Origin of the sequence: uncultured Pluralibacter sp., assembly GCF_913775985.1 — a bacterium.
In the GTDB taxonomy this organism is placed as follows: domain Bacteria; phylum Pseudomonadota; class Gammaproteobacteria; order Enterobacterales; family Enterobacteriaceae; genus Pluralibacter.
This window is the reverse complement of record NZ_CAJYMB010000147.1, coordinates 288,358-346,028: the sequence shown is the minus strand read 5'-3', so window position 1 is coordinate 346,028 and position 57,671 is coordinate 288,358. Positions and strand designations below refer to the sequence as shown.

Genomic DNA, 57,671 nt, shown 5'->3' with positions numbered 1-57,671 from the left:
ACAGGTAGTTCACGTCGGACGCCGCTAAATTTAATCCCTTCGCGCCGGTCGGCGGCACGATGTGCGCAGCATCGCCCACCAGAAAAAGCCGTCCGTACTGCATTGGCTCCACCACGTAGCTGCGCAGCGGCGCGATACTTTTTTCCAGTGAGTGACCCGTTACTAACCTGGCCGCCAGATCGGACGGAAGACGACGCTTTAGCTCCTGCCAGAAGCGCTCATCGGGCCACATATCCACCTGCTCACTGAGAGGCACCTGCAGGTAGTAGCGGCTTCTGGTTAGTGAGCGCTGACTACATAATGCAAAGCCTCTGGCATGATGGGCGTAGATCAGCTCGTTATTGACCGGTGGCGTATCGGCCAGCAGCCCCAGCCAGCCGAAAGGCCAGAGGCGCTCGTATTCGCGCCGCGTTGCGGCAGGAATAGTTTGACGCGATACGCCGTGGAAACCGTCGCAGCCGGCAATAAAATCACACTCGATCCGGCAGCGCTCGCCGTGCTCCTCATAGGTGACGCAGGGCCGATCGGATTTGGTATCGTGCAGCTCCACGCGCCCGGCACCGTAGACTGTCCGGGCCCCGCAGCGCTGCCTGGCAGCCATCAAGTCCCGCGTAACCTCGGTCTGGCCGTATACCGTGACGCATTTCCCTCCCGTGAGCTGTTCAAGCGCCACCGGGATCCGCCGCGCGTCGAACAGAAACTCAACGCCGTGATGCACCAGCCCTTCGGCATCGATGCGTTCGCCGATCCCCGCCTGGCGCAGCAGCTCGACCGTCCCGCTTTCAAGGATCCCGGCGCGGATCCGCCCCAGCACGTATTCCGGCGTCTGGCGCTCAATTATCACATTAGGGATACCGGCATTGTGCAGCAGCTGCCCCAGCAGCAGGCCCGACGGCCCGGCTCCAATAATCACGACGCGTGTTTTCACTATAGCGATCTCCGGATGGTTAATTATTTGTTTTATTTTTGTATCAAAAAAGTGTGTTCAGGCATTTTTGATAACCCGCCCCCAAAAAAGAAGGGCTTAAAGGGCGTAAAACGTGCACTTTTCGACTATTTACAAGAAGTGTGGCGTAGGTCAAAATCTGCTCAACACGGCATTCATGCCCGCCAGAAAGGAATCACATGGAACAACGAAGGGTTACGCGACTGTGCATCCAGTGCGCGCTGATGCTGCTGCAGCACGGTGCCGAGAGCGCGCTGGTAGATGAGCTCTCCAGCCGGCTGGGCCGGGCGCTGGGGATGGACAGCGTGGAGAGCGCGATCTCCTCCAATGCGATTGTGCTGACCACGCTGCACAACGGCGCATGCATCACCTCCACCCGCAAGAATCACGATCGCGGCATTAACATGCACGTTGTTATCAAAGTTCAGCAGATTGTCATTATGGCTGAGCACCGGCTGCTGGATGCCGCAGACGTTGAGAAGCACCTGAACCGCATTCACCCGCTACGTTATCCGCGCTGGATGGTGGTGATCATGGTTGGCCTCTCCTGCGCCTGCTTCTGCCTGCTCAACGGCGGCGGCTGGGACGGCGCGCTGGTGACGCTCTGCGCCAGCACCGTCGCCATGTTCATTCGCCAGTTACTGACCCACCAGGGCATGCATCCGCAGATCAACTTCTGCATCACCGCGTTTGTGGCTACCACCGTCTCCGGGCTAATGCTGCGGATGCCGCAGTTCGTGGAAACCTCATCAATTGCGATGGCCGCCAGCGTGCTGCTGCTGGTGCCGGGCTTTCCACTGATTAACGCGGTGGCGGATATGTTCAAAGGCCACATCAATACCGGACTGGCGCGCTGGGCTATCGCCAGCATGCTGACGCTGGCCACCTGCATCGGCGTAGTGCTGGCGATGACGCTGTGGGGGCTGCGCGGATGGGCGTAACGGAATTTTTACTGCTGCTGGCGCAGGACATGCTGCTTTCCGCCGTGCCGGCGGTGGGTTTTGCGATGGTGTTTAACGTGCCCGCCAAAGCGCTGCCCTGGTGCGCGCTGCTGGGCGCTATCGGCCACGGCAGCCGGATGGTGCTGATGCACGCCGGGCTCAGCGTCGAGTGGGCGACCTTTCTGGCATCCGTGCTGGTGGGCTGTATCGGCATTCAGTGGTCGCGCTGGTATCTGGCGCATCCGAAAATTTTCACCGTCGCCGCCGTGATCCCCATGTTCCCCGGCATCTCGGCCTATACGGCGATGATCTCGGCGGTGCAGATGAGCCACGTGGGCTACAGCGAAGCGCTGATGGAAACGCTGATCGGCAACTTCCTCAAGGCCACATCCATCGTGGGCGCGCTGTCCATCGGGCTGTCGCTGCCGGGGCTGTGGCTGTACCGCAAGCGTCCGCGGGTCTGATGTTTCCCGCGGGTCTGTGCTACTATCCGCCTATGTTTGACCACTCCTGAATTTGCGCTATGTCTTCCAGAATCCTGACCGCAAGCGTCATCGGCGTTGATGCCTTTTTGCACGATCCCGCCGGGACGCTGGCTAAAACTGAAAACGGCACCGTGGCGGTGTTTGCCAACAACGCCCCGGCGTTTTACGCCATCGCGCCGCAGCGGCTGGCGCAGCTGCTTGAACTCGAAGCCAGCCTCGCCCGCCCCGGCAGCGACGTCACGCTGGACGGCGAGCTGTTTAACGATCCCGCTCCGGCGCCCCTGGCGGTGCCGATGGGCAAGTTTGCCATGTACGACGGCTGGCAGCCGGACGCCGACTTCCAGCGGATGGCGGCTCTGTGGGGCATCGCCCTTACCCAGCCCGCTACGCCGGAAGAGCTGGCGGCGTTTGTCGCCTACTGGCAGGCCGAGGGCAAAGTGTTCCACCACGTGCAGTGGCAGCAGAAGCTGGCCCGCAGCCTGCAAATGGGCCGGGCGGCAAATAACGGCCAGCCGAAGCGCGATCTGAATACGCTCTCCGAGCCAGACAATCACATTCCACCCGGTTTCCGAGGTTAACGATGAAAAACGTTGGCGATTTAATGCAGCGTCTGCAAAAGATGATGCCGAAGCACGTCGAACCGGCGTTCAAAACCGGCGAAGAGCTGCTGGCGTGGCAGAAGGCGCAGGGCGAGCTGCGCTCGGCGGCGCTGGCGCGCGAGAACCGCGCCATGAAAATGCAGCGCACCTTTAATCGCTCCGGCATCCGCCCGCTGCACCAGAACTGCTCGTTTGATAACTACCGCGTCGAGTGCGACGGGCAGATGAACGCGCTGTCGAAAGCGCGGCAGTACGTTGACGAGTTCGACGGCAACATCGCCAGCTTTATCTTCTCCGGCAAGCCCGGCACCGGCAAAAACCATCTTGCCGCCGCCATCTGCAACGAGCTGCTGCTGCGCGGCAAATCGGTGCTGATCATTACCGTTGCCGACATTATGTCTGCCATGAAGGATACCTTCAGCAACCGGGAGGTCAGCGAAGAGCAGCTGCTGAACGATTTAAGCAACGTCGATCTGCTGGTGATTGACGAAATCGGCGTCCAGACCGAATCCCGCTACGAGAAAGTGATCATCAACCAGATTGTCGATCGCCGCTCGTCGTCCAAGCGCCCTACCGGGATGCTGACCAACAGCAATATGGATGAAATGAACAAGCTGCTGGGCGAGCGGGTGATGGATCGCATGCGGCTGGGCAACAGCCTGTGGGTCATTTTCAACTGGGGCAGCTACCGCAGCCGGGTCACCGGAAAAGAGTATTAGGAACAATCCTAATGGATGGCGTCGTATACTTGCGTTCTTAACGCTGAAAGGAGCTCAATATATGAAACCTGCTAAACGTCTTCTCTGCGCCGCTGTTGCAAGCTGCGCGCTGCTCTCCACCGGGGCAATGGCCTCTTCCCTGACCGACACCCTCTCCAGCGCGGCAAACCAGCTCGGCAGCCAGAGCACCACTCAGCAGGGCGGCACTTCGCTCTCGTCCCTGACCAGCCTGCTCACCGGCAGCGGCAAGGCGCTGAGCGCCGACAACATGAACAACGCCGCCGGCATTCTGCAGTACTGCGCGAAGCAGAAACTGACTAACGCTACCGACGCGCAGAACGTAAAAGACAAAGTGCTGGATAAGCTGGGCCTCGGCAGCACCGAGAAGCAGCAGCAGGACACCGACTACACCAACGGCATTCAGGGCCTGCTGAACGCCCAGAACGGCCAGCAGCTTAACCTGAGCACCCTCGGCAACACCGAGCTTGGCAAAAAAGTGAAAGCGAAAGCCTGCGACCTGGTGCTGAAGCAGGGCGCGAAATTTATCTCCTGATCCCCTGCCCGCCTCCGCTCGCGCCCGGCGCGGGCGGCCTAATCTCCCGCCGCAACTCAGCCAAATCTGAACCCCTCCATTTTTTGATGACGATACAATTGCAGCACTATTGCGCAACCATTAAAGTGTAATGTCGAAAAATAAGTGACCCAGCCAGCGGATGGCTGGCATGACTGAGGGTGTGCCGTGTCCGAGCTTGTTTCCATTGCTCTTTTTCTTGCTTCCGTATGCGTATACGCGCGCAAAGCAGGTCGAAATACCTGGTGGTTTATCGCCACTCTGGCGGTGCTCGGCCTGTTTGTGGTGCTGAACCTGACGCTTTACGCCAGCGACTACTTTACCGGCGACGGCATCAACGACGCGGTACTCTACACCCTGACCAACAGCCTGACCGGCGCGGGCTTCGGTAAATATATCCTGCCCGCCGCGGGGCTGATTCTGGCGCTGGCGGCTATTTTCGGCGGCCTCGGCTGGGTGCTGCGCCGCCGCCGCCATCATCCCCATCATTTTGGCTACAGCCTGCTGGCGCTGTGCCTGGCACTGGCCTCGGTGGACGCCAGCCCGGCGTTTCGTCAGCTGACGGAACTGGTCAAATCCCAGGCCCGGGACGGCGATCCGGACTTTGCGTCATATTACAAAGAGCCGGCGAAAACCATTCCCCATCCCCGGCTGAACCTGGTGTACATCTACGGCGAGAGCCTGGAGCGCACCTACTTTAACAACGACGCGTTTCCAAACCTGGCACCGGAGCTGAACCAGCTTAAAAGCGAAAGCATCGACTTCAGCCACACCATGCAGCTGCCGGGCACCGATTACACCATCGCCGGGATGGTTGCCTCCCAGTGCGGTATCCCGCTGTTCGCCCCGTTTGAGGGTAACGCCTCAGCGTCGGTTTCCAGCTTCTTTCCGCAGAACGTCTGTCTCGGGGATATCCTGAAAAATTCCGGCTATCAGAACTACTTCGTGCAGGGCGCCAACCTGCGCTTTGCCGGCAAAGACGTGTTTTTGAAATCCCACGGATTCGATCACCTGTACGGCTCAGAAGAACTGAAAACCACCGTAGCCGATCCCGCCTACCGCAACGACTGGGGCTTTTACGACGACACCGTGCTCGACGAAGTGTGGAAAAAATTCGAGACGCTGTCGCAGTCCGGCCAGCGCTTTTCGCTGTTTACCCTGACCGTGGATACCCATCACCCGGACGGCTTTGTGTCCCGCACCTGCCAGCGCAAAAAGTATGAAATTGACGGCAAGGTGAACCAGTCTTTCAGCGCCGTGAGCTGCAGTCAGGAGCACGTTGCCGCCCTGATTGAGAAGATCAAAGCGTCGCCGTACTTTAAAAACACGGTGATTGTGGTGTCATCGGATCATCTGGCGATGAAGAACACCGCCTGGGACTACCTCAACAAGCAGGATCGCAATAACCTGTTCATGATTATTCGCGGCGACCAGCCGCAGCAGGAAGTGGTGGGCGTCAAGCGCAGCTCGCTGGACAACGGCGCGACAGTGCTGGATATTCTCGGCGGCGATAATTATCTCGGCCTCGGGCGCAGCAGCCTGTCCGGGCAGTCGCTGGCGGAAGAGTTCCTCAATATGAAAGAGAAGGTGCTGGCCTGGAAGCCGGACATTATCCGCCTGTGGAACTTCCCGAAATCCATTAAGGACTACACCATCGACGGCCAGAAGAACATGATCGCCTTCTCCGGTTCCCACTTCCGCCTGCCGCTGCTGCTGCGGGTTTCCGACAACCGCGTGGAGCCGCTGCCGGAGAGCGAATACTCGGCCCCGCTGCGCTTCCAGCTGGCGGCCTTTGCCCCGCGCGATAACTTTATGTGGATTGACCGCTGCTACAAAATGGGCCAGCTGTGGTCGCCCGAGCAGGCGCTCTCCACCGACTGGTGCGTCGCCTCCGGCCAGCTCGGCGGCGAGCAGAAAGTGGAGCACGTAGATAAACCCCAGTGGAAAGGCAAAGCCGCGTTCCGGGATACGGTGATTGATACCACCCGCTATCAGGGCAACGTCGATTCACTGAAAATCGCCGACAACGACATCCGCTACAAAGCCGACAGCTTTATCTTTAACGTGGCGGGCGCGCCGGATGCGGTGAAGCAGTTCAGCGGCATCTCGCGCCCGGAACTCTGGGGCCGCTGGTCCAACGCCCAGCTCGGCGACGCGGTGAAGATAGAATATAACGCCCCGCTGCCGGAAAAATTCAACCTGATCATCACCGCCAAAGCCTTCGGCCCCAACGCCGATCGGCCCATCCCGGTGCGGGTCGGCAACAGCGAACAGACGCTGACGCTGGGCAACGAACCGAGCACCACCACCCTGCACTTCGAAAACCCGACCCGCAGCCGCCTGCTGACCATCGTGCCGCCGGACCCGCAGTCCACCAACGAAGGCAATATTCTCGGCCACGCGCCGCGCCGCCTGGGGATTGGGATGGTGGAGATTAAGATTGTTGATACTGAAGGGTAAGGCCGCACGACCAGCCTGTCAGTTATTGTGTGTCGATGCTATCGAGTTCGGCGATCGCCGAACTCGAGGGTAAGGTGAGTCAGCAGCGCTGATAGTAATCGTGGTGTATTTTGTTTAGATGTCGTTTTATATCGTTTAGTGAATTTGAGCATATTAATACATAGTCCTCTTATGCGAACCACTCATTCACAGTAAATTCATCCGTGCCTTTTGTTGTAATAAAATTTTTTATTTATCGCTGTACTTAGAATAAACTTCCTCGTCTTTGTTTACTCCGCACCCAAATATCGGTGCAGACTGGCAGCGCCGTGGTCAGCAAAAGCGGGTGGTAACACCGGGACAGAATAAAAAACATTATCTCGCCGGAGCGCTTCACGCCGGTACTGCCCGGGTCAGTTATGTGGACAGCCGCAGTAAAAGTTCCGCGCTGTTTATCAGTCTGCTGAAACACCTGAAAGCCACATACCGGCGGCCAAAAACCATCACGCTGATCGTGGATAACTATATTATCCATAAGAGCCGGGAAACGCAGCGCTGGCTGAAAATGAATCCGAAATTTACGATGATATATCAGCCGGTGTATTCGCTGTGGATCAATCATATTGAACGGTTATGGCTGGCATTACATGAAACTGTAACCCGTAATTATCAGTGCCGCACAATGTGGCATTTACTGAACAAAGTTCGCCACTTTATGAAAACGATCGGTCCGTTCCCGGGAGGAAAGCACGGGTTGGCAAAAGTGTAGCGGTATTGAGCTCACTTATTTAGTGATTTCGAATAATGGCATTCAGGACAGGCTAAAAAAATTTCTCTGCACCAACGTGACGACTAATTACTGCATAAAATTTCTCGTACTTCCTGTTAATGTCTATCTGGGAACATAATCGGTCATAGACTGCGTTGTTGGTGTATAAGTCACATTAAGTTTTCCTGTGTATTTCCCAGGGGTTTTTGAAGAAAGCTTGGATGCCGGGATGCTGAACGTAAGTGGTGCAGGTACACATTGCACCAGCCCGGAGATCCCTGGAAGTTTTACCGTTCTTGTTTTTACCATCCCCTCGTTGGCACTGACGCCAGTCCAGACGATCTCCAGACCGTTAGTAATAGGCTGAAGCTGGCCGGTTTTAGGATTAACCACCGAAAGACTGTAGTCAAGCCGACTGGCCGGGTCCGATTCCCCCCCCGGTCGATAAATAGAAAATAAGCCAGCTTCACGTCCCTGAGAAGTCTTTCCCTCATCCCTGAAGAGCATGCTTATCTGGCTTGAGGCCGAATTATTTCCATCATATAAACACATATCTACTGTTTTCCTCGCGCTTGCCGTCGCGGAAGATGTGCCATTATTATTAATCTTAAGTCCTAAATCTATAACAGGATTCTGCCCGCTATAATTCGAGAAATATATCTGCTGTGTACCATAATCGGTAACTTTAAGCGTTATATCAGCAGTCCATTGTGTAATTGAATATCCTGGACATCCTATATTTACATCGTATCTTTCATGACAGTTATTACTCCATTGCGTCATATTCATAATAAGTTTCGCTTTCCATGCCTGATTTCCAGGGGTTAACTTTGAAAGCTCGGCACGAGATATGCTTGCAGACATTAAAAGTGGGCGGCCACTATCATTACCAACAGCATTCCATAAGCTGATATTTTGATATGGTGGAGTTCGTTTAATTCCTTCTAATGTCAAATCAATTGTTTTCCCTGTACCTTGTTGAGTGAAGCGTAACACCAGACTGCCTGCCATCAGGGGGCCTTCTTTGCCATTTCCCCAGTAGGGGTTAGTAGGACAGGCTCCTGTAGCCGTATCGGTACGTGACCGACATACTAGCGTATTATTTCTGTTATAATTAATCATTCCGGAGTTTGCTCCTTGTGATGGGTCAGACTGTCCACCCAATATATTATCAAATACTTTTACAGAGGATGGTAATGAATCTCTATCCATTGTAATATCCAGAGTGATGTTATGAGCTGTCGGTGTTACTACAGCACCGAGCGAAGGCATACTAAATATCATTGAGATACTAGGCATACTTGCAACCAAAAATAATTTTAATATGGATATTGAATTCATTTCTTCTCTTCTTATTTTCATGTACTTCAATGTGTCTCACAGCGTATTCTAATCATTCATTGCAGTCGGTTTTATCTGGCGTCCGGAAGTTGCAGTCATCAGCTCAATCTGCTTTTGCTCCCTCTCCGGAATATTTGCCAGAACAGTGTTGTGGCATTGCGTTGTTCCAACGTAACGAATTACATCCCTGATAACCTTAACCCTCATCATGCACTGCCAATAGGTGTTCCCCTTCATAAGATACAGGGCCTTAATATTCTCTGTTGTTTCAAGCGTGAAGTTTCCTCTCCCCAACGGACTCCAGGACATGACATTCAGGGGAACTGCCCCTTCAAGCGGTCTGTGTTGTTCATCCAGCAACTGACCCAGCCAGGTGTAACGTGTCTCGACATTTACTTTCCGGCTGAAGACTTTACCTGGAGGCATAAAGATTTTTCGGATCCCGGTACCTTTGCTGATTTCGCTGCCAGTTCCTCCTGAAGAAGTCAGTGACTCCGTCACGTCAGATGTGGTTTCCCGGTAGCCCGGCACTGTGAAAAGCGCCCTGCTGTTACCCTGCACGTCGCTCCTGCCGCCACTGTCAACCGAGACACTGATCATTGACTTCTCAGACTCATCTGCCTGTGTGACGTCAACAGTGACAGCTGATGAGGGAGTGCCATCTCCCCAGCGCCCCGGAATAACACCCTGACGGTCAATGATTACTGATGAGCTGTAATTACCGCTGCTGCTCAGCAGATGAGTACTCCCCGCACGCTGGCGGACATCACTGACTGCCAGGGAGCCGGTACCATACTGCCCCCCCGCCCGCCCATAAACTGAGGACGTGATGGTGTCAGTATTCACTCCATCCAGAGAGAAACCCACCTCGTTTTCTCCACTATCGTCGCCGTACTGACTGTAGGCGGCGTTATATCCAAGCTGATTTTCGCCGCGCCTGCTGCTCTGCCAGGAAGTACCGGCTGAAACTGTACGTTGCTTTCCTCCTGACTCATGCCGGCTCCCTGAGAGGGACAGACTGGCAAAGAAGCCCCTATCGTTGTTGATGGCGTTGCTTTCATGTCTCATAAAGGCGTTTATGCCGGTGTTGATGTTGATACCATTGACATTAAATGTACGGGTAACACCGGCCTGCCAGGTGCGACTCTGGGTGCGTGTCTGGTAAATTTTTTCCCATGGCAAACCTGTCCTGCTGAGATCATCATCATCGTTAAGATCCTGTCGGTAGACATAGCGGCCCTGGTGACTGTTTTGAGCGTAACTCAATGTGCCGTACCAGTTACTCAGGGGAACAGAAAGCATCACATTTGTGCTCTTGTAACACCCGCTAATGCTGTAACGATGGGCATTCTGGCTGTTGCAGCCGTCAGCCGTCAGCGCACTGCGATAGAAACTCAGTGAGAAACCATCGTTGTAGTTAATCTGTTGTATATTTCCCCTGGACCCCTCGTTTCCGTAGAGATAGCTGGCCCGTGAGGTCATTAGGCCATCTATCCACCCAGAATCGAATCCATGCGACCAATCAATGGCACCTTCCCAGTAGCGGGCCGTACTGAAGAAAGCCGTGCCCATGGTCAGTGCGGTGTTATGCCAGGCGGGCAATCTGATCCCTGCCTGAATTACCCGCTTCTCCGTCTCTGTATCCTGAACATTCTTTCTGTCCGGTGTTCCTGCCTGGATAAACCACTGCAGAGTGTTGAGCCCAGACCCTCCCAGCCCTGTAAAGGGTAGCGTTTCCGTTCTGACCAGCTGGTTATCTTCATATACACGCAGTGTCAGCGTATAACTCCCCGTCGGAAACGCGCGCGAGTCCAGCTCCTGCGCTCCTGCTTTCAGGTAAAATGAAGCCAGTAGTTGCTCACCGCGATAAGCGTCCACCCGGGCATCACGGGATAGAAACACACTGACAGGCGTACCCCGGGAAATCCTGCTCGAATCCACCCAGGCAAGAGTCGACCCCATCCGTACACCGCGCATTTTCTCCAGCGGTAACTGGCTCAGATTTATATTTCCGCCTGCATTACTGAAAATATCCCTCGCATCCATAATGCCTGCCTGAAGATAGTTTTTTTTCAGGAAATCCTGTCGGTAATACCCGTTATTAATTATCGCACTCTGTATACTTTCCGCACCGTACCGCTGTCCCTGCCAGTTCCAGTCAAGGTTAAGGTAACCGCTATCCGTAATACCCAGCGAACCATTTCCCTGAATGGAAGCTGACTGATAATTCCTGTCAGCCACGAAGTTAATATTTTGCTGATGTATTAACGCATTGTGGGTATCAGCACTGGTTGCATAGAAAATATCCTTCTGTTTTTTTTCAGGCAGATACCGACTACCGAGAAACAGAATGACTCTGGCATTGTTTTCGTCATAGATGATGTTGATGGTATCTGTAGTCAGGAAATCACACCCGGGCGCATTACCACTGGAGCTGCACGCAAGGTTACCGTTACGGCTAAACTGCCTTCCAAGCTCGCGGTGCAGTAATTCCCGCAGAGCGGGTGCATCCGGATATATTTTATTAATGACCGCAGCCAGTGCTTCGGGATTCATGAACTGGACGCTTTCAAGATCCACTCGGCTCTGGAAAACCCCCAATGAGTGCCCATAGAGAGTGACGTCCGTCAGAATGATTTGTCCCTGAGCAAGCTCCTCAAAACCCGGGGGTACACGTTGTTCTGCCTTACTGGCAGACACGCCTAAATAACCAATTGAAAAAATGGCCAGAGAGGTAAAGATTGTTTTCATCCATGCTATTCCGTCAAAAGGACAGGGCAAGGAGCCCTGTCACTTTATTTCAGTCCTTTAACCGCCTGTTCCGCCGGTAGCCTGAGTTACCACAAGGCTGACAATACCGGTATATCGCCCGGAAGCAGCAATGGCACCCGGAGTGGCCTGTGCGATTACCAGTGGCATAGTTGATGAGCCGTTAGCGACTCCACTTGGGAACGTACTTGCATAAGGCAGGCTTACGGCTGTTGTGGACAGTTTTGTTCCGTTAACTGATATGCTCAGCGGAATAGCATTGCCACCATTCGCATCAGTCAACGAAGGGGTATTTGCCAGGCTGACATTCAGGGCTCTATCTTCAGTATTTGACCAGAACTTGATATTTTCTTTATGGGCAGCAAGTCCTTTACCTGGCAAATACTGCATGGTAAGAGCGGATGGCAGAGGAGAGCCATCAGCCAGCGTTACATCAACACTGGAATCAATGTCTGCAGTAACGGTAATATCTTTTTGTACAGCCAGAGTACTGAATGCGGTAAACAGAATGCTTGTTGCCGCGAGTAATTTAACTTGATATTTCATTTTTCCTTCCTTTTATGATATTCCCTCTGATGGGAATGGGTTAATTTGCCTTCTTGACAGGCAAAGGGATTTCTTCCATTTTATTTGAAAGCCAGTTAACGTACCGGACTCGGTACGACAGCCCTGATGAAAAAGTTACTCCAGGAATACTTATTGCTGTATCCGGATAAATCGTTATTGCTGTTTTTTTCCACTTGCACTTACCATCCTGTCCGCACGTTCCCAATTCTTTTACAGGAATCCTAATCGTGCCATTATTCTCAACCATACCGTTCCTCATATTAAATCTTAGGCTCGGAACAACATGCTCTGGCGCAACATGTATTAATGCTCCCCATACAACGTTTACGCCGATGCTGGCGGCATTTTTACTATCCCCACTTTTTATGTCCTGAGTAATAAAATTATCTTCATTAACACTTTCAAAGTAGGCGCGCCAGGTCGTTTCTTTTTCCTGTGGAATAACGGACACAAGCCGGACTATCCTTTCACTCCCCGATGAAAGCGCTACTTTTTGAGGTGTAATAACTAGCGCTGTTGAATCAGCATCATCAATAGCGGTTTCATACTCCTGTTTAGTACCAGGATCATGTACCTGCTTGAGACTGACTCTGATAAACTGCACGCTGTCATCCTGAGAAATCAGTTTGATTTGGGATGAGCCATTTTCGCCAATAGAAACCTCCATCGGATATACATACATTGCAGCAAGTAAATGTTTGCAGTAAAAAAACGAAAAGACAAACAACTTCAACATGAGAAGGTTTTTTTTAGGGTTGCTTATATACATAATTGCCAAACTGACTTAATCCAAAGGTTTAACCACGAACATTAAATGAACAAAGTAATGTATTACCACCATCTATCTATTGGGATTTCATGTAATTACGCTTCCCTCAGAAAGCTAAGAAAAGAACCCTGGTGGATGAGTGCCTAGAGTATGGGAAAGGAGATGGATTACATAATTAAATTAAATAATATAACCTTATTTAATCTTATTTTTATACAATTCCATTTAAAATCAAAGAGTTGAGTTACGTTAAGAGCATTCTTGATGAATTATCTGTAAGATCATCAATTTAAAAATCTCAAATCTTTCGGCAAGCAAACTGTGGGATTGGGGATGTTGAAACCATATATCCATTACTACCATTTCTTTTAATGATGATGTCCTGCGTTTTGCCTTCCTCACTGAGATAGCCATATACATAACGAGCAGACAAATCATCCGGGATGTTATCGGATGGATACAGATTAACTTTCGTCGTGTGTAAGCTAAATAAGTTTGTATCTGATACGGTATAAGTGAATCCAGCATTTCTTCTTATTGAGTACAGATTATCAAGGTCGCCGGATAGTGAAATTAATCCTTTTCCGCCGCTGAGGTCCATTATAAGGCCGGCATTCATTACGTGTTTCTGGACCTTATCTTTATCCGAATAAAAAACATAAGATAACTGGGAGTAGCAGTGAATGTTATCAAACTCATTCATCTCCCTGAAACTATGCCAACCGGTAGCGGCCAGAATGGATAAGAAGCAAGACAAAAAAATTTTTTTCATCACAGGCTTCCATTCATAAAAATATACTGCGAGGCACATTGTGTTTTTTTATTTAGAATATCACCAGCACAATAAATTAGTGATACTCGTGGGATATCCTGCATTGCGGTAAAGTAAACATTTTCAGAACGATGGCAGCTCCTGCCAAATTTTGCTATAGTGCGCGAGATCGATAACCATGATTGAGTTGTCCTTTTTTCGTTATAAAATACATTACAGCCATTGATTTTTCCGTTCATAGTATAATGTTCCATTTCGCTTTTATTAGTAAAAAAAACATTAATTATCCAGAGGGTAATAAAAAAAATGAGGATGGGCATTAAGAAATTAAATACCTTTACCGGAGCAAGAAAAACCTCTCTGAATAATGAATGTTCTTTGATTTTTATCCCCGGCAGTTCGGTACGGACTCCCTCATCAACCGTGAGATGCTGAGTGGGATGCTGTTGACCATTGCTTACATCTGGAAAGTTATTTTCATGATACGGCTCCAGCTGAATAAATGAAGAAACAGTAAGGCCGCGACGGGGAATAGTGACAATAGCTTCATCAATATCCATCTGCCGAAAGGCTTTTCGGATCAATGAAATGTTTTGATAATAGGTATTCTGATTTATTGGTAGCCCGTACTCCTCCCAAACCTTAGAGAATAGCTCTTTTTGTTCGGTAATTTCATTTCCGTTGTTGAGTATTATTGCCAGGCAATTATTGGCCGGAGTTACCAGAGTGGTTGATATTTTAGTCTCTGTGTTAAATAATGTTGCCGTATTTTTGTTATATATGATTTTTTTATTGATTAAGATTATGTCACTCATGAGTGGTAACCTCTTGCTTAGAATAATATAAAAATTCATAAGATTATATATTAACCAGTTGAGGTTGCATATAAAAATTACCGGGATTGCTGTTCGCCCTGGCAGTACTGATAAAGGGGGTACAGAGATATAAAAGCCACTGACTCTTGCTCTATTATTTTTTATAACAGAGGTTGTGCCTTATCCTGTATCCGTTTAATCCAGACCTGCGTAAGTATACCTGATGCACTCATCAGCACTTGCGCCGCTTAATCCAGGGCTTGCCCCGGTGGACTCGGGTTGTTGTCAAAGCGTTGATGCGCTTCTGCAATGGCGAGCCGATTGTCGCTTGCCTAATTCACAATAGAAACCTCCATCGGTATACATACATTGCAGCAAGTCAGTGCTTGCAGTAAAAAACGAAAAGACAAATAACTTCAACATGATAAGGTTTTTTGGGGTTGCTTATATACATATTCACTATTTCCAGGCTGATTTAATCTGATGGTTTAATCGCGAACATTAAATGTACAAAGCAATGCATTACCACCATCGATCCATTGGGATTTCATGTGATTACGCTTTCCTCAGCAAGTGAAGAAAAGAACCCTGGTGGATGAGCACTTAGAGTATTGGTAAGGAGAGGGATTACACAATTAAATTAAATAACATAACCTCATTTAATCTTATTTTTATAAAACCACCATTTAAATCAATTTGATACCTACAATCCCGATCACTGTCGATGCGGTGTCTGTAAGAGCATCACTTTAAACACCTTAAAGCTTTCGACAAACGAACTGTGGGATTGGGGAGGTTGAAATCATATATCCATTACTACCGTTGCTTTTAATGATGATGTCCTGCATTTTGCCTTCCTCACTGAGATAGCCATATACATAACGAGCAGACAAATCATCCGGGATGTTATCGGATGGATACAGGTTAACTTTTGTCGTGTGTAAGCTAAATAAGTTTTTATCTGATACGGTATAAGTGAACTCAGCATTTCTTCTGATTGAGTACAGATTATCAAGGTTGCCGGATAGTGAAATTATGCCTTTTGCGCCGCTGAGGTTCATTATAAGTCCGGCATTCATTACGTGTTTCTGGACCTTATCTTTATCAGAATAAAAAACATAAGATAACTGGGAGTAGCAGTGAATGTTATCAAACTCATTCATTTCCCTGAAACTATACCAACCGATAGCGGCCAGAATGGATAAGAAGCAAGACAAAAAAATCTTTTTCATCACAGGATTCTATTCATAAAAATATACAGCCGATAGCCAGCTTAACGACTGGTTCGATGCACATCTGCAGTATCGCGAGCCATCCGGGCTGTTCAGCAGGGCGGCGGCCTGATTTGTCATACCACCCACAGCAACCACATCCAGCACTATCTACCCACATAAGCGGCCCGGCATACGCCGGGCCAGCCCCTTAAAACGTTTCCCAGTTATCGCCGCCGTCGGCCATCGCCGGTTTGCGCGCCGGTACAGGTACGACAGCTGCGCTAACCGGCGCCGGACGCGGTGTGGCCTGCGCCGCCTGCTGAATGCGGAACACCGCCACCGCCTGGGTCAGGCGGCTCGCCTGCTCTTCCAGCGCGCCGGCCGCAGCTGCCGATTCTTCCACCAGCGAGGCGTTCTGCTGGGTGACGCGATCCATCTCCGCGACTGCCAGCCCCACCTGATCGATACCGCGGCTCTGTTCGTCCGAGGCCGAGGCGATTTCACCCATAATGTCGGTTACCCGGGTGACGGCGTTAACGATTTCCGCCATCGTCTCGCCTGCCCCTTCCACCAGCGCGGAACCGACGCCCACGCGGTTTACCGAGTCCTCAATCAGGCTCTTGATCTCTCTCGCCGCCTGGGCGCTGCGCTGGGCCAGATTGCGCACTTCTCCCGCCACCACCGCAAAGCCGCGGCCCTGCTCGCCGGCGCGCGCCGCTTCCACTGCGGCGTTGAGCGCCAGAATGTTGGTCTGGAAGGCAATGCCGTCGATCACGCTGATAATGTCGGCGATTTTCTGCGAGCTGGTAGTGATGTCGCGCATGGTCTGCACTACGTTATCCACCACTTTGCCACCCCGCTGCGCGGTTTCAGAGGCGTTGAGAGCCAGATTGCTGGCCTGGCGGGCGTTTTCGGCATTTTGTTTAACCGTCGCGGTGAGCTGCTCCATGCTGGCCGCCGTCTCTTCCAGGGAGGCCGCCTGTTGTTCGGTGCGCGAGGAGAGGTCGTTATTGCCCATCGCGATTTCGCTGGCGCCGCTGTAAATCGCCTCCGCGCCGCCGCGCACTTCGCCAACCGTGCGGGCCAGCTCGCCCTGCATGTGGCGCAGCGAGTCCGCCAGCTGGCCCATCTCGTTGCTGCCGTGAATGCCAATCGGCGTCACCAGGTCGCCACCGGCGATATGGTTGATGCTCTCCATCAGGCGGTGCAGCGGGCGGATCACTGCCTGGCGGATGCCCATCCAGACCAGCAAAATAATCGCCAGCACCGCAATCAGCACGCCGCCGATAACCCAGATTGCCTGGCGATAGGAGCTGCGGTTGTCTTCCACCGCCTGCTCGTACAGCGCGTCGTTTTGCTGGAAATAGCTGACATAGGCTTTCTCAAATCCGTCCTGATAGCTCTGGGTCGGCTGATCAAAGAAGTCGTTGATCTTACCGGCCTTGAGCAGCGTGATGAGCTCCGCCAGCGCGCCGTGGTAAATGTCGTAGCTGCGCTTGATCTCCAGCGCCGAGCCCTCGCTCTGGCGCGGGTCCCGCGGCTGGGCCTGATAGTCGGCCCAGCGCTTTTCTGCTTCCTGCAATGACGCGCCGGCGTTTTGCATCAGCTCGGCCACCGTCGGGCCGCTGCCGATATTATTCTGATCCATCATGTAGCGGATCCCGGCCCGGTTCAGGGTGTTGCGGGTTTGTAGCAGCGCCACCCAGCTGCCGTTCAGCGTGGACTGCTGCTGGCGAATGGTTCTTTGAACGTTGAAGTTTTCTTTGTCATTTTTCAGGGCCTGGAAAAACAGGCCCCCGGAGGCGACCTGAAGCAGGCCAAACAGCACTAAGACCAGCACGAGGCCGGTGACGATTTTGATACGAGTAAGCATGTCGTTTCATTCCTGTGAGCAGATACAGGTATGTCGGCCCGGCGGGGAAAAACTTTACCTCTTTCGACATTGCCGGGCGCCAGGAGACGTTACGTGACAGAGATCACAATTAACTCGCTGTTTTTGAGGAAGAAAACCGCTTAGCCGCTGAAAAAACCGCTCGCGCCGCTATACAACCGCTCGGCCATTTTCCGCCCTTCTCCCGCGCGCGCGTCTGGCAGGATAGGCGCAGCATCGCGCGAAGACCCTGCCCCGGCAGGATCTTCAGCAACATCCCTTTAATCTCTCTTCCCAGGTTTTCACTATGGATATGAAAAAACTAACCCGGCACCTTCCCTGGGCCGCACTTGGCATCCTCGGTGCCATCTGCCTGGCGGTGGTGGCCCTGCGCCGCGGCGAGCACGTCAGCGCCCTGTGGATCGTCGTCGCCTCGGTGTCGGTGTATCTGGTGGCGTACCGCTACTACAGCCTGTACATCGCCCAGAAGGTGATGAAGCTCGATCCTACCCGCGCAACGCCTGCGGTGATCAATAACGACGGGCTGAACTACGTTCCCACCAACCGCTACGTGCTGTTCGGCCACCATTTTGCCGCCATCGCCGGGGCAGGCCCGCTGGTCGGGCCGGTGCTGGCCGCACAGATGGGTTATCTGCCGGGCACGCTGTGGCTGCTGGCGGGCGTGGTGCTCGCAGGCGCGGTGCAGGACTTTATGGTGCTGTTTATCTCCTCGCGCCGTAACGGATCGTCCCTTGGCGAGATGATCAAAGAGGAGATGGGCCGGGTGCCGGGCTCTATCGCCCTGTTCGGCTGCTTCCTGATCATGATTATTATTCTGGCGGTGCTGGCCCTGATCGTGGTGAAAGCGCTAGCGGAAAGCCCGTGGGGCGTCTTTACCGTCTGCTCCACCGTGCCGATTGCCCTGTTTATGGGCATCTACATGCGCTTTATCCGCCCGGGCCGCGTCGGGGAAGTGTCGGTTATCGGTATCGTGCTGCTGGTGGCGGCCATCTACTACGGCGGCGTTATCGCCCACGACCCGTACTGGGGCCCGGCGCTGACCTTTAAAGACACTACCATCACCTTTACCCTTATCGGCTACGCGTTTATCTCCGCCCTGCTGCCGGTGTGGCTGATTCTGGCCCCGCGCGACTATCTGGCGACCTTCCTGAAAATCGGCGTGATCGTCGGGCTGGCCATCGGCATCGTGATCCTCAACCCGGATCTGAAAATGCCGGCGATGACTCAGTACATCGACGGTACCGGCCCGCTGTGGAAAGGCGCGCTTTTCCCGTTCCTGTTTATCACCATCGCCTGCGGCGCGGTCTCCGGCTTCCACGCGCTGATCGCTTCCGGCACCACGCCGAAGCTGCTGGCAAATGAGAGCGACGCCCGCTTTATCGGCTACGGCGCGATGCTGATGGAGTCCTTCGTGGCCATTATGGCGCTGGTAGCGGCCTCAATCATCGAGCCGGGCCTCTACTTTGCGATGAACACCCCGCCTGCGGGCCTCGGGATCACCATGCCGAACCTGCACGAAATGGGCGGCGAGAACGCGGCGTTGATTATGGCGCAGCTGAAGGACGTCAGCGCCCACGCGGCGGCCACGGTCAGCAGCTGGGGCTTTGTGATCTCTCCCGAGCAGATCATGCAGACCGCGAAAGACATCGGTGAGCCGTCGGTGCTCAACCGCGCGGGCGGCGCGCCGACCCTGGCGGTGGGGATCGCTCACGTGTTCCATAAAGTGCTGCCGTGGGCCGACATGGGCTTCTGGTACCACTTCGGGATCCTGTTCGAAGCGCTGTTTATCCTGACCGCGCTGGACGCGGGTACCCGCGCCGGCCGCTTTATGCTGCAGGATCTGCTGGGCAACTTTATTCCGTTCCTGAAGAAAACCGACTCGCTGGTAGCGGGCGTGCTGGGCACCGCGGGCTGCGTCGGCCTGTGGGGCTACCTGCTGTATCAGGGCGTGGTTGACCCGCTCGGCGGCGTGAAGAGCCTGTGGCCGCTGTTCGGCATCTCTAACCAGATGCTGGCCGCCGTCGCGCTGGTGCTCGGCACCGTGGTACTGGTGAAGATGAAGCGCACCAAATACATCTGGGTCACCGTACTGCCTGCCGCATGGCTACTGCTGTGCACCTCCTGGGCGCTGGGGCTGAAGCTGTTCAGCACCAACCCGCAGATGGAAGGCTTCTTCTTTATGGCCAACCAGTACAAAGAGAAGATTGCGGCCGGTGGCGAACTGACCGCCCAGCAGATAGCCAACATGAACCATATCGTGGTGAACAACTACACCAACGCGGGTCTCAGCATCCTGTTCCTGGTGGTGGTCTACAGCATCATCTTCTACGGCATTAAGACCTGGCTGAAGGTGCGCAATACAGAGCAGCGCACCGATAAAGAGACGCCTTACGTCCCGGTACCGGAAGGCGGCGTGAAGACCTCTTCGCACCACTGATCTGACGCGCCTGCTCCGTGATGGGATGCAGGTCACAAAAAACAGTGCCCGGCGCCGTATGCTGCCGGGCATTTCTGTTTCTGGCGGCGCCGTAGTCTGGTAACGTCAACCCAGGCGGCATGCGCTGCTGTTGTTAAGGAGACCTACATGACCCCGATTGCAGTCACCCTACTCACCGGCTTTCTCGGCGCGGGTAAAACCACTCTGCTGCGCCACATCCTCGACGCGCAGCACGGCCTGAAGATTGCCGTGATTGAAAATGAGTTTGGTGAAGTGTCCATTGATAGCCAGCTGGTTGGCGATCGCGCCACCCAGATAAAAACCCTGACCAACGGCTGCATCTGCTGCAGCCGCTCCAACGAGCTGGAGGACGCACTGCTGGATCTGCTCGACGGGCTGGACAGCGGCGCTCTGGCCTTTGACCGGCTGATTATTGAATGCACAGGCATGGCCGATCCCGGTCCTATCGTGCAGACGTTTTTTTCCCACGAGATTATCTGCGAGCGCTACCTGCTGGACGGCGTGGTGGCGCTGGTGGACGCGGTACACGCCGATGCGCAGATGGATAAATACACTCTCGCCCAGTCCCAGGTCGGCTACGCTGACCGCATCCTGCTGACCAAAACCGACGTCGCTGGCGACAGCGAAGCGCTGCGCGAACGGCTGGCGCGCATCAACGCCCGGGCCCCGGTGTACACCGTGACCCACGGCGATATCGACCTGAGCCTGCTGTTCAACACCGGCGGCTTTATGCTCGAAGAGCAGGTGGTGCAGCCGAAGCCCCGCTTCCACTTTATGGCCAGCGCGCAAAATGACATCACCTCGATCGTGGTCAACCTCGACTATCCGGTGGACATTAGCGCGGTATCGCGGGTGATGGAAAACCTGCTGCTGGACTACTCCGAGCAGCTGCTGCGCTATAAGGGAATGCTGTGGATCGAGGGCGAGCCGAACCGGCTGCTGTTTCAGGGCGTGCAGCGCCTGTACAGCGCCGACTGGGACCGGCCCTGGGGCGACGAGACGCCGCACAGCGTGATGGTGTTCATCGGCGTGGCGCTGCCGGAAGACGAGATTCGGGCGGCGTTTGCGGGGTTAAAAAAAACTGAATAACGCCAACTTCCCTGGTCAAAAGGGACACCCTATTGATTCATGCAACGGTGCCCCTTGATACAGCCCCCTCAAAACAAAAGGCATCTTCGCGGGAATGACGCCATTATATTGCCCTCTAAGCGCTTATTATCGTTAAGGGAACAACGTGAAAAATTTCAAAGTTATCACCCCGCTTTTTCCCACCTATGCTCAGGTCAGCGTCATGATAAAAGCGGTTTCAGGCCATTCGCTGAAAGCTGTACGCAGTATGATCAACGCCATTCAGGAACAGACCGGTACACCGCAGAACCCGGTGGACTGGTCGGAACCTGACCACTGGATTAACGAACGCCTGCGCGGTGAAGATGCAGAAATCGCGCAGAAAATCTGGCAAACCGACAATCATGTTCTTAATCCGCGCCACAGCTACGGCTGTTATCTGTTTCTTAACAATCCACTGTTTGAGTTGATGGAAACGACAGATAGCGGCATCTGGACGGCTACCGCTCGCGGACAGCAATTTCTCAACGGTGATGAAAAGGTGTTACGCCTGCTCGACGATCGTGAAGGATTGTTGCAGCTACTGGAGCTGCTGGCAGGTCGTGAGATGGCCAAACGCGCCGATCTACTGCCGGAATGGCGGGCATTTTTACATCAGTCTTCAACATTTTCTGCCGACGGATCGGTAAAAAGCACACTCTATGCTCGCCTGTATAACCTGATCGATCGTCAGCTGGCGACGCGCGAAGGCATGAGCTACCAGATTACCGACGCGGGCCGCCAGTGGCTTAGCAAAGCCCTGCCCGCGCGCAAAGCCGATCCGCGCAAAGCGCTGCTGGAGGCAGTCAAACGCTACAACGACCAGCAAAAAGAGCTGCTGCGCGAACAAATCAGCACCATGAATCCCTATAAGTTTGAGCATCTGGTGGGCCAGCTGCTGGAAGCAATGGGCTACGAGCAGGTGGAAGTCACTAAAGCCTCCGGCGATAAAGGCGTGGATGTGGTGGGCCGGGTGCAGGTGGGCATCACTACCATTACCGAGGTGGTGCAGGTCAAAAGGATGCAGAGCAGCGTTACCCGCCCGCTGATTGATCAGCTGCGCGGTGCCCTCCCGTACCACAAAGCCATTCGCGGCACCTTAATTACTACCGGTAAATTTGCCACCAGCTGCGCCGACGCGGCGCTGTTCCCTGGCGCAGCCCCGATCACGCTTATCGACGGCGAGCGGCTGGTGGAGCTGCTGATTGAGAATAACGTCGGTATTCGCCGCAGCAACGCAGTCGAGCTGCTGGATGTGGATCTGGATCTGTTTGACGAGCCGGGGATGGATTGAAGGGCGAAATCAGCTCTTATAATCGCTACAATAGCGCCAAATTTTTCTGAATCGAGTGAGTCATGGCCAAAGCACCCGCCAAAAAAACCAAATCCAAGAAAGGGTTTGAAGAGACCTTATGGGATACCGCCAATCAGCTTCGCGGCAGCGTTGAATCCTCTGAATATAAACACGTGGTTTTAAGCCTGGTATTCCTGAAGTTTATCAGCGATAAGTTTGAAGCCCGCCGCCAGAAGATGAAAGACGAAGGCCAGGGCGATTTCCTCGAAATGGAAGTCTTCTATCAACAAGACAACATCTTCTACCTGCCGGAAGCGGCGCGCTGGTCGTTCATCAAGCAGCACGCCAAGCAGGATGATATTGCCGTACGCATTGATACCGCGCTCTCCACCATTGAGAAGCGCAACCCGACGCTGAAAGGCGCGCTGCCGGACAACTACTTCAGCCGTCAGAATCTGGAAACCAAGAAGCTGGCGTCGCTGATCGATACCATCGATAACATTGAAACGCTGGCCCATGAAACCGACGTGGAAGCGCTGTCGAAAGAAGACCTTGTCGGTCGGGTGTACGAATACTTTCTCGGCAAGTTTGCCGCCACCGAAGGTAAAGGCGGCGGCGAGTTCTATACGCCAAAATGCGTGGTGACGCTGCTGAGCGAAATGCTCGAACCGTTCCAGGGCAAAATTTATGACCCGTGCTGCGGCTCGGCGGGGATGTTTGTCCAGTCGGTGAAGTTTGTTGAAAGCCATCAGGGGAAAAGCCGCGATATCGCCCTGTACGGTCAGGAGCTGACGGCCACCACCTACAAGCTGGCGAAGATGAACCTTGCCATTCGCGGCCTCTCCGCCAACCTTGGCGAGCGCCCGGCGGACACCTTCTTCAGCGACCAGCACCCGGACCTGAAAGCCGACTATATCCTGGCGAACCCACCGTTTAACCTGAAAGACTGGCGCAACGATGCCGAACTGACCAAAGACCCGCGCTTTGCTGGCTACCGCACGCCGCCAACCGGCAACGCCAACTACGGCTGGATCCTGCATATGCTCTCCAAGCTGTCGGCCAACGGCACCGCCGGTTTTGTGCTGGCGAACGGCTCAATGAGCTCCAACACCAGCGGCGAAGGCGAGATCCGCGCGCAGATGATCGAAAACGATCTGATCGACTGCATGATCGCCCTGCCCGGCCAGTTGTTCTACACCACGCAGATCCCGGTGTGCCTGTGGTTCATGACCAAGTCGAAGGCAGCCGAACCGGCCAAAGGCTACCGCAACCGCCAGGGCGAAACGCTGTTTATCGACGCGCGTAATCTCGGCACCATGATGAACCGCACCACCAAAGAGCTGACTTCGGACGATATCGCCACCATCGCCGACACTTACCACGCCTGGCGCAGCACGCCGCAAGAGCTGGCCGAGCGCGTGAAGCGCGGCGACAGCAGGCTGGCGCAGTACGACGATCGGGCCGGGTTCTGCAAAGTTGCAACCATTGCAGAGATGAAAGCTAACGACTACGTGCTGACGCCGGGCCGCTACGTCGGCGCCGCCGAGCAGGAAGACGACGGCGTGGCGTTTGAAACCAAAATGCGTGAATTGTCGCAGACGTTGTTTGCGCAGATGAAGCAGGCGGAAGAGCTGGATAATGCAATTCGCCAGAATTTGGAGGCGCTGGGTTATGGGGAGTAAGTGGATAAAATATCGTCTAGGTGATATAGCAACTTTTTCTTATGGTAAAATGCCAAAAAAAGAACTTATTGGCTTAGGTAAATATGTCGTTTTTTCCGGGTATAAATATACTGATAACTACCCGGAGAAAAACCTATCAGTTGGCGATTTAATTGTTGTCGCTCGAGGAGTCGGCGGAACTGGTGATGTAAAAATAGCAAATCAAGATTGCTATTTAACAAATTTATCCATTAAGATAGATTTGGATGATAAAATAATAAGAAAAGAATATTTTTATTATCAATTTAAACAAAATACATTACGTTATCTTGATAGCGGTTCTGCTCAAAGTCAAATAACCATAAATGATCTATCGAATATTGAAATAGTAGCACCTTTGCCAGAAGTGCAAGACTCAATAATAGAAAAATTAAGAAATCTCGATAAAAAAATAGTAATAAATACATCCATAAACCAAACCCTAGAACAAATGTCCCAAACCCTGTTCAAATCCTGGTTTGTGGATTTCGACCCGGTGATTGATAACGCGCTGGATGCGGGAAACCCAATCCCGGAAGCACTGCAATCTCGTGCCGAACTGCGTCAAAAAGTACGCAATAGTGCAGATTTCAAACCACTTCCAGCAGATATTCGTGCACTGTTCCCGGCTGAATTTAAAGAAATGGAGTTGGGCTGGGTACCGAAAGGTTGGATAACAACATCTTTTAACGATTTGATAGAACTAATTGGTGGTGGCACACCTAAAACTTCTGTAGAAGAGTACTGGAATGGAGATATTCCGTGGTTCTCTGTCGTCGATGCACCTGATGAATCCGACGTATACGTATTAACTACAGAAAAAAACATTACTACTGAAGGGCTCAATAATTCCTCAGCAAAGTTATTAAAAAAAGGAACAACAATAATCAGCGCCAGAGGAACTGTAGGGAAATGCGCTATGGTTGCTGTACCGATGGCAATGAATCAGTCATGCTATGGTGTTATCGGTAAAAATAATATTTCTGATGAATACGTTTACTTCCAATTAAAAAATGCAGTCCAGACTCTTCAACAAATGGGACACGGCTCAGTTTTCAACACAATAACAAGAGATACATTCAAGAATATTAAAGTTCCTTTTTGCAATGAAGAATTAACAAATATTTATTCTTTGCTTGTTAAAAATTATTTTTCAAAAATACTGAATAATAATTATCAAAAGATTGCATTAACCAACCTCCGCGACACCCTGCTCCCCAAACTCATCTCCGGCGAGCTGTCACTGGAGGATCTGCCAAACTTAGTCAACCAAACCGAACCCGCATAACGCATCTTGCCCCTGTCAAACCAGGGGCTTTCTGGTAAGGTTTATCTTATTACAGGAACCCTTACCAGAAACTCAGCCAGGGCCGGAGCGGGATATGCACCTCTCATTCAGTGAAGCGAAGTTAGAACAGGCGATAATTGAGCTATTACAAGAGCAGGGCTATCAGCACCTGATCGGCGATAATATGCCGCGTTCGAGTTTTGAGCAGGTGATTATCGAAGAGGATCTTCGCCATTATCTCGCAGCCCGCTACCAGGCCGACGGCATCACTGAAGAAGAGCTCCAGCGGCTGATCAAGCAGTTCACCACCCTGCCCGCCTCCGATCTCTATGAAAGTAATAAAACCTTCTGCACCTGGCTGGCCAACGGCTTCCTGTTTAAACGCGACGATCGCCAGCAGAAAGATCTCTATATCGAACTGCTCGATACCCGCCACCTGCCCGCCGCGCTGCGTGAACTGTTTGACAGCGAAGAAATACCGCTGCAGCGGGCTGCGGAAACACCGGCAGGCTACTCTATCCCGCCGCTAAACCGGATGAAAATTGTCAATCAGCTGACCATTACCGGCAAAGAAAACCAGCCGCGCATTCCGGATGCCATCCTGTATATCAACGGCCTGCCGCTGGTGGTATTTGAGTTTAAAAGCGCGGTGCGCGAGCAGGAAGCCAATATTGGCGATGCGTATAAGCAGCTCTGCACCCGCTACCGCCGCGATATTCCGCAGCTGTTTGTCTATAACGCGCTGTGCATTATCAGCGATGGCGTCAATAACCGCATGGGCAATCTGTTTGCGCCGTACGAATATTTCTACTCCTGGCGCAAAATCACCGGTAATGAAAATCGCGAGCAGGACGGCATCCCTTCCCTGCACTCAATGATTCAGGGACTGTTCCATCCGATCCGGCTGCTGGACGTGATTAAAAACTTTATCTGCTTCCCGGATAAAGCCAAACACGAAGTGAAAATCTGCTGCCGCTACCCGCAGTATTATGCAGCGCGCAAGCTGTATTACAGCATTGAACGGGCGCGTAAACCTGTCGGCGACGGCAAGGGCGGCACCTACTTTGGCGCGACTGGCTGCGGCAAGAGCTACACCATGCAGTTCTTAACCCGCCTGCTGATGAAAAGCGTCGAATTCGCCAGCCCGACCATCGTGCTGATCACCGATCGCACCGACCTGGACGATCAGCTCTCAGCGCAGATGTGCAATGCCAAAAACTATATCGGCGATGAAACCGTAGTACCCGTTACCAGCCGCGAGGATCTGCGGGAAAAACTGGCCGGTCGCAACAGCGGCGGTGTCTTCCTGACCACTATCCATAAGTTTACCGAAGACACCGAACTGCTTTCCGGGCGCGGCAATATCATCTGTATTTCCGACGAAGCACACCGCAGCCAGGTCAACCTCGATCAGAAAGTGATCGTTGATAAACAAAACGGCAAGGTGCGCAAAACTTACGGTTTCGCCAAATATCTGCACGACTCGCTGCCTCAGGCCACCTACGTGGGTTTTACCGGCACCCCTATCGACGCCACGATGGAAGTCTTTGGCAACATCGTCGACAGCTACACCATGACCGAATCCGTGCAGGATGAGATCACGGTACGCATCGTCTACGAAGGCCGCGCCGCGAAGGTCATCCTCGATGCAGGTAAGCTGGAAGAAGTGGAAAAGTACTACGCTGAGTGCGCTGACGCCGGCACCAACGAGTGGCAAATCGACGAGAGCAAAAAAGCCAGTGCAACGATGAACGCTATTCTTGGCGATGAGGATCGCCTGGAGGCGCTGGCAGAAGACTTCGCAAAGCACTATGAAGACCGCGTGGAAGAAGGCTCAACGGTGAAAGGCAAAGCGATGTTTGTCTGCGCCAGCCGGGAGATAGCATGGGATTTCTATCGTCAGCTGAAAGACTTCCGTCCGGCATGGTTTGAAGTGAAACAGGTCCCGGATGGCGTCGAGCTGACCGAGCAGGAGCAGAAAGAGCTGCCGCCGTCCGAAATGGTGAAGATGGTGATGACGCGCGGTAAGGACGATGACGACAAACTATACGAACTGCTGGGCAGTAAAGAGTACCGTAAAGAGCTGGATAAACAGTTCAAAAACGCAAAATCAAATTTCAAAATCGCCATCGTGGTGGATATGTGGCTGACCGGTTTTGACGTGCCGGAGCTGGACACCATCTATATCGACAAGCCGCTGCAAAAGCATAACCTGATCCAGACCATCTCCCGCGTTAATCGCAAGCTGGAAGGCAAAAGCAAAGGGCTGGTTGTCGACTATATCGGCATTAAGCGCCAGATGAACCAAGCGCTGGCGATGTATTCGCGCATTGATGCCACCAACTTTGAAGATATTCAGCAGTCGGTGATTGAAGTGAAAAACCACCTCGAACTGCTGGCGCAGGTGTTCCACGATTTCGATAGCCGCCCCTATTTCAGCGGCGAGCCGCAGGCGCAGCTGGCCTGCCTGAACTTTGCAGCAGAATTCGTCATGCGCACTCAGAAAACAGAGCGCCGCTTTATGGGGCTGGTGAAGCGTCTGAAAGCGGCGTATGACGTTTGCTGCGGCAGCGAGGCGCTGTCGCAGGCCGAGCGCGACCATATCCATTTTTATATTGCTGTGCGCTCTATTGTCTTCAAGCTGACCAAAGGCGATGCGCCGGACGTCACGCAGATGAACGCCCGCGTGCGCGAGATGATCGCCGAGGCGCTGAAAGCCGACGGCGTGGAAGAGCTATTTTTCCTCGGCGACAAGAAAGCGGAGTCGATCGATATTTTTGATGACGACTATCTGGCGCGCATTAATAAGATCAAACTGCCGGCGACAAAAATCCAGCTGCTGCAAAAGCTGCTGGAAAAAGCCATCAGCGACTTTAAAAAGGTCAACCAGTTACAGGGGATTAACTTCACCCGTCGTTTCCAGTCCATTATGGATAAATATAACGAGCGCCGGGAGGATGACGTCCTCAACGGCGAGGAGTTCGATCATTTCAGCCAAGAGATGACCGATATTATCTACGATATCAAAACTGAAATGGGTACCTGGGCAGAGATGGGAATCGATATAGAAGAGAAAGCCTTTTACGACATTCTGGCGCATATGCGCGATAAGTATCAGTTCACCTATGAAGATGACAAGATGCTGGCGCTGGCGAAAGAGATGAAGGCGGTAGTCGATAACACGTCGAAGTATCCGGACTGGAGCAAGCGCGATGATATCAAGGCGAAGCTGAAGGTGGAGCTGATCCTGCTGCTGCATAAACACAAGTTCCCGCCGGTAGCCAATGATGATGTTTACATGGGTGTGCTGGCACAGGCGGAGAATTTCAAACAAAACCATATCAATACCCTGCATTAAGCAGGGCTTACCCGGTAACGTTCCGGCTACCGGGTAGCTTCCGCAATTCAGTACTGTTGTACAGATATAAAATGTGACACATCTCACGCTTGCAGTCAGAAAGTGCCCTTGTTAAGGTGGCGCCGATTTATTTCTGATAACAAGGCATTACCGTGAAAAAACGCAATCTTCTGCTTGTTGCCCTGCTGACCGTCACTTCCGGCTCCGCCATGGCAATGGGTTTTACCGTTGAGCAAAGCAAAAACTTCTCTAACTTCGATCTGGAGATGGGTAAATCCTCCTCCGGCATCTATCTCGAAAGCAGCTGGCTCAAAAATACCGACGACGGCACCCAGACCGGCGGCGTGGGCGCGGGCTACAACCTGGGCCTGGGTCCGCTGATGGTCAACGTAGGGGCGAAAGCGCTCTATCTGGGACCGAAAAAAGGCGATAACGGCGTCGCGTTCCCGGTTGGCGGCGGCGTGAGCTACGCGCTGACCGACAGCATCAACCTGTTCGGCGAAGGCTACACCGCGGCGGAAGGCATGAACAACAGCGTGAAAAACTACGTTGAAGCTAACGGCGGCGTAAGCTGGACTCCGTTCACTCCGCTGACGCTGAAAGCCGGCTACCGCCACGTCAGCGTTGACGGCAAAAACGGTCGTCCGAACCACACTCTGATCGACGGCGCCTACGTGGGCGGCGGCATTACGTTCTGATTGCCTGAGCGCGCCGCCGGTTAACAGCCCCGGCGGCGCAGGCTTACGCATCAGAAATCGTAGTAAATGCTGAGCCAGGTAGTGTCGTCTTCGTGGTCGGTGCTGGCGGCCAGCGTGCGTTCCAGATAGAACGAGAAGCCGTAAGCAATCTGCGTGTACATCCCGAGATAAACGTGGTTAGCGTGATAATCCTCGTCGCCCTTCAGGCGCAGGGTATCCGCGCCAACATAAGGCTGGATAGAGTGCAGCAGCGGTTTGTTAATCTGGAAGGTGTAGCCCGCGAAACTTTCCAGACCGTAGCCGTCCCCGGAGAAGTAGCGGTTAACGGTGGCGGTGCGGGTGGTCGGCACATAGTGCTTATACCAGGTCGCGGTGCCCACCAGATACCAGTTGTCCGGCTGCCAGGTGACGGCCGCGCCGGAATACTGCTGGGTGTAGCCTTTGCTGTCGCCAACGCTGTTTTTGATGGTGGCCTTGGTCTGGTTCCACGCCGCGCTGACGGTTAAGTCTTTCTGCAGCTGGTAATCCGCGCCGATCCCGCCCCCGTGATTGCGGCGATAGTACATGTCATCGCCCATCCACTTCTCATCCTCAGGCAGCAGATAGTCCGCATACAGCGTCAGATCGCCAAAGGTGTTGGTGTACTTGAGGGTGTTCTTCGGACGCTCGCCGCCGTCGTAATCGCCACCGACGCCGATCCAGTTGGCGCTGGCGTGGCCATCGTTATCCCAGACGTCGCTTTTCACCCCGATCGCATCGTAGTAGGCGCCGTACTGGTGGCCGTAGGTCAGCGTCCCGTAGCGGTCGTCTTTAATACCGCCGTACAGCTGGCGCTGGATATCCTTCGGGCTGTCGTGATCGTAGTGGCTGTCCATGCCCAGCACGTGCGCAATGTCCACGCCCCATTCGTAGTAGCCCACCACCGACGTGTGCGGCGTCAGCGAATAGTCGGAGGTGAAGCGAAAACGGGTTCCGCCGTCGTGGCCGTTTTTGTCATAGCCAGGCTCCGGGCCGTTGTTCCAGATAAATTCGGGACGGATGCTGCCGCCAACCTGAAGGCTCAGCGGATCCAGCAGCCAGTTATTGAAACTGTTTTTATCCAGTACGGTAATTTCAGCCCGCGCGGGAAGCGAAAGTGCTGCGACTATTGCGGCACTCAATAATACCGGGCCTGAAGTGAGTTTTAGACGGCGCAAAATAGACTCCAGATTAGGTACCCTAAATAATTCGCGCTGCTCGCTGGCGGCAAGTGAGTAAATCCTGAGATGCTTACTGGCGGAAGTATGCATCCGCAGCCAATACGCAAACAGCGTGAAGTATGAGGGTATAAAAAAAATTAATAAATTCGTGACGAGTATAACAGAATAAAATAATAACCTGCACTTATCCTGTAGGCCTTATTCAATACAAAAAGCATCACTGCAGCAGGTTATCGCGATTGAAAATCGTAATTAACCACGGGTATTACCTCCAGTTTATTCCTTTTAAAATAAGCAAGTTACGCCACTTCTGCGGAGCAATCCGCGCTTAATCATCTCATTTAATTGCAGATTGCAAGAAAGTATTAAGATAACTCTTCTTAGCGTTTATTTAGCGCATTTATAACATGATGTAAAAACAATGATAGCCGCAAAGGTTGTCAGGCGATTTCCCCGCTATTTATTAAAGGAAATGATTCAACAGGTTATTGAAGTGGCGAAAGTGCCGGTAAATGGGAAATGTTAAATTTATCTTTTTTAACCCTCGGGGCCGTGTGTAATATCCCCTGTTATGTAAACCCCGGCAGTGAGAGGAAACCAATGTCGAAAACGGAGCGTTCAGAGGTGAAAAAGCGCACAAAAAGGCTCCTGCCGCGGGATATTTGCCAGCATTTTATCCGACAGCCAGCTGCTGCTGGGATTCGGGTCCGCCGCGCTCAATCCTAAAAACGCGCTGTTTTATTTGTCGTTAATGACTGCCCTGCTTGGGCCAGGCGTTACTCTACTTCAGCAGACGGCCTGCGGCGCGTGGATGGTAGCGGCGGTTCTGATGTGGGATCTGGCGGTTGCGGCGCTGCTGGGGTATTCGCGGGTGCAGCGGACGCTAAATCAGTATCTGTTCGTCGTTGAGCGCTTAGCGGGTGCTGTACTGATTGCGTTTGGGGTGGGGATCATGGTGCATATGCTGATTTGAAGTGCCCCTCCGCAGACGCGAAGGGGCCGTGCGGGAGTGGATTAGCTTTTAACCACTACCAGCTTCTGGTTCACAAACTCTTTAATGCCTAAATCAGAGAGTTCGCGGCCGTAGCCTGAACGCTTCACGCCGCCGAACGGCAGTTCCGCCGCAGTATCGGTGAGCCAGTTGATGTAGACCATACCGGTTTCGATACGCGAGGCCATCTTCTTCGCACGATCGATATTCTGGCTGAATACCGCCCCGCCCAGACCGTAGTGGGAATCGTTGGCGAGCTTGACCGCCGCGTCGTCATCTTTCACCACGTAGATTTGCGCTACCGGGCCGAAAAACTCTTCGAAGTAAGCCGGGTTTTCGCGGGAGATATTGGTCAGGATCGTCGGCTCAAAGAAGCTGCCCTCGCCCTGCACCGGCTTGCCGCCGAGCTTCAGGGTCGCGCCATTTTTAACGGCCTCGTTCACCTGTTTAGTCAGAGTTTCCTGCGCCTCTTTAGAGGACAGCGGCCCCAGCTCGGTGCTTTCGTCCAGCTGATCGCCAATCTTCACCGCTTTGAAAGCCTGGGTGAACTTGTCGAGGAAGGCGTCGGCCACTTTTTCGTGCAGGATGAAGCGCTTCGCGGCGGTGCAGACCTGGCCCGCGTTATTCAGGCGCGCCTGAACGCCGATTTTCACCGCTTTCTCCAGATCGGCATCGTCGAGCACCACGAACACGTCGTTACCGCCCAGCTCGAGGGTCGATTTCTTAAGGTACTTGGCCGCCTGTGAGGCCACCGCGCTCCCGGCTTTTTCCGAACCGGTCAGCGCCGCACCCTGCACGCGATCGTCGGCGATAATCTCCGCCACCTGATCCGAAGAGATAAACAGGTTCGTCCACGCGCCTTCCGGCGCGCCTGCTTCGCGCACCAGGTGCTCAAATACCTCGGCGCAGTGCGGCACGATGCTGGCATGTTTGACCAGCACCGGGTTACCGGCGGCCAGGTTCGGGGCCAGAACGCGCATCAGCTGATAATACGGGAAGTTCCACGGCTCAACCGCCATCAGCACGCCGATAGGATGGTGCTCAACCCACGCATCGCCAAGCTCGGTTTTGTAGGGAACCGGCTTGAGAAATTCTTTCGCGTTGTCCGCGTAGTAGCGGGCAATCTGCGCACATAGCTTCACTTCGCCGCGGCTCTGCTCAATAAGCTTGCCCATCTCCTCGCTGGCAATTTTGGCCAGCTCCTCAACGCGGCCGTCAATCAGGTCTGCAAGCCGGTGCAGCACGGGCAGGCGCTGATCGATATCGCCCTTCGCCCAGTCGGATTTATACAGGGCGTGCGCTTTTTTCAGCGCGGCTTCCACGTCCGCCGCCGAGTGATTGGTGTACTCTTTGATGAGTTTATTTGTCGCGGGGTTCACTGTCTGGTAGGCCATCTGGTGTCTCCTTTCCTCTGGTTACAATCTAAATGCAGTCAAAAATATGACGTAGACCATTAAGGGTAGTTGATAGCGCCGGGGAGGGTGGGATTTACGGACGGTTCTGAGAGGTCAAAGTGTAATAATTATTTTACCCTGCACCAATCGGGTACTGAAGGTTATAAGTTTGAATTTATCAAGACCATAACCTTTATAACAATGCGCCAATCATTCGACATAATTCAATTATTTAAGTTTATCAGTATGAAAACTATAGAAAAAGAGAAATAGCTTTCCTCCTATAATAACCATTCTATTAACAGGCTTTACTAATAATTATTTTTAGTGTTTTCAGTTTCCGAATAGTTTATAATTTTATTACTGTAATCAATGGAGTGTTATTACATGACCCCTTTACTAATCTACTCTACTCAAAATGGATTTAATGACAGCAGTTCAGATGATATGAGATATGGAGATCTGACTGACTCCTGTCTGCAAAATCACTTCAATCTTCGAGACGTTTCTACCGTAGTCAATCCATATTCTATGGAGCTCTTGCCAGCATTCAGCCATCCTCATAATCGTTTCTATTATCCAACGACTGGAAAAAGAATTAGTAAGCATGAATGCATTAAACTAATGTTTGATGATTTGAGAAGATTAACGCTTCCATTTTCTTTTTGGGGTCCAAACACTGATATTATAAAGCAGATGATCACACACCTCCAAACCGCACAGGGTCGTAGCTTTAGCAATGTGTCACTTAATTCTGCTTTCAACCACCAAATTATTTCTGACAATTCCCCTAATAGTTCATTAAAACGTATTAAAGAAATTTTAGATAAAAACATTGATTATGAAAAAAAATATTTACCTATAGAAGCCTTACCTCAGATAACGCTTAATATTAAAGGTGGCATCCTCCCAAAATTCACAAGAGCTGAGGATAATTTCAATGGATTAGGTCTTGCTGTACATGATATGTATAGTATGGAGATTACCATAGATGAAATTGATATTAATCAAAGTGAATATAGATGTCTGATTCGATATAAAGCCCAGGATCATTTTGGTCTAGACCAAAATGATATTAAGGATTGGAAATTTCAACAATTTTATTTTTTCAAAACTTGGTTTGTTTTACAAAGATCGCAGAACTATGGCTTTAAGCCTTTCTTTACTAACATTGAAACATATATAAAAATAAAAGGAAAAAGAAATGCGTAAATATACTTCATGGATATTCATATTGATTATACTATCAACTATTAGCTATATAAATATAATTAGAAAACCAGAAATCATATTTGTAAGTAAAGAACTGAATTTTAATAACATCATTATTAAACACTTTCCTCTAACGCAGCATGGGAAAATTGCCTGGTGGAAGAACAACCGGGAGAAGCTGAAAAATAAATTTAATATCCCTGTTATGGCCAGTAACGGAGACTGGTACGTAGACATCTGGAACTATGGTAATGGATTTAAGAAACTGCCTAAAGGGGACGTGAGGATCTTTAACGCTGACACCCAAGATATGATGTGTTTTGATAAAGATAAATGCATCGATAAAGAACTCCTTATGCGCGTCGAAAATAATCGCCGCGGCGGCATAATCATCAGTATTGGCGACAATAAAATCGATGAAAAGTAACCCCATCGAATGATACCGCGCCATCCACAAGCAAAATGCTGGATGCGCTGTTTCTCTTTACAGATACGTCCGCCGTCTTAAACCGTTTTAACGCGGCGTCATTATTTAAGCCCGCCATTCACATTTTCCGTCGCCCAGATGATCCCACAAATGGCCGGAAATCGCCCCTTAAGCGCGCCGTTATCGCCGGTAGGCGGCAGGAATTTCACCTCGTAATAAGAGCAGGCTTTAGTGCTGCAGATAAGCAGATACCAGCGGTCATTATTTTATCATTCTCAATCCAGAGACCTCTCTGGAATCAAGGTAACCCGCGCTGAAAATCATCCTTCGCCTTTGCACTCCCGCCCCTTCCCGCTCTATGCTAGTCAGATGAATAAATTAGCTGAACTCAAGCGGGCCAAGCTGCTGGCGCTCTCTCTGCTGCTGGCGGCGGCCGCGGTATTTATTACCACTCTGTTTCTGCCACCCGCGCGCTGGGTCAGCGCGCTAAAGGCGATTTCCGAAGCCGCGATGGTCGGCGCGCTGGCGGACTGGTTTGCGGTAGTGGCACTGTTTCGCCGGGTGCCGCTGCCCTTTATCGCCCGTCATACGGCGATCATCCCGCGCAATAAAGACCGGATCGGCGACAATCTCGCGCAGTTCGTGCAGGAAAAGTTTCTCGATACCCAGTCGCTGATTGGGCTGATTCAGAAATACGAACCTGCTCTGTTAATAGGCCGCTGGCTCAGCCAGCCGGACAACTCGCGGCGCGTCGGCCAGTATCTGCTGCAGCTGATGGGCGGCTTTCTGGCCTTTACCGACGACGCGCGCATCCAGGGGCTGCTTAAGCGCGCGGTACATAAAGCGCTGGATAAGGTCGATCTGACCGGCACCAGCGCGCTGATCCTCGACAGCATGACCAAAAACCAGCGCCACCAGCGTCTGCTGGACGCCGCTATCGAACAGCTTATCGCCCTGTTGAATAAGGAGAGCAGCCGGGCATTCATCAGCCGGCAGATTATTCACTGGCTGGAGAAAGAGCATCCGCTGAAGGCAAAAGTACTGCCGAAAGCCTGGCTCGGAGAGCACAGCGCCGAACTGGTGGCTGATGCGGTCAATACCCTGCTGGATGACGTCAGCCGCGACAGCGGCCACCAGCTGCGCCAGGGCTTTGACCGGGCGGTGCAGCGGCTTATTAATAACCTGAAAACCGATCCGGAGATGGCCGTGCGGGCCGAAGGCATTAAGCGCTGGCTTAAAGACGACGAAGCGTTTAACGGCTACCTCGGGCAGATGTGGTCAGATTTGCGCGGCTGGCTCAAAGCGGATATGGCAAGCCCTGACTCGCGCATCGCGCAGCACATCAGCGACGCCGGGCTATGGCTTGGCGAAACGCTGATGGCTGATGAGGCGCTGCGCAACTCGCTGAACGAGCACCTGGAGCAGGCCGCCCGCCGCGCGGCGCCAGACTTTGCCACCTTCCTTACCCGCCACATCAGCGACACGGTAAAGAGCTGGGACGCCAGAGATATGTCGCGGCAAATTGAGCTCAATATCGGTAAAGATCTGCAGTTCATCCGCATTAACGGCACGCTGGTGGGCGGCAGCATCGGGCTGGTATTGTGGCTGCTGTCGCAGCTTCCCGCCCTGCTGGGCTGGGCGCAGTAAACAAGGAGAAACCATGCAAGAGATTACCCTGACGCAGGAACAGCGCGAGCTGCTGCGCCGCAGGCTGGAAACCTACTGCGAGGCAAACTTTGATATTGAACTGGGGCAGTTTGACGCGGAGTTCTTTATTGATTTTATTATCGCGCAGCTCGGCCCGGTATTTTTTAACGCCGGTATTGATGAGGCGATCCGCACGCATCTGGCGTACAGCGACCGTATTCAGGAAGAGATGGATTTAAGGAAGATTTACTAAAGGAGTCCGGCGGCAGTCTGACGACTGCCGCCGGTCCCTGGTGGTGGCACATCAAAATATAACAGGTGAATTATTATCTACTTATAACTACTGCATAGCTTCAGGATTTACAGCAACTGCATTACTTCAGGGTTTCTGGTAGCGTGTCATGGTCATCGATCCGGGCACAATACTGTCCATGAACGTCTTCGCTGCGGGCACGCTTTCAAAGCTGTTCATCGACGCCTGCGCATCCGCTATGCTTTTCCAGTGCACAATCACCAGCCAACTTCCGGCTTTCCCGGCCGCTGATTCTCTGGAGATAAATCCCGGCTGCCGGGAGACGTGCTGCTCTTCAACAGCGTGGTCAATTTTCTGAAACTCGGCATCGGAGATCCCGGGTTTAATTTTAAGGGTCACGACTTCAATTACCGGATTCGGTGTCCCGGCACTCCACGCGGAAAAAGCGGCGAGGGAAATAGCGGCGGCAAAGGCACAGCGTTTCAATATGTTCATCGTATATTCCGCAAATTCAGTGACGTGGGAATAGTAGTCCGACCAGATGAAAAATGAGACTGAAATAATTTGAGAGAGTTGTTCAAAAACGTAGAATGTTATTCCATAACAGTCAATTCTCAGCGCATAAATTTCCGCGCCCGGCCTGGCTTCCGGCGGCCTGTCTCGAACAATGAAGACATAGATAGGTGTAATACTTAAACGACAGCATTCACGGAGGTATCTGTTTGTTTAGCGGTTTTATGCTTTTGACGCTGCCGCGATGTCAGTAATTAACATCACGGCAGCGGGCAACACCGGCCTGGTCGGGGCCTATTTCCCACCCTGCGCCGGATCGGTCACGACAAACCGCGTCGGCTCAAACAGGTTAAGGATCTTGTGTACCAGAAATACCACCGTCAGGGTGATCAGCAGCGAAATAGTCACGGAGCTGATGCGGTAGAGATCGCTGAACACCAGGTCCTGCTCGGGGTGCATATTCTGGCCAAACATAATGCCGATAGTGGTGATGCTGGCAAAGCCCACGCCGGCGCCCACTTTCTCCATGACGTGCAGCCGGGCGCTGAACGCCAGCCCCAGGCCAATAAGCGGCATCATCAGCACCATATGCCGGCTGTGATCGTAGAGGATTATCTGCACCACCAGGATGTACAGGCACGATAGCCCTACGCCCACCACGCGCCACAGGGAGCTGAGCACCGATCCGCGATAGCTCATCGGGAACAGCACCAGAATGCTGGCCATCTGCGCCGACAGCGAGTCGCTCAAATCACACATCTGAAAGACCACGAAGTTGAGGGTCGCCACCGAGCCGGCAAGCAGATATTCGTGGCGAATGCGCGCCGCGTTTTTTTCAATACGCGGCGGCGGCTGGCGCGGCTCGGCGTCCGGTATCAGGTAATGCAGCAGCGCGCTGAGCGCCACCGCCAGCACGCAGGCCTCCATATTGGAAAACAGCAGCGTGTGCCAGCTGTTGGTCGGGTAGCTCATGAAATTGAGCATCGTGCTCTGGCACACCACGCCCATTGAGCCAAATAAAAATAGCGGGCCCTTGCTCATAAAGCGAAAGCGCGTTGCGTACAGAACGAATACCGCCATGGTCATAATCACCGGCCAGCGCGACAGATAGCCGGCAATAACGATCATTTCAACGCAGTTCACCGCCGCGCTGGCAATAAACTGGCGGGCGACGTGGGCGTTGAACACCGGCACCAGCGACAGCAGCATCACCGGATAGACGACGTAAAAAACGCCGTACTGCACGTTATAAAATGTCGAGATACTCAGCGCGATGGTGCCGGCCAGCGAGATGCGTATCGTCTGGCGAAAGTCGTTGGCCGAAAAAACGATATTGTCGTGGGGCGTAAATACCCGCGCCAGCGTGTTGATCGACCCCATACGCTTAGTAGACATAGTGGAACAGGCTAATCAGGTGGATTTGCAGCCCGGCGCAGAAGCTGGCCAGCGGCCCTTCGCGGTTGTAGAGCTGCACCGTGGCGCGCGCGCCGGTGGGCAGCTGTATGTCCAGCGGCTCGTCGAGGATCACGTGAATGCGCATGCGCTGGGCGTCGCGCACCCAGCGGTTGGAGGTTTCCGGCTGCGACAGCTGGCCGTTAACTGCTTCCTGACCAGCCAGCACACCGGCGTCGCGGCTGGCGACGCGGGCGGGAAAGACCTTGCCCGGCAGGGCGTCAAACACTACCGCCGCTTCGGTGCCCGGCCGGGTGTGGCGCAGGCTCTTCTCGCGGAAGTCGGCCACGATATCATCACGCTCGCTCACCAGCGCCAGCACTGCGGTACCGGCGGAGGCGTAGATACCGGCATTGAGCTGCAGGTTGCTGACGGTGCCGTCGGTCTCCGCGCGGATCTGCGTCCAGCCGAGATCGAGCTGCGCCTGCTCCAGCGCGTTCTGATACTTCTGGATCGTCACGTTGCGGCCTTCATCGCGCTCGCCGCGCTGGATCTGCAGGTTGCGGATCGTCGACTGCAGCTGGCTGATGGACTGCTCGCTGCTCTGCCAGGCGGTACGCACCCGGTCCAGATCCTGCTGCGACACGTACTGGGTTTTGCCCAGGCTCTGGTAGCGGTTAAAGGTGCGGCGATCGTTGCTGGAACTGATTTCAGCCGTCCGCAGATTGGCCTGCTGGGCGGCAATCTGCGCGTCCAGTTGCTGGTTGCTGAGGCGAGCCTGTTCGAGGGCGATTTTCGCGGCATCCACCCGATTAATAAACGGCGTCGGATCCAGCTCATAGAGCAGATCGCCTTTCTTGACCGTGCTGTTATTGTGCACGTAAACGTGAGAGACATAGCCCGAAACCCGCGATGAGACTGGCGTTACGCTACGCATCACCGTGGCATCCGGCGTAAGCGGGATCCAGATATCAGCGACGATAAACCAGCCGAACATCAGCAGGAAAATGGCAATACTAACCCGCACCCAGCGGGCGAACTTCTGTTCAGGCGTCATCATGGTAAAAGTCTTTTATTTTTCTTTGCGAAAATTTCGCATGTTGCAGGCGAGCTGGTTAAGCGTATTACTAAAAACATTCATATCTTCAACGGGAATATTGTGCGTTATGCGCTGCTGTGTCTCTTCAATAACTGTAGTCAGTTTTTTCAACAATTCGTGCCCTTTCGGCGTTAATTTCAACAGCCGACAGCGCTTGTCGTACGGCGATATCGTACGCAGCAGGTACTCTTGCTTTTCGAGCTGGGTGAGAATGCGCATTAGCGGCGGGAGTTCGATGCCGTGTACTTCGGCAAGTTCGCTCACGGAGACGTTATCACCCAGCTGAGAGAGCTGCAGCAGCACGGTCCATGTTGACTGAGTCAGTCCGGTATCGGTAATGGTGCTATCAACGATAGCGCGCCACTGACGCACCAGCATCGCCATGCGCATTCCCAGCGCACGGCGATTAAAGAGTTCTTCTTCGGTCATTGCGATCCCCTCGTACAGGACGAGGAGCAAGATAATACTTATCATGGTAACTATCAAGAAACGAATTTTATATTTTACATTTCTCGTCGACTATGCGTGGCAAATCGGCCGTTTTTCGGCGCTCTCTTTGTATCCGCTTAGCCCTGTACCACCTCCCCCGCCGCCGGCTCATCCATCGCAATATAAATCGCTTCGCCGAGCTGCTGCATTATCCGGCGGTTCTGCTCACTGGTGGGCAGGGCGCAGTTGATGCGCAGGCAATTGCGGTATTTTCCGGCGGCGGAAAACAGCGATCCCGGCGCCACCTGAATATTGAGCCGGCGCAGCTGGAGCGCCACGCACACCATGTCCACCTGCTCGGGAAGCTCTATCCACAGCATGTAGCCGCCCTGGGGCCGGGTAAGGCATATGCCGCAGGGGAAATACTGGCGAACCCAGCAGGTGTAGGTTTCCATATTGGCCTGATAGATCTGCCGCATCCGGCGCAGATGCCGGTGGTAGTGGCCCTCGCGCACAAAGGCCGCCACCGCCAGCTGGGTGGCGGGCACGTTGGTAGCGCTGGCGGCGTATTTCATGTGCAGCACCCGATCGCGGTAGCGTCCGGGCGCCACCCAGCCGACGCGCAGGCCGGGCGCGACGGTTTTGGTAAACGAGCTGCACAGCAGTACGCGGCCGTCGATATCGAACGAATGAATGGTGCGCGGGCGCGGATAGTCGTTTGCCAGCTCGCCGTAAATGTCATCTTCAAACAGGGCGATGTCGTAGCGCTGGGCCAGGGCCAGCACCTGGCGCTTGCGGGCCTCGGGCATGATAAACCCCAGCGGATTGTTGCAGTTGGGAACCAGAATAACGCCTTTGACTGGCCACTGCTCCAGCGCCAGTTCGAGGGCTTCCACGCTGATACCGCTCTGCGGATCGGTGGGAATTTCGATGGCTTTGATATTGAAGCCGCGCAGCAGCTGCATGGTGCCGTAATAGCAGGGGGATTCCACCGCCACAATATCGCCAGGCTCGCAGACTGCCAGCAGCGCAATCGACAGGGCAGCGTGGCAGCCGCTGGTGATCACAATATCCTCCGCCGTTACCGCCGAACCGCCGTCCAGCATCAGGCGGGCTATCTGCTCGCGCAGCTCGCGGCGGCCCTGCAGGGAGTCATAGCTAAGAATGTCCTGCGGGCAGTGCTGAATAACCCGGCTCATCTCCCGCCACAGCGGCTTCAGGCTCGGCTGATCCACATCCGGCGCGCCGCCGCCGAACGGGATAATGGTTTTATCGTGGCGCGCGTCGAGCAGCGTCCGCACCTGCTCCCACTGGGTGACGTCCACCGGGCGCTGGACCGGGCGGGTCATGGCGGGCACCGGCGGCTGGGCGTGGCGCGGTGCAATAAAGTAGCCCGACCGGGGACGGGGCACGATCAGCTGCAGGGTTTCCAGCTGCTGGTAGGCCTGCTGGACGGTGCTGATGCTGACGCCGTGCTCCTGGCTCAGGGCGCGCACCGAGGGCAGCTTCTCTCCCGGACGATAGAGGCCCTGCTCAATACGCTCGGCGATCAGATTAGCCAGGTGCTGATATCGGGTCATTCTGTATCTCTTATTTATACTGTTCCGGGACAAAAACCGGTACAGATGGCGCATAAAATTGCGGTTCAGTCTCTTTTCTACGCCATCTGTATGTTAAAAAAAAGTATATTTTGAATCTGTATTGCCAGCACCCCGCCGGGCGAAGATAGCGCTACAGGCTAACGAGGAGGCAGGCAATGGAATTTGACGCAAACAGAGCAAAAAGACCGTTTCATTTTTATGTGCAGGTAGGGCGCTGGCTGGCGCAAGAGTGGCGGGCCTACAAAACCCGGCAGATGCTGCGCAGGCTGGATGACGATCAGCTGAGAGATATCGGGCTGCGCCGCTCCGACTGTGAATAACAGAGCAAATAAAAAAACGCCTGTATCACTTGCCGGCCCTGGAGAGAGAAGGTCAGCCGATACAGGCGCTGCAACATGTCGTTGCCACACCCCGATTATATTGCCCGATGTATTACCAGTAGCTGTTCCAGGTGGATACCGCTCGGGTCAGCGCCTCCATCAGATAGTAATCGCCCCACGCGCAGCACTCGTCCACGCCGACATTGCCCTTGAAGTGATATACCGAGTGCTCCAGCAGGCCTTCGCCCGCTTTGTGGGTTTTATTGAGATAGCCGTCGAGCATCTTTTCAATGGTGCGCAGAGCGACCGCTTCGTAGGTTTCGCGGTCCGGGTGAGTAACCGGCAGCTGCTTCACCAGCTCCAGCAGGGCGCAGGCCAGAATGGCGCTGGCGGAGCTGTCGCGTTCGCTGCGCGGATCGGTCAGGGCCAGATCCCAGTAGCAGATGAGATCTTCCGGCAGGCGGTTGATGAAGTAGTTGGCCAGCGTCTGACTGAGCTCAAGCAGCCGCGCGTCGCCGGTATATAAATAGTTGAGCAGAAAACCGTAGACGCCCCACGCCTGGCCGCGCGACCAGCAGGAGTCGTCGGAGAAGCCCTGGTGGGTATTGCCAAAGCGCGCCTCGCCGGTGTTCACATCCATAAAGTAGGTATGGAAGGTCGATCCGTCCTGGCGCACGATATAGCGCCGGGCCTGCTCGATGTGGCTTTCGGCGGCGCGGGCGTAGCGATTGTCGCCGCCGATCAGCGAAGCCTGATACAGCAGCGGCAGATTCATGTTGCAGTCGATAATCATCCGCCCCTGCTGCTCGGGGTTATCCAGCGCGCCCCAGGCCTGAATGATCCCGCACTTCTCGTGGTAGCGTTCCATCAGTACTTCCGCCGCCTGCAGGGCGATATACTTCGCTTCCCGATTGCCGGTCAGCTTGTTCGCGGCGATGCAGGAGAGGCTGTAGAGAAAGCCGAGATCGTGGTGGTCGGTGTGGTCGCGGGTGGCGATGCGCTCGCCAAAGGATCGCACGTGCGCCTCGGCCAGCTCCCGGTAGGCCTGCTTACCGCTCCACTCCCAGGCCAGCCACAGCTGGCCGGTCCAGAAGCTGGTGGTCCACTCCTGATTATCAATCACCGGATAAACGCCTTCTTTGCAGGCGGCATCCGGGAAGCGCAGGCCGAAGTAGCCGCTGTTGCGGTCCACCGCCGCCAGAATACCCGGCATCGCGTCGCGGATCTTTTGGCTAATGGCCAGCCGCTCGCCGTCGCGCAGGCGCTGCGGGGCAATCATTTCTTTATTAATTGTCTCAGACATCGGTTTTCTCACTTCTGTACTTTAGTGAACGGCTTGCTGGCCGCGGCGGGGAATGGCCGCCGCCTGCTTATGCTGCCTGCAGGTTGATAAGGTAAGGGTGGAGATGCCGGTGAAGACCAGCGCCACCAGGCCCATAATCAGATAGGTGTGGCCAAAGCCGATGGTCTGGTAGCCGTAGCCCGCCGGCGGGGCGATAACCACCGAACCGACGTACACCATCGCCTGATAGCCCAGCAGATACATGGTGGCATTCACGCGCTTGTCGAAATGCTCGGCGATATATTTGAAAACGGAGACCAGAATCAGGGCGATTTCGATGCCGTACAGCGGTTTCACCAGGCAGATAATCAGCGGATCGGTGGTCAGGCCCGAAATAATCAGCCGCAGGCTAATCACCAGTCCGGTGAGGATCATGCCCTGCTTGGCGCCGATGCGGTTAATAATCGCCGGGACCAGCATCATGCCGAAAAATTCCGCGGCAGACTGTACGGTACTCATATAGCCGAACATGGCGTTACCTTCGGCTTTAGTGCTGAAGAAGGTGACGAAATAACGCGAGAACTGCTGTTCGGCAATAAACATCATCCACGCCACGCCGGCAATATACAGGGAAAAGGTCCAGAATTTTTTATTACGGAACAGGGCAAAGACGTCGCTAATAACGATTTTCTCTTTCGACAACACGTTATTATCTTCTTTGCCAAACTGATCGACCTTCAGGGTTAATAATACTCCCAGCATGCACAGCGCCGACACGCTGCTGATGGCGAAGTTAATTTTCGGCGACATATTATAGAGGTAGCCCGAGAACGAGGACGCGGTAGCCCAGCCCAGCGCCGCCCACATGCGGATGCGGCCAAACTCCATCTGATACAGGCGGCTAAAGCGGTCGATGTAGGACTCCTCCGCCGCCACCCCGGCATACCAGCCGAGGCTGAAGAACAGCGCGCCGACAATCATTCCGGAGATAAAATGCGTCTCCAGCAGCGGCAAATAAACCCAGATATAAAACGGTGCCATCAGCGCGGAGATAATACAGACAAAATAGAGCAGATGTTTTTTCATGCCTATTTTATCCATAATATATCCGTAAACCGGCTTAATAATAACGGCGAAGATACCGTTAACCGCAAATACGGTGCCAATCTCCACGCCATTCAGTCCAGCTTTATCGCCGAGCCAGATGGCATACAGGCCAAAACTGGCGGCCCAGGTAAAGGTAAACAGGAAGACAAATAAACTGAGCTTAATATACGCCGACCTTGTCGACTGTACAGGGTTTGTCATTTTTATCTCCACGCGCACGCGAGTGCGTCATTTATTTTATCTGTAGGGTTTTATTATTAATATTGAGCACCTGATTTACGCTATCGAATGACACCCCTGGTGAAGGCGGCAACGCAGGCGACGGCACGGCGCGGACAAAACAGCCCAGCCAGTGCGTACCCGGTTGAAGCGTGGTGCTCAGGCAGGGGATTTCCCCCGGTGATGCATACAAAATATTGCTGTTCGGCGGTACGGTGACGCTGAGCGGCAGCCGCTGGGCCAGCAGATCGTCAATCTGGCAGACGCCGGATGTAGTGCTTAACGTCATGCCGTGCTCGCCCTGAACGATACGCAAATCGCGGTGGCGGTTGACGGCAAATCCTCCTTCTACGCAGTCGAGTAAACGCGGGGTTTCAACCCGGTGAATACGCACGTGGCCCTGCTCGTGAGCAATCAGCCAGGTGGTGACAACGACATCCTGCCAGGGACGCCAGACGCTGCGGATGCAGGTACCCTGCATCTCCACCGACTCGCACTCCCGCCGCCCGCGCCAGTAACCGTCCTGCTCGCTGAACATCAGCGCGGAATCGCAGGCCACGTGGTTCAGGCCGTAGATGCCCCGCTCAACCGTAAAGCCGAAGTGGCTGGAGTAGGCAAATTTGCAGTATTTAGCGTCAAAATTGACGAAATTATTCCGGTCATACTGCCCGGACATCACCATCCAGACGTGCTGGCCCTGCGGGTCGCGCACGATAACCTGTCCGGCTTCAGCAATGGGATGCACGAGGTCCAGAGCGGGCAGCGGCGCGGCCTCGCACTGCCAGAATTCGCTCTCCGCGGGCAGGGCCAGCACCAGCATCGCCTTGCAGGCCCAGTAGGGCGAACCCGGCGCGTTGTAGTCTTCGGTCATCACCAGATTTGGATAGGTGTAGCCGAGAGAAAACAGCCCGTCGCGGCCAATAAATGGCTGCTCCAGCCACCAGTCGATATGGCGTAAAATAAGCCCTTTGAGCACCGGCAGGCTGAAAACGTCCAGCCCGGTAAAGGCGGCGGCGCTCCAGAATGCCACCTGCACAAAGCGGTAGATAAGGCTGCGGCCAAAAGGCACGGCGCTGCCGTCCGCGGTGAAATAGTAAACGTAGTCATGGGCAAACTGGCGCGCGCGCTGGCGATAGCAGAGTGCCCGCTCGGGATCGATATCCTGCATAAAGTGGCTGTACAGCAGGCTGTAAAAGTGAAACGCGCTGGAGATGTAATAGTCCCGCGGTTTGCCGGCGCCATCGCTGTACCAGCCGTTGCCCAGCCAGAAAGCTTCCAGCGCGTTAAGATGCTGGTCAATCACCGCCATGTCGTAGCGGCAGCCGGCGCACTTCAGGCCCATCTGCACCAGCACCGGAAAGAAGTGCCAGTTGTTATCCGGCATCGCCACATCCGTGCTCTGGTTGAGCCAGCGCTCAAGATTGCGCTGCTCGTCAGCGGACAGGGCGCCCCACACGCCGCTGTCCGGGAGAGCCAGCACCAGCCCGAAGGCGGCCATCTCAACCAGGCGCTGATCGTTGTCACCCAGGTCACCCCAGTAATCCGGCGATGCCGGATCGGTGCCGCGGCGAATACCGTCCACAAAGGTATCGCGCAGATGCTCGCCCCGGCCGCCGTTCAGCAGCGGCACCAGCACCCACAGCAGGCGAATAAAGCCTTCCATCCCCGCCACGTCCTGCGGATACGTCGCTGACGTTTCTCCGGCATTAAGACGCGTGTTGTTGCGGGTAAACCACGGCAGCGCGTCGGCTATCCACTGCTCTGCGGTCTGGCAATATTCATCTCTGCTACGCATTCTGAAACCCCGTTTCAATTCTTGTTTCGGTTATATGATAGGTAAGTAACAGGTAACATAAATGTGACAATCATCGTATTTCTACGTAGCGAACGTAATCATGAACAACATTTGCGGCCAAACTGCGGCTAAAATTTCATTTCGATGATAAAAACTTAAGTTTATTCACATTGCGAGCATTGCCATGAGCAACAGAGCCCCGCAGGCGGCAGACAAGAATTACCTCGAGTACATCAACCTGAATGACAAGTCGATTTACTTCAACCGCATGAAAAATATGCCTGCTAACTACTATCACTGGCACCAGTGCGTGGAGATCCTCTCCATTTCTCAGGGCGTCGGCATTGCTCTGATGGAGAATCAGCAGTACACCGTGAAACCCGGGCGGCTGTTTATTTTCCCACCGGGAAAAATCCACAAAGTATTCGTCGAGCAGGACGCGCGTAATGTTTATCACCGCACCACGCTGCACTTTAACCGCACGGTGATCGATCAGTATCTGCGGGATTTTCCGCGCCAGCAGATGCTGCTGCGCCAGCTGTGCGCCCACGGTGAAAAGGCGCGGGTGTTTGATGTCAGCGACGAACAGCCGGTGATTGAAGCGCTGCTCGCGCGCTTTGAAACCCTGAGTAAAAGCGACTCGTTTAACATCAGCGACAGCGCCTTTTTGATTATGCAGCTGCTGAGCCTGCTGCCCCACGAAGAGGTCGAGCGCGGGCACAACACCTTCTCCGCCAGCGTGATCCGCTGGATAGAAAGTCATTTCCACCAGCGCTGCACGCTGGAAGATATCGCCGCGGAAATGGGCTGCTCCCGCGGCCACGCCTCCCGCCGCTTCCACGCCGAGACCGGCGGCACCATTCAGGAATACCTGATGATGCGCCGCATCCGCCAGGCCTGCGATCTGCTGCTGCACAGCGCCGACTCCGTACGCGAGATAGCAGAACAGGTCGGTTTTCCGGAGTACGCCTGGTTTATCACCAGCTTTCGTAAAAACATGGGCAAGACGCCTCTCCAGTATCGAAAAGCGTACGCGCCCTCCGGCGGGCGGGCGTCAATCCCCTAGAGAAATGTGCCAGCCCCTGCCCCGCGCCGCGAGTCAGATATCCTCCAGATCGACACCCCGGGTCTTCGGCCCGAAAATCCCGATGGTTAGCATCACGATCAGCATGCTCGCCACGATAAAGGCGATAACCCCGCCGGTGCCGCCGTACTGCAGAATAAAGCCGATAATAATGCTGCTGAACACCGTCGACAGGCGGCTAAAGGAGTAGCAGAACCCCACTGCCCTGGCGCGAATGTAGGTGGGAAAGACCTCCGACTGATACGAGTGGTAGCTGTAGGTCAGCCAGGCGTTGGACCAGGTGATGAAGAAACCGCAGACGATTAGCCACGCCGGGCTACTCTGGAGAGCAAACAGCGAGCCGAACACCACCGTGGTCAGGCAGGCCAGCACAATCTGCCATTTGTTCTCCATCCGGTCGGCGTAGCGGCTGCACAGCAGCGCCCCCAGCGGGTAAGCCAGGGTAATAAAGAAGGCGTACAGCAGGCTGTGGGTGACGGAAGCGCCCTGGCCGGAAAGCAGCGCGGGCAGCCAGTTGCCGAAACCAAAAAAGCCGATGGCCTGAAAGATATTCATCACCATCATAGTAGCCGTGCGCCCGCGGTAGCGCGGCGACCAGATATCCCGGAAGCTGCCGCGTACCGGCCCTGCGGCCTCCGGCGCGGCGCGCGGCGGAAAATCCTCCCCGTCAACGACGCCGCAGCGCGTCTCCATATCGCGCATCACCCGCCGCGCCTCGCCAAAGCGCCGCTGCTGGAGCAGCCAGCGCGCCGACTCCGGCAGCCGCTTGCGGATGACCCACACCAGCACCGAGGCCAGCGCGCCGATAATCACCACGTATCGCCAGCCGCTGAGGCCGAATATCGTCTGCGGCACCAGCCACCACGACATCAGCGCCACGGCGGGCACGGAGAGAAACTGGATAAAAAAGGCGAAGGCGAAGGCGCGGGTGCGCAGCGGCGCCGGCACCCACTCGGTGAGATAGGTGTCGATGGTCACCAGCTCAACGCCGAGGCCAATTCCCACCATCATACGCATGAAGATCACCCATTCCGCCTGCTGCTGGCAGGCCATCAGCAGCGAAAACAGGCCGTACCACAGCAGGGCGTACATAAAGGTGGCGCGCCGCCCGATGCGATCGGCCCAGGGGCTGAGCAGGCTGGCGCCGATGAACAAGCCAAGAAAAGTCGCCGCGGCAAACGCGGCGCTGTCGGCAATACCGAACGCTCCCTGTCCGCCGGCGTGAAAAATGCCGTCGGCGGCCAGCCCGCCGCTGATGTACCCGGTCTGGAAGAGATCGTAGAGTTCAAAGAAACCGCCGAGCGACAGCAGGATAATGAATTTCCATAGCCCGGCGGATGCGGGCAGCGCGTCTATGCGCGCCGCCAGATCCTGCTGATAAAAAGGTTGTTGGTTATCCGGTTCGTCGCGCCCGGTTGTCACGCACTCGGCCATTGCAGTCCCCTGTCTTTTATTTTTTTCGCATGCCTGTCTGGATTATTCAGGGTATCGCCGTAAACGGGTGTTTTAAAATAGTTAATTCCCCCTCCGCGCGAGGATTTAAAACATAATAAAAGTTTAGGTTTTTAGCTTCGCCAGGCATATTCAAATTTACTGATTCATTTCACCATTATTAATGAGAAATACTGACATGGAGAATCATCAGCGCAAAAAAGCCGCCGCCAATAAACCGCAGCCTCAAAAAGGGTTACTATTTACAAGAGGGATTTTAGTAAACAAGAGAGGAGGAGATAATAATAAAACGTGTACGCAGAAGGGGAGGATAAATAATGCGGGAATCCTTTCCCGCCGGGCAGTATTACTTGCTTTTCTTCGCTTCTTCCTGAGCGCGGGTGTAGCTCTGAATCAGGTTAGAATAAGGTGCGATGTGTGGGCCAAGGATACCGGCAAAGCCCTGGATATCGTTACGCCAGTCGCGCTGCAGCTCGCCTGCGGCAGCAAACCAGGTCAGGATCTGACCGCCTGCGGCCTGGATACGATCCAGCGCAGTTTCACGGGAAATTGCATCGAAGGTAGCAGAAGCATCGGCGATAACGAACACGTCATAGCCTTCAGCCAGCGCGGACAGCGACGGGAACGCTACGCAGACTTCGGTGACCACGCCAGCGATGATCAGCTGCTTTTTACCCGTGGCTTTAACCGCGTTAACAAAGTCTTCGTTGTCCCAGGCGTTGATCTGGCCAGGACGGGCGATGTACGGTGCATCCGGGAAACGCTCTACCAGCTCCGGCACGATCGGGCCGTTCGGGCCGTCTTCGAAGCTGGTGGTCAGGATAACCGGCAGGTTAAAGAATTTTGCCAGATCGGCCAGGCCAATAACGCGGTTGCGCAGCTGGTCCGGGTTAAAATCGCGGGTCATGTTGAGCAGGCCAGACTGGTGGTCAACAAACAGGACAGCGGCGTCGTCTTTATCAAGGCGTACATAAGGCTTGGACATTATTAAAACTCCTCTGGTTAAAATCTGTTAGGCAACTGTTTATATAAACAGTGAATAAGTTCATCTGCGTTTAAAAAAACAGCCCATACCCCTGCAACCTTAGCGGATTAAAAAAATATTCTCCACGTAATTGCTATGGGTATAGACAATGACTTTCAATTTGTCAAATTATGAAACGAATAAACACAACACTGTGTTTTTTCATTTATGGCAACGATTTTTATTACCAAATGATAGTAAACAACCTTAACCTACAATTAAAAGAAATAAAAGCGCGCTACGCTTATTTGATTTCAGTTTTTGTAATGTTTTGTAGTTACTGATTATTAAGAGGAATTATTATGACGCTATGAAAAGGCTAATCTTTAGCATGCGATATAAAGTGAGAAGATTAACAGCAGTGAACTATTAACCCTAAAAAATAATGGAAATAAAGAAGGGGATATAGCGGGGCCAATGAGAATACTCTCTTTTAGCCCCGGAGGAATTCTTATTTACGATGCCAGTAGGCCTGAGAACGCACCAGGTGCGGGTTGATGTCACCGGTGACAAAATTATCGGTAAGCGACTTCACGACCGCCCCTTCGCCCGTCACCCAGATAAAATAGTCTTCTGCCGGCACGGTCACGGCCTGCAGCGCGGCGGCGATGGCGCTTTCATCGTGGCCGATAATCCACTCGATCTCAAATCCGCTGTCCGCCAGGTAATCCTGCCACGCGGCGTCAGCCACGGTAACAATGGCTTTCACCTTCGGCAGAACCGCCTGCTGGCGCAGGCTTTCCAGACGGCGGCGCAGCGCAGGCATACCGGATTCATCGCAGACGTACAGCTGCCAGCTGTAATCTTCCGGCACCACCAGCGAGCCGCGCGGGCCGGCAACGGTAAGCGTATCCCCGGCTTTCGCCTGCATCGCCCACTCGCTGGCCACGCCGCCGTCGTGAATAAAGAAGTCATAGGCCAGCTCGTGCCGCGCGTTATCGTACAGCGGAGTGTAATCACGGGTGGCCGGACGCGGGCCGTCGGCCCAGATAATGCCTTCATCGGTGACGGTCGGCGGGACGAAAGTGGTGCCGGGGGCGGGGAAAAAGAGCTTGGTATGGTCGTCAAAACCCTGGGAGATAAATCCCTCCAGCGCTTCACCGCCCAGCACCACCCGCTGGAACGCCGCGCCAATGCGCTCCACGCGCAGCACCGTCAGCTTGCGAAAGTGCAGCTCGTTACGCACGCGCTGGGGATATTTGTTTTTTTGCTGAGTCGTCATCGCGCCTACCTCGTCTAAGAAAAAGATATATCTAAATTGATGCGAATGATAATGATTGCTAAACAAGAAGAAAGCAAGCGCTTTTTGATATAGTCTTTACTGCCCGCACGTTGTGAATATATTCTTTATAATCATGTCATTAATTCGTATTCTGGCTATGCTATTGCTAATTTTTCATATTTAGATATAAGTTAGATATATCTTTATTAAGGGTTTTACCATGAATCAGCCTGAACAACCTGTGGATCGGCACGGCCTCCGCCGCCAGCGCTTTTTTGGCCACGGCGAGCTGCGCCTGGTGCTGCTGGACATCCTCTCCCGCAGCGACAGCCACGGCTACGAATTGATCAAAGAAGTGGAGTGCCTGACTCAGGGCGGTTATACCCCCAGTCCCGGCGTCATCTATCCAACGCTCGATCAGCTTCAGGCCCAGGGCCTGGTCACCGTGGCGGACGCAGAAAGCGGGCGCAGAATGATTGCCATTACCGAGGCGGGCCGCCGGGCGCTCGCCGCCCAGCAGCAGCCGCTGGGTGAAATCCAGCGGCGCCTGCAGGCAAGAAGCCTCGGCCACGCCCTGCGTAAAGATCCGCAGATGAAGCGGGCGCTGGAAAATTTTAAAGCGGTGCTGGATCTGAAGATCAACCAGCAGCCGATTGATGATGCCCAGCTGAAAAAAATCATCGCCGTTATCGACAGTGCGGCGATGGAAATTTCGCAGCTCCCCTGAATCCTCCGCTATATTCTGCTGCTGCCCCAAAATGGGGCATTTGCGCACCATGGCAGGGCAAGCCGTTCAAAATAGTGAACGTTTTAAGTAGTCGCTTCAGGAGTAAACTCGCAGCAGAATGTTCTCAAAATGATAAAATACTGTAACAACGTCGTTCCTCCTGGCGTTTATCTTGATTTTATCCCCCCTCTTCTCTCTGGCGTAAACCCTGCAATACTTAAATCAGTATCATGTGATACGCGATGCCAGGAGAATATTTTGAACAGGTTACCTTCCAGCGCCTCGGCCTTAGCCTGCAGCGCACACGCACTGAATCTCATCGAAAAGCGCACGCTCGACCATGAGGAAATGAAAGCTCTCAACCAGGAGGTCAGAGAATACTTTAAAGAGCACGTCAATCCGGGCTTTCTTGAGTATCGCAAGTCTGTAACCGCCGGCGGGGATTACGGAGCCGTAGAATGGCAGGCAGGCGGTTTAAATACCCTTGTCGACACCCAGGGGCAGGAGTTCCTCGACTGCCTGGGTGGCTTTGGCATCTTTAACGTGGGGCACCGTAATCCAGTTGTCGTATCCGCCGTACAGAATCAGCTCATGAAACAGCCGCTGCACAGCCAGGAGATGCTCGATCCCCTGCGTGCCATGCTGGCAAAAACCCTCGCCGCCCTGACGCCGGGCAAGCTGAAGTACAGCTTCTTCTGCAACAGCGGCACCGAATCGGTCGAGGCGGCGATTAAGCTGGCCAAAGCCTACCAGTCGCCGCGCGGCAAATTTACCTTTATCGCCACCAGCGGCGCTTTCCACGGTAAATCCCTCGGCGCGCTATCGGCCACCGCGAAATCGACCTTCCGCAAGCCGTTTATGCCGCTGCTGCCGGGCTTCCGCCACGTGCCTTTCGGCGATATCAGCGCCATGCGCAGCGCCTTGAGCGAGTGCAAAAAGACCGGTGACGACGTGGCGGCGGTGATCCTGGAGCCTATCCAGGGCGAAGGTGGAGTGATTCTGCCGCCGGTCGGCTACCTGCCCGCCGTGCGCAAGCTGTGCGACGAGTTCGGCGCCCTGCTGATCCTCGACGAAGTGCAGACCGGCATGGGCCGCACCGGCAAAATGTTTGCCTGCGAGCACGAGAACGTCCAGCCGGACATTCTGTGCCTGGCGAAAGCCCTCGGCGGCGGCGTGATGCCGATTGGCGCGACGGTGGCGACGGAAGAGGTGTTCTCGGTGCTGTTCGACAACCCGTTCCTGCACACCACCACCTTCGGCGGCAACCCGCTGGCCTGCGCCGCGGCGCTGGCGACCATCAACGTCCTGCTGGAAGAGAACCTGCCCGCCCAGGCGGCGCAGAAAGGGGAGATGCTGCTGGACGGCTTCCGCGAGATGGCGCGTGAATACCCGGATCTTATCCAGGAAGCGCGCGGCAAGGGGATGCTGATGGCCATTGAGTTTGTCGATAACGAAATTGGCTACACCTTCGCCAGCGAGATGTTCCGCCAGCGGGTGCTGGTGGCAGGCACGCTTAACAACGCCAAAACCATCCGCGTTGAGCCTCCGCTAACCCTCACCGTTGAGCAGTGCGAGCAGGTACTGACAGCGGCGCGCGAAGCGCTGGTTGCGCTGCGGGTGACCGCGGAGCAGGCCTGAAGATAGTCACTATTAAGCCCGGTGCGCGTTTAACGTCACCGGGCTTTTTTTTATTTATTCACCAAGGAAAACAGTATGATTTCCCCCCTCTTTCAGGGGCTCAGCGCCTTCCCGCTGACGCCCCTTCGCGACAGTCGCATTGACGAACCGGCGCTGGCGAAGCTGCTGGCCAGGATAGTGGACGCAGAGGTCGATACCCTCAGCGTGCTCGGCTCAACGGGAAGCTATCCCTACCTGGCGCTCGACCAGCGGGCGCGAGTCGCCGAACTGGCGGTAGCGCAGGCGGGAAAAATTCCGGTGATGGTAGGCATCGGCGCTCTGCGGCTGGACGATATTCTGCGCGCGGCCGACGATGCCCAGCGCGCCGGGGTCAGCGCGGTGCTGCTGGCTCCGGTGAGCTACCAGCCGCTCACCGACGTCGAGGTTTATCGCCTGTACGCGCGGGTGAGTGAATCCCTGTCGGTGCCGCTGTGCGTCTATGAAAACGTCGGAGGAACCCGCTTTACCTTCAGCGACGATCTGCTGGCCGCCGTCGCCCGGCTGCCCGGCGTCGGCTCGGTGAAGCTGAACCGGCTTCCGGCCGCGGCGGCGGACAAAGCGGCGCTGGCAACCGCGCTGCGCGCCCGGCTGCCGCCGCACGTCTCTCTCGGCGTCAGCGGCGACAGGCAGGCACCTTCCGCGCTCTGCGCCGGCTTTGACGTCTGGTATTCGGTCCTCGCGGGACTTTTTCCACGCACCTGCGTGGATATTCTCCGCGCCGCGCGCCGGGGCGACGCCGACAGCAACGAGCGGCTGGCGCCGCTGTGGGATCTGTTTAACGCCCGCGGCAGCCTGCGGGTAGTGGCCGCGGCGGCAGAAATGCTCGGCCACGTCGCCGCCCCGGCGCTGCCCTTTCCGCTGCAGAGCATTAGCGGCGAAGAGCGCCGCGCGCTGGAGGAGTTTCTGGCCACCGGCGCGCTGGAATAGCCTGCCGGGAGGATGCGGGCGCCCATTCGCATCCTCAATCTTTGACTCCCATCACATTCACCGCACTGCCCTTTTCCCTTTTTCGCCGCCGGCGCTAAATTAAACTCATCCGACCACATAACAATTATTTTACATTCCGGAAGAGATGATTATGAGCTACCCGTCGCTGTTCGCCCCGCTGGATTTAGGTTTCACCACGCTGAAAAACCGCGTGCTGATGGGCTCGATGCACACCGGGCTGGAGGAGCATCCGGACGGTAGCGAGCGGCTGGCGGCGTTTTACGCCGAGCGCGCCCGCAACGGGGTGTCGCTGATCGTCACCGGCGGAATTGCGCCGACCCCCTCCGGCGTCACCATGAAGGGCGGCGCGGTACTCAACGATCCCGCACAGGTGGCCCACCACCGCCCGGTCACCGACGCGGTACACGAGGCCGGAGGCAAAATCGCGCTGCAGATCCTGCACACCGGGCGCTACAGCTACCAGCCGCATCCGGTGGCCCCCTCTGCGATTCAGGCACCGATTAACCGCTTTGCCCCCCACGCCCTGAGCCACGACGAGATCCTCCAGCTGATTGAAGATTTCGCACGCTGCGCCCGACTGGCGCAGGAAGCGGGCTACGACGGCGTGGAAGTGATGGGCTCCGAAGGCTATCTGATCAACGAATTTCTCGCCGCCCGCACCAACCAGCGCGACGACGACTGGGGCGGAGACTGGCCGCGGCGGATGCGCTTTGCGGTCGAGGTGGTGCGCGCCGTGCGCCGGCGGGTAGGCGAGCGCTTTATTATTATCTACCGCCTGTCGATGCTCGATTTAGTGGAGGGCGGCGGCGAGTTCGATCAGGTGGTTGAGCTGGCCCGGGCGGTGGAAGCCGCAGGCGCAACGCTGATCAATACCGGTATCGGCTGGCACGAGGCGCGCATTCCGACCATTGCCACGCCGGTACCGCGCGGAGCGTTTAGCTGGGTAACCCGCAAGCTGAAAGGCAAAGTCTCGCTGCCGCTGATCACCACCAACCGCATTAACGATCCGCAGGTGGCCGACGCGATCCTGGCCCGCGGCGATGCGGATATGGTGTCGATGGCGCGGCCGTTCCTCGCCGATCCCGAGCTGCTGACCAAAGCGCGGGAAGGCCGCGCGGATGAGATCAACACCTGCATCGGCTGCAACCAGGCCTGCCTGGATCAGATCTTCGCCGGTGAAGTCACCTCCTGCCTGGTCAATCCCCGCGCCTGTCACGAAACCACGATGCCGGTGCTGCCCGCGGTACAGAAAAAGAATCTGGCGGTGGTGGGTGCAGGGCCGGCGGGGCTGGCATTCGCTATTAACGCCGCCACGCGCGGGCACCGGGTAACGCTGTTTGACGCGGCCGGGGAAACCGGCGGCCAGTTTAATATCGCCAAGCAGATCCCCGGCAAAGAAGAGTTTTACGAAACCCTGCGCTACTTCCGGCGCAAAGTGGATCTGCTCGGCATCACCCTGCGACTTAACCAGCAGGTGGCCGCCGGGGATCTGCAGGATTTTGACGAAACGATCCTCGCCACCGGGATCCTGCCCCGCAGGCCGGCGATCGCGGGGATCGATCATCCGAAGGTGCTGACCTACCTCGACGTACTGCGGGACAAAAAGCCGGTGGGTTCGCGGGTGGCCATTATCGGCTGCGGCGGCATCGGCTTTGATACCGCGATGTACCTGAGCCAGAGCGGAGAGGCCACCAGCCAGGATATTGCCGCCTTTTGCGTCGAGTGGGGGATAGATACCGGCCTGGCCCAGAGCGGCGGCCTGCGTCCGGAAGGAGCGCATCAGCCCGCCAGCCCGCGTCAGATAGTGATGCTACAGCGCAAAGCCAGCAAGCCCGGCGAAGGGCTGGGCAAAACCACCGGCTGGATCCACCGTACCACCCTGCTCAAGCGCGGGGTGAAGATGATCCCGTCGGTGAGCTATCAGAAGATTGACGACGCGGGCCTGCACGTGCTGATCGACGGCGAGCCGCAGCTGCTGGCGGTGGACAACGTTATTCTCTGCGCCGGGCAGGAGTCGCGCCGCGAGCTGGCGGAGCCGCTGCGCGCGGCGGGCAAACCGGTGCACCTGATCGGCGGCTGCGATGTGGCTACTGAGCTGGACGCCCGCCGGGCTATCGGCCAGGGCACCCGGCTGGCGCTGGAGATTTAGCGCCCCAACGCCCCGCAGGCGCGAAAAGTGCGGCTGGCCGCGCGGGGCCAGGATCAGCAGCGCAAACGTTTTCTATTGTGCAAATAATCACTTGATCCCCGCGTCGGGCTGCGTATAATGCCCGTCGATTTGCCGGGAGGAAGTATGGTCAACTGTGTACGACACGCTGTCTTACCGCGTCTGAAAACAGACGCCGGCCTGCCGTTTTCCTTTCCGCTGCATTCCCAAATTCTTAAGCCCCTTTTTGAAGGGGCTTTTTTTTTGCCCGGCGTCAGGAGATAAACATGGCGAATCCGCTGTATCACAAACACATCATCTCAATAAACGATCTCAGCCGCGAAGACCTGGAACTGGTGCTGGCCACCGCCGCGAAGCTAAAGGCCACGCCGCAACCCGAACTGCTCAGGCACAAGGTGATTGCCAGCTGCTTCTTTGAGGCCTCGACCCGCACCCGCCTGTCGTTTGAAACCTCGATGCACCGCCTGGGCGCCAGCGTCGTGGGCTTTTCCGACAGCGCCAACACCTCGCTGGGTAAAAAAGGCGAAACCCTGGCGGATACCATCTCGGTGATCGGCACTTATGTGGACGCTATCGTGATGCGCCACCCGCAGGAGGGCGCCGCGCGGCTGGCGACGGAATTTTCCGGCGGCATTCCGGTGCTCAACGCCGGAGACGGCTCCAACCAGCACCCGACCCAGACGCTGCTGGATCTGTTTACCATCCGCGAAACCCAGGGCCGGCTGGAGAATCTTAACGTGGCGATGGTGGGCGACCTGAAGTACGGCCGCACCGTCCACTCCCTGACTCAGGCGCTGGCGAAGTTTAACGGCAACCGCTTCTACTTTATCGCCCCCGACGCGCTGGCGATGCCGCAGTACATTCTCGATATGCTGGATGAAAAAGGCATCGCCTGGAGCGTGCACAGCGCCTTCGAGGAGGTCATGGCCGAGGTGGATATTCTGTACATGACCCGGGTGCAGAAAGAGCGCCTCGATCCG

At 54.6% G+C, this 57,671-nt stretch carries 47 protein-coding genes and 2 pseudogenes (2 of these 49 only partly in view); 27 read left to right on the top strand and 22 right to left on the bottom strand.

All coding sequences use genetic code 11. The features are described 5' to 3' along the window. Positions 1 to 928 carry the 5' portion of a 4-hydroxybenzoate 3-monooxygenase gene (gene pobA, locus QZ766_RS19035; RefSeq protein ID WP_297205954.1) on the bottom strand. The gene continues 257 nt to the left of window position 1, outside the view, so 928 of the gene's 1,185 nt are visible here — the first part of the coding sequence; its start codon is at positions 926 to 928; its stop codon lies beyond the left edge, outside the window. A gap of 197 nt (positions 929 to 1,125) precedes the next feature. Here pobA and QZ766_RS19030 point away from each other — a divergent pair, with 197 nt between their 5' ends. The 7 genes and pseudogenes from QZ766_RS19030 to QZ766_RS19000 all read left to right on the top strand — a co-directional run. Then, positions 1,126 to 1,887, top strand: coding sequence for a threonine/serine exporter ThrE family protein (locus tag QZ766_RS19030; RefSeq protein ID WP_297205952.1), 762 nt, complete (start codon positions 1,126 to 1,128; stop codon positions 1,885 to 1,887). Next, positions 1,878 to 2,351, top strand: coding sequence for a threonine/serine exporter (locus tag QZ766_RS19025; protein WP_297205950.1), 474 nt, complete (start codon positions 1,878 to 1,880; stop codon positions 2,349 to 2,351). The genes QZ766_RS19030 and QZ766_RS19025 overlap by 10 nt, the downstream gene beginning before the upstream one ends. 59 nt (positions 2,352 to 2,410) lie before the next feature. Beyond that, positions 2,411 to 2,950, top strand: coding sequence for a primosomal protein DnaT (dnaT, locus tag QZ766_RS19020; protein ID WP_297205947.1), 540 nt, complete (start codon positions 2,411 to 2,413; stop codon positions 2,948 to 2,950). A gap of 2 nt (positions 2,951 to 2,952) precedes the next feature. After that, a complete protein-coding gene (dnaC, locus tag QZ766_RS19015; protein WP_297205944.1) occupies positions 2,953 to 3,690 on the top strand; it encodes a DNA replication protein DnaC in 738 nt (245 codons plus the stop codon). 61 nt (positions 3,691 to 3,751) lie between these two features. Further along, a complete protein-coding gene (locus QZ766_RS19010) occupies positions 3,752 to 4,243 on the top strand; it encodes a DUF2501 domain-containing protein (RefSeq protein WP_297205942.1) in 492 nt (163 codons plus the stop codon). Between the two features lie 186 nt (positions 4,244 to 4,429). Continuing rightward, entirely contained in the window at positions 4,430 to 6,721 is a 2,292-nt protein-coding gene (opgB, locus tag QZ766_RS19005) for a phosphatidylglycerol--membrane-oligosaccharide glycerophosphotransferase (protein WP_297205939.1), read from the top strand. A gap of 277 nt (positions 6,722 to 6,998) precedes the next feature. Then, positions 6,999 to 7,469, top strand: a pseudogene (locus tag QZ766_RS19000) (IS630 family transposase); the annotation flags it as partial. 123 nt (positions 7,470 to 7,592) lie between these two features. Here QZ766_RS19000 and QZ766_RS18995 read toward each other — a convergent pair. The 8 genes from QZ766_RS18995 to tsr all read right to left on the bottom strand — a co-directional run bounded on the left by QZ766_RS18995 (position 7,593) and on the right by tsr (position 17,589). Further along, positions 7,593 to 8,810: a CfaE/CblD family pilus tip adhesin gene (locus QZ766_RS18995; RefSeq protein ID WP_297205936.1), complete on the bottom strand. Its 1,218-nt coding sequence runs from the start codon at positions 8,808 to 8,810 to the stop codon at positions 7,593 to 7,595. Between the two features lie 48 nt (positions 8,811 to 8,858). After that, positions 8,859 to 11,561, bottom strand: coding sequence for a TcfC E-set like domain-containing protein (locus QZ766_RS18990; protein WP_297205933.1), 2,703 nt, complete (start codon positions 11,559 to 11,561; stop codon positions 8,859 to 8,861). Positions 11,562 to 11,618: 57 nt separating this feature from the next. Then, positions 11,619 to 12,125 carry a CS1 type fimbrial major subunit gene (locus tag QZ766_RS18985; RefSeq protein ID WP_297205931.1) on the bottom strand — a complete coding sequence of 169 codons (507 nt, stop codon included), beginning with the start codon at positions 12,123 to 12,125 and terminating at the stop codon, positions 11,619 to 11,621. Between the two features lie 40 nt (positions 12,126 to 12,165). Next, on the bottom strand, positions 12,166 to 12,882 hold the full coding sequence (locus QZ766_RS18980; protein ID WP_297205928.1) for a fimbrial protein: 717 nt from the start codon (positions 12,880 to 12,882) through the stop codon (positions 12,166 to 12,168). A 331-nt stretch (positions 12,883 to 13,213) separates the two neighbouring features. Next, positions 13,214 to 13,687: a hypothetical protein gene (locus QZ766_RS18975; protein ID WP_297205925.1), complete on the bottom strand. Its 474-nt coding sequence runs from the start codon at positions 13,685 to 13,687 to the stop codon at positions 13,214 to 13,216. Then, on the bottom strand, positions 13,687 to 14,502 hold the full coding sequence (locus QZ766_RS18970) for a hypothetical protein (RefSeq protein WP_297205923.1): 816 nt from the start codon (positions 14,500 to 14,502) through the stop codon (positions 13,687 to 13,689). Before QZ766_RS18970 ends, QZ766_RS18975 begins: the two co-directional genes overlap by 1 nt. A 758-nt stretch (positions 14,503 to 15,260) precedes the next feature. Then, complete coding sequence (locus QZ766_RS18965) at positions 15,261 to 15,734, bottom strand: hypothetical protein (protein ID WP_297205921.1); 474 nt, start codon at positions 15,732 to 15,734, stop codon at positions 15,261 to 15,263. Between the two features lie 190 nt (positions 15,735 to 15,924). After that, positions 15,925 to 17,589, bottom strand: coding sequence for a methyl-accepting chemotaxis protein (gene tsr / locus QZ766_RS18960; RefSeq protein ID WP_297205920.1), 1,665 nt, complete (start codon positions 17,587 to 17,589; stop codon positions 15,925 to 15,927). Between the two features lie 304 nt (positions 17,590 to 17,893). On the opposite strand from tsr, the gene QZ766_RS18955 reads away from it, so the two are divergent. The 7 genes from QZ766_RS18955 to QZ766_RS18925 all read left to right on the top strand — a co-directional run bounded on the left by QZ766_RS18955 (position 17,894) and on the right by QZ766_RS18925 (position 29,510). Beyond that, complete coding sequence (locus QZ766_RS18955) at positions 17,894 to 20,044, top strand: carbon starvation CstA family protein (protein WP_297205918.1); 2,151 nt, start codon at positions 17,894 to 17,896, stop codon at positions 20,042 to 20,044. A gap of 147 nt (positions 20,045 to 20,191) precedes the next feature. Continuing rightward, entirely contained in the window at positions 20,192 to 21,154 is a 963-nt protein-coding gene (gene yjiA, locus QZ766_RS18950) for a GTPase (RefSeq protein WP_297205916.1), read from the top strand. Positions 21,155 to 21,299: 145 nt separating this feature from the next. Beyond that, positions 21,300 to 22,466: a restriction endonuclease gene (locus QZ766_RS18945; RefSeq protein WP_297205913.1), complete on the top strand. Its 1,167-nt coding sequence runs from the start codon at positions 21,300 to 21,302 to the stop codon at positions 22,464 to 22,466. Positions 22,467 to 22,528: 62 nt separating this feature from the next. Beyond that, positions 22,529 to 24,148, top strand: coding sequence for a class I SAM-dependent DNA methyltransferase (locus tag QZ766_RS18940; RefSeq protein ID WP_297205911.1), 1,620 nt, complete (start codon positions 22,529 to 22,531; stop codon positions 24,146 to 24,148). Then, positions 24,138 to 25,454 carry a restriction endonuclease subunit S gene (locus QZ766_RS18935; protein ID WP_297205909.1) on the top strand — a complete coding sequence of 439 codons (1,317 nt, stop codon included), beginning with the start codon at positions 24,138 to 24,140 and terminating at the stop codon, positions 25,452 to 25,454. The genes QZ766_RS18940 and QZ766_RS18935 overlap by 11 nt, the downstream gene beginning before the upstream one ends. 94 nt (positions 25,455 to 25,548) lie before the next feature. Then, complete coding sequence (locus QZ766_RS18930) at positions 25,549 to 28,812, top strand: HsdR family type I site-specific deoxyribonuclease (RefSeq protein WP_297205906.1); 3,264 nt, start codon at positions 25,549 to 25,551, stop codon at positions 28,810 to 28,812. A 152-nt stretch (positions 28,813 to 28,964) separates the two neighbouring features. Continuing rightward, positions 28,965 to 29,510: a YfaZ family outer membrane protein gene (locus QZ766_RS18925; RefSeq protein ID WP_297205905.1), complete on the top strand. Its 546-nt coding sequence runs from the start codon at positions 28,965 to 28,967 to the stop codon at positions 29,508 to 29,510. A 50-nt stretch (positions 29,511 to 29,560) separates the two neighbouring features. Here QZ766_RS18925 and QZ766_RS18920 read toward each other — a convergent pair whose 3' ends face one another. Then, on the bottom strand, positions 29,561 to 30,670 hold the full coding sequence (locus QZ766_RS18920; RefSeq protein ID WP_297205903.1) for a porin: 1,110 nt from the start codon (positions 30,668 to 30,670) through the stop codon (positions 29,561 to 29,563). Positions 30,671 to 31,394: 724 nt separating this feature from the next. Here QZ766_RS18920 and QZ766_RS18915 point away from each other — a divergent pair. Continuing rightward, positions 31,395 to 31,682, top strand: a pseudogene (locus tag QZ766_RS18915) (LysE family transporter); the annotation flags it as partial. A 41-nt stretch (positions 31,683 to 31,723) separates the two neighbouring features. Here the strand turns inward: QZ766_RS18915 and QZ766_RS18910 are convergent. Beyond that, positions 31,724 to 33,094: an NAD-dependent succinate-semialdehyde dehydrogenase gene (locus tag QZ766_RS18910; RefSeq protein WP_297205901.1), complete on the bottom strand. Its 1,371-nt coding sequence runs from the start codon at positions 33,092 to 33,094 to the stop codon at positions 31,724 to 31,726. A gap of 387 nt (positions 33,095 to 33,481) precedes the next feature. Between QZ766_RS18910 and QZ766_RS18905 the strand changes: the two genes are divergently transcribed. The 4 genes from QZ766_RS18905 (at position 33,482) to QZ766_RS18890 (ending at position 36,633) form a co-directional block, all read left to right on the top strand. After that, positions 33,482 to 34,306: a DUF3289 family protein gene (locus QZ766_RS18905; RefSeq protein WP_297205899.1), complete on the top strand. Its 825-nt coding sequence runs from the start codon at positions 33,482 to 33,484 to the stop codon at positions 34,304 to 34,306. After that, entirely contained in the window at positions 34,299 to 34,733 is a 435-nt protein-coding gene (locus QZ766_RS18900; protein WP_297205897.1) for a DUF943 family protein, read from the top strand. The genes QZ766_RS18905 and QZ766_RS18900 overlap by 8 nt, the downstream gene beginning before the upstream one ends. Before the next feature lie 369 nt (positions 34,734 to 35,102). Continuing rightward, entirely contained in the window at positions 35,103 to 36,380 is a 1,278-nt protein-coding gene (locus QZ766_RS18895) for a DUF445 domain-containing protein (RefSeq protein WP_297205895.1), read from the top strand. 13 nt (positions 36,381 to 36,393) lie between these two features. After that, the gene (locus QZ766_RS18890) at positions 36,394 to 36,633 is read left to right on the top strand and encodes a DUF2164 domain-containing protein (RefSeq protein ID WP_297205894.1); all 240 of its coding nucleotides are present in this window, start codon (positions 36,394 to 36,396) and stop codon (positions 36,631 to 36,633) included. Positions 36,634 to 36,759: 126 nt separating this feature from the next. On the opposite strand, the gene QZ766_RS18885 is transcribed toward QZ766_RS18890, so the two are convergent. The 5 genes from QZ766_RS18885 to QZ766_RS18865 all read right to left on the bottom strand — a co-directional run bounded on the left by QZ766_RS18885 (position 36,760) and on the right by QZ766_RS18865 (position 41,646). After that, positions 36,760 to 37,128: an antibiotic biosynthesis monooxygenase family protein gene (locus QZ766_RS18885; protein WP_297205892.1), complete on the bottom strand. Its 369-nt coding sequence runs from the start codon at positions 37,126 to 37,128 to the stop codon at positions 36,760 to 36,762. A 312-nt stretch (positions 37,129 to 37,440) separates the two neighbouring features. Then, the gene (locus QZ766_RS18880) at positions 37,441 to 38,526 is read right to left on the bottom strand and encodes a DUF2955 domain-containing protein (protein ID WP_297206477.1); all 1,086 of its coding nucleotides are present in this window, start codon (positions 38,524 to 38,526) and stop codon (positions 37,441 to 37,443) included. Positions 38,527 to 38,530: 4 nt separating this feature from the next. Beyond that, positions 38,531 to 39,598, bottom strand: a complete 1,068-nt coding sequence (locus QZ766_RS18875; RefSeq protein ID WP_297205890.1) for an HlyD family secretion protein — start codon at positions 39,596 to 39,598, stop codon at positions 38,531 to 38,533. Positions 39,599 to 39,610: 12 nt separating this feature from the next. Further along, positions 39,611 to 40,066 (bottom strand): MarR family transcriptional regulator, encoded by a 456-nt coding sequence (locus tag QZ766_RS18870; RefSeq protein ID WP_297205889.1) that lies wholly within the window; start codon positions 40,064 to 40,066, stop codon positions 39,611 to 39,613. Positions 40,067 to 40,203: 137 nt separating this feature from the next. Beyond that, positions 40,204 to 41,646 carry a PLP-dependent aminotransferase family protein gene (locus QZ766_RS18865; protein ID WP_297205887.1) on the bottom strand — a complete coding sequence of 481 codons (1,443 nt, stop codon included), beginning with the start codon at positions 41,644 to 41,646 and terminating at the stop codon, positions 40,204 to 40,206. A gap of 176 nt (positions 41,647 to 41,822) precedes the next feature. On the opposite strand from QZ766_RS18865, the gene QZ766_RS18860 reads away from it, so the two are divergent. After that, positions 41,823 to 41,987: a DUF1127 domain-containing protein gene (locus QZ766_RS18860; protein WP_297205885.1), complete on the top strand. Its 165-nt coding sequence runs from the start codon at positions 41,823 to 41,825 to the stop codon at positions 41,985 to 41,987. Between the two features lie 112 nt (positions 41,988 to 42,099). Here QZ766_RS18860 and QZ766_RS18855 read toward each other — a convergent pair whose 3' ends face one another. From QZ766_RS18855 to QZ766_RS18845, 3 genes are read right to left on the bottom strand one after another with little or no spacing between them, the layout of a single operon-like run. After that, positions 42,100 to 43,290, bottom strand: a complete 1,191-nt coding sequence (locus QZ766_RS18855; RefSeq protein ID WP_297205883.1) for a glycoside hydrolase family 88 protein — start codon at positions 43,288 to 43,290, stop codon at positions 42,100 to 42,102. A gap of 21 nt (positions 43,291 to 43,311) precedes the next feature. Further along, a complete protein-coding gene (locus QZ766_RS18850) occupies positions 43,312 to 44,577 on the bottom strand; it encodes an oligosaccharide MFS transporter (protein ID WP_297205880.1) in 1,266 nt (421 codons plus the stop codon). Between the two features lie 31 nt (positions 44,578 to 44,608). Next, positions 44,609 to 46,390, bottom strand: a complete 1,782-nt coding sequence (locus tag QZ766_RS18845) for a DUF2264 domain-containing protein (protein ID WP_297205877.1) — start codon at positions 46,388 to 46,390, stop codon at positions 44,609 to 44,611. 184 nt (positions 46,391 to 46,574) lie between these two features. Here QZ766_RS18845 and QZ766_RS18840 point away from each other — a divergent pair, with 184 nt between their 5' ends. Next, positions 46,575 to 47,456, top strand: a complete 882-nt coding sequence (locus QZ766_RS18840) for an AraC family transcriptional regulator (protein ID WP_297205874.1) — start codon at positions 46,575 to 46,577, stop codon at positions 47,454 to 47,456. A gap of 33 nt (positions 47,457 to 47,489) precedes the next feature. Here QZ766_RS18840 and QZ766_RS18835 read toward each other — a convergent pair whose 3' ends face one another. From QZ766_RS18835 to QZ766_RS18825, 3 genes are all read right to left on the bottom strand, one after another. Beyond that, positions 47,490 to 48,908, bottom strand: a complete 1,419-nt coding sequence (locus QZ766_RS18835) for an MFS transporter (protein WP_297205871.1) — start codon at positions 48,906 to 48,908, stop codon at positions 47,490 to 47,492. Positions 48,909 to 49,272: 364 nt separating this feature from the next. Continuing rightward, a complete protein-coding gene (gene ycaC / locus QZ766_RS18830; protein ID WP_297205869.1) occupies positions 49,273 to 49,911 on the bottom strand; it encodes an isochorismate family cysteine hydrolase YcaC in 639 nt (212 codons plus the stop codon). A 490-nt stretch (positions 49,912 to 50,401) separates the two neighbouring features. Beyond that, positions 50,402 to 51,172 (bottom strand): siderophore-interacting protein, encoded by a 771-nt coding sequence (locus tag QZ766_RS18825; protein ID WP_297205866.1) that lies wholly within the window; start codon positions 51,170 to 51,172, stop codon positions 50,402 to 50,404. A gap of 220 nt (positions 51,173 to 51,392) precedes the next feature. Here QZ766_RS18825 and QZ766_RS18820 point away from each other — a divergent pair, with 220 nt between their 5' ends. The 6 genes from QZ766_RS18820 to pyrB form a co-directional block, all read left to right on the top strand. Beyond that, positions 51,393 to 51,899, top strand: a complete 507-nt coding sequence (locus QZ766_RS18820) for a PadR family transcriptional regulator (protein ID WP_297205863.1) — start codon at positions 51,393 to 51,395, stop codon at positions 51,897 to 51,899. A gap of 258 nt (positions 51,900 to 52,157) precedes the next feature. Further along, positions 52,158 to 53,537, top strand: coding sequence for a putrescine aminotransferase (ygjG, locus tag QZ766_RS18815; RefSeq protein ID WP_297205860.1), 1,380 nt, complete (start codon positions 52,158 to 52,160; stop codon positions 53,535 to 53,537). A 75-nt stretch (positions 53,538 to 53,612) separates the two neighbouring features. Then, a complete protein-coding gene (locus QZ766_RS18810; RefSeq protein WP_297205858.1) occupies positions 53,613 to 54,503 on the top strand; it encodes a dihydrodipicolinate synthase family protein in 891 nt (296 codons plus the stop codon). Positions 54,504 to 54,654: 151 nt separating this feature from the next. Continuing rightward, a complete protein-coding gene (locus QZ766_RS18805; RefSeq protein WP_297205855.1) occupies positions 54,655 to 56,673 on the top strand; it encodes an NADPH-dependent 2,4-dienoyl-CoA reductase in 2,019 nt (672 codons plus the stop codon). 144 nt (positions 56,674 to 56,817) lie between these two features. Continuing rightward, positions 56,818 to 56,955: a pyr operon leader peptide gene (gene pyrL / locus QZ766_RS18800; protein WP_297205853.1), complete on the top strand. Its 138-nt coding sequence runs from the start codon at positions 56,818 to 56,820 to the stop codon at positions 56,953 to 56,955. A gap of 2 nt (positions 56,956 to 56,957) precedes the next feature. Then, a protein-coding gene (gene pyrB, locus QZ766_RS18795) for an aspartate carbamoyltransferase (protein WP_297205850.1) crosses the window boundary here: on the top strand, positions 56,958 to 57,671 show its 5' portion. It continues 222 nt past the right edge of the window; the window shows 714 of its 936 coding nt (coding positions 1–714); its start codon is at positions 56,958 to 56,960; its stop codon lies off the right edge, out of view.

What these genes read in the sequence shown, in the direction of transcription:
- QZ766_RS19030 (WP_297205952.1), top strand. Translation starts at nt 1,126, where the DNA reads ATGGAACAACGAAGGGTTACGCGACTGTGCATCCAGTGCGCGCTGATG.
- QZ766_RS19025 (WP_297205950.1), top strand. Translation starts at nt 1,878, where the DNA reads ATGGGCGTAACGGAATTTTTACTGCTGCTGGCGCAGGACATGCTGCTT.
- dnaT (WP_297205947.1), top strand. Translation starts at nt 2,411, where the DNA reads ATGTCTTCCAGAATCCTGACCGCAAGCGTCATCGGCGTTGATGCCTTT.
- dnaC (WP_297205944.1), top strand. Translation starts at nt 2,953, where the DNA reads ATGAAAAACGTTGGCGATTTAATGCAGCGTCTGCAAAAGATGATGCCG.
- QZ766_RS19010 (WP_297205942.1), top strand. Translation starts at nt 3,752, where the DNA reads ATGAAACCTGCTAAACGTCTTCTCTGCGCCGCTGTTGCAAGCTGCGCG.
- QZ766_RS18995 (WP_297205936.1), bottom strand. Translation starts at nt 8,810, where the DNA reads ATGAATTCAATATCCATATTAAAATTATTTTTGGTTGCAAGTATGCCT.
- QZ766_RS18990 (WP_297205933.1), bottom strand. Translation starts at nt 11,561, where the DNA reads ATGAAAACAATCTTTACCTCTCTGGCCATTTTTTCAATTGGTTATTTA.
- QZ766_RS18985 (WP_297205931.1), bottom strand. Translation starts at nt 12,125, where the DNA reads ATGAAATATCAAGTTAAATTACTCGCGGCAACAAGCATTCTGTTTACC.
- QZ766_RS18980 (WP_297205928.1), bottom strand. Translation starts at nt 12,882, where the DNA reads ATGTTGAAGTTGTTTGTCTTTTCGTTTTTTTACTGCAAACATTTACTT.
- QZ766_RS18975 (WP_297205925.1), bottom strand. Translation starts at nt 13,687, where the DNA reads ATGAAAAAAATTTTTTTGTCTTGCTTCTTATCCATTCTGGCCGCTACC.
- QZ766_RS18970 (WP_297205923.1), bottom strand. Translation starts at nt 14,502, where the DNA reads ATGAGTGACATAATCTTAATCAATAAAAAAATCATATATAACAAAAAT.
- QZ766_RS18965 (WP_297205921.1), bottom strand. Translation starts at nt 15,734, where the DNA reads ATGAAAAAGATTTTTTTGTCTTGCTTCTTATCCATTCTGGCCGCTATC.
- tsr (WP_297205920.1), bottom strand. Translation starts at nt 17,589, where the DNA reads ATGCTTACTCGTATCAAAATCGTCACCGGCCTCGTGCTGGTCTTAGTG.
- QZ766_RS18955 (WP_297205918.1), top strand. Translation starts at nt 17,894, where the DNA reads ATGGATATGAAAAAACTAACCCGGCACCTTCCCTGGGCCGCACTTGGC.
- yjiA (WP_297205916.1), top strand. Translation starts at nt 20,192, where the DNA reads ATGACCCCGATTGCAGTCACCCTACTCACCGGCTTTCTCGGCGCGGGT.
- QZ766_RS18940 (WP_297205911.1), top strand. Translation starts at nt 22,529, where the DNA reads ATGGCCAAAGCACCCGCCAAAAAAACCAAATCCAAGAAAGGGTTTGAA.
- QZ766_RS18935 (WP_297205909.1), top strand. Translation starts at nt 24,138, where the DNA reads ATGGGGAGTAAGTGGATAAAATATCGTCTAGGTGATATAGCAACTTTT.
- QZ766_RS18930 (WP_297205906.1), top strand. Translation starts at nt 25,549, where the DNA reads ATGCACCTCTCATTCAGTGAAGCGAAGTTAGAACAGGCGATAATTGAG.
- QZ766_RS18910 (WP_297205901.1), bottom strand. Translation starts at nt 33,094, where the DNA reads ATGGCCTACCAGACAGTGAACCCCGCGACAAATAAACTCATCAAAGAG.
- QZ766_RS18905 (WP_297205899.1), top strand. Translation starts at nt 33,482, where the DNA reads ATGACCCCTTTACTAATCTACTCTACTCAAAATGGATTTAATGACAGC.
- QZ766_RS18900 (WP_297205897.1), top strand. Translation starts at nt 34,299, where the DNA reads ATGCGTAAATATACTTCATGGATATTCATATTGATTATACTATCAACT.
- QZ766_RS18895 (WP_297205895.1), top strand. Translation starts at nt 35,103, where the DNA reads ATGAATAAATTAGCTGAACTCAAGCGGGCCAAGCTGCTGGCGCTCTCT.
- QZ766_RS18890 (WP_297205894.1), top strand. Translation starts at nt 36,394, where the DNA reads ATGCAAGAGATTACCCTGACGCAGGAACAGCGCGAGCTGCTGCGCCGC.
- QZ766_RS18885 (WP_297205892.1), bottom strand. Translation starts at nt 37,128, where the DNA reads ATGAACATATTGAAACGCTGTGCCTTTGCCGCCGCTATTTCCCTCGCC.
- QZ766_RS18880 (WP_297206477.1), bottom strand. Translation starts at nt 38,526, where the DNA reads ATGGGGTCGATCAACACGCTGGCGCGGGTATTTACGCCCCACGACAAT.
- QZ766_RS18875 (WP_297205890.1), bottom strand. Translation starts at nt 39,598, where the DNA reads ATGATGACGCCTGAACAGAAGTTCGCCCGCTGGGTGCGGGTTAGTATT.
- QZ766_RS18870 (WP_297205889.1), bottom strand. Translation starts at nt 40,066, where the DNA reads ATGACCGAAGAAGAACTCTTTAATCGCCGTGCGCTGGGAATGCGCATG.
- QZ766_RS18865 (WP_297205887.1), bottom strand. Translation starts at nt 41,646, where the DNA reads ATGACCCGATATCAGCACCTGGCTAATCTGATCGCCGAGCGTATTGAG.
- QZ766_RS18860 (WP_297205885.1), top strand. Translation starts at nt 41,823, where the DNA reads ATGGAATTTGACGCAAACAGAGCAAAAAGACCGTTTCATTTTTATGTG.
- QZ766_RS18855 (WP_297205883.1), bottom strand. Translation starts at nt 43,290, where the DNA reads ATGTCTGAGACAATTAATAAAGAAATGATTGCCCCGCAGCGCCTGCGC.
- QZ766_RS18850 (WP_297205880.1), bottom strand. Translation starts at nt 44,577, where the DNA reads ATGACAAACCCTGTACAGTCGACAAGGTCGGCGTATATTAAGCTCAGT.
- QZ766_RS18845 (WP_297205877.1), bottom strand. Translation starts at nt 46,390, where the DNA reads ATGCGTAGCAGAGATGAATATTGCCAGACCGCAGAGCAGTGGATAGCC.
- QZ766_RS18840 (WP_297205874.1), top strand. Translation starts at nt 46,575, where the DNA reads ATGAGCAACAGAGCCCCGCAGGCGGCAGACAAGAATTACCTCGAGTAC.
- QZ766_RS18835 (WP_297205871.1), bottom strand. Translation starts at nt 48,908, where the DNA reads ATGGCCGAGTGCGTGACAACCGGGCGCGACGAACCGGATAACCAACAA.
- ycaC (WP_297205869.1), bottom strand. Translation starts at nt 49,911, where the DNA reads ATGTCCAAGCCTTATGTACGCCTTGATAAAGACGACGCCGCTGTCCTG.
- QZ766_RS18825 (WP_297205866.1), bottom strand. Translation starts at nt 51,172, where the DNA reads ATGACGACTCAGCAAAAAAACAAATATCCCCAGCGCGTGCGTAACGAG.
- QZ766_RS18820 (WP_297205863.1), top strand. Translation starts at nt 51,393, where the DNA reads ATGAATCAGCCTGAACAACCTGTGGATCGGCACGGCCTCCGCCGCCAG.
- QZ766_RS18810 (WP_297205858.1), top strand. Translation starts at nt 53,613, where the DNA reads ATGATTTCCCCCCTCTTTCAGGGGCTCAGCGCCTTCCCGCTGACGCCC.
- QZ766_RS18805 (WP_297205855.1), top strand. Translation starts at nt 54,655, where the DNA reads ATGAGCTACCCGTCGCTGTTCGCCCCGCTGGATTTAGGTTTCACCACG.
- pyrL (WP_297205853.1), top strand. Translation starts at nt 56,818, where the DNA reads ATGGTCAACTGTGTACGACACGCTGTCTTACCGCGTCTGAAAACAGAC.